We start from the raw sequence: 57,671 nt of genomic DNA on the forward strand, positions 1-57,671 counted from the left end.
AAGACAAAGACAAGACAAAGACAAGACAAAGACAAGACAAAGACAAGACAAAGACAAGACAAAGACAAGAATGTTTGAGAAGAGAGGATTGCTCAATGAAAGATGGGGTTTTTGAGGGGATATGATGTGGCTATGATAAAAAAGTGAGGTAAAAAGTTTGTATATAAAAATAAAGTTGTATCTTTGCACCTTGAAAAATGAACAATTGATTACTAAACTTGTAGAAAATGAGAAAGTTAAAAGAATACGATATTTCTTTTGCAGGCTTGAAACAGGGGAGATATCAATTTGTTTATGAGATTGACAAAGCGTTTTTGCAACTGTTTAATTTTGACGAGGTGAATGATATTCATCAGCAAGTAATCGTTGATTTAGACAAGAAGAGCAACTTGTTGGAACTGCATTTTCACAACAGGGGTACTGTGAATGTGAATTGTGATGTTTCTAATGAGCCTTTTGACTTGGCAGTAGAAGGAACACTTTTTTTGGTGGTGAAGTTTGGTGAAGAGTATAATGATGACGATGAAGAAATCTTGATACTTCCTCACGGAGAATACCAACTGAATGTGGCACAATATATATATGAACTTATTGTGTTGTCAATCCCTGCTAAGCGCGTACACCCTGATGTTTTGAATGGGACGATGCACTCGGTGGTATTAGATAAATTGGAAGCACTTGCTCCAAGAGAGCACCATAATACAGTGACTATAGACCCGCGTTGGGAAAGTTTAAAGAATTTAATAACAGATAAATAATATAAAGAATTAAGTAATGGCACATCCTAAGAGACGACAATCAAAAACAAGAAGAGATAAGAGAAGAACCCACGACGTAGCGGTAGTTCCTCAAATAGCAAAAGATCCAACAACTGGTGAAAACCATTTGTATCACCGCGCACACTGGCACGAAGGTAAATTGTACTATCGTGGACAGGTGCTTGTGGATAGTACAGAAGAAGCAAAATAGCTTTACTTCATTTGATTTTATAAGATTATAAAAAAAGAGAACAATATTAATATTGTTCTCTTTTTTTGCTTTGTGAGGGCGATTTGCAAATCGCCCCTACAATATAACTAAAGGAAATTGATTATCAAGATAGTCTACTCTGACAAAGGTCGTAGCAAGACAAGTGATTAAAATTTTAGCAAAATAATACTGATTGTAAAATGACTGTGCTGTGAATTAGCTTTTTTGGGTGTCTTCTTGAGCGTCTTCTTCTAAGAAACCTTTGGCTAATAGAAGGTTGTACCATTGGATTATTTTCTTAATATCGCTGGCATACACACGGTCGCGGTCGTAATTAGGGAGTACTTGAGAGAAATACTCTTCGAGAGTAGCTCCATCGGATTTTGGAGAGATACGCGCTTCTTTTCCTTCTTCAAAGTTCTTCATATTAGTAAAAACTTCGGTGAGAGGCACTTCTTTTTCGAGTGTATAAATTGCGATTTCAGACAATAGGCTCACGTTGTTGCGAATGCCTACCGATATACGCTTACCATCGGCTAATGAAGTGGCTAAGAAACCAGAGCGCGTTTGAGTTTCTAAGTGATATAAACCAGGTTTGCCAGAAATGGCTAATACTTTTGTTAGATTCATTGTATTTATTTAAGAGTTAAAAAGTTAAGAGTTAAAAGTTATGAGTGTTACTAATTATAACTGTAAGTTAGTGTACTATCTTTTGTTTTTGGCATCGAAGAATTTCATTCGGTAGTCTACCTTTACCTTTCCTTTACTGATATTAGTCAGCTTACTTTTGATGAGTTGGCGTTTAAAAGAAGAGAGTTTATCAGTGAACAGAATGCCTTCGATATGGTCGTATTCGTGCTGAATGATACGAGCCGCGAGTCCTCCAATGGTAAGTGCTTGCTTATTAAAGTCTTCATCAAAGTATTCAATGGTGATTTGCTTGTGCCTGCTAACGTCTTCTCGTACGCCAGGAATACTGAGGCACCCTTCGTTGAAGTTCCAAGTATCGCCTGTTTCCTCTATTATTTTGGCATTGATAAAAGTTTTTTTGAAGCCTTTTAAGAAAGTTTGCTCTTCTTCTGAAAGCTCATCGTCATCGGCGAAAGGAGAGGCATCTACTACGAACAAGCGTATAGAGAGACCTACCTGAGGAGCAGCGAGCCCCACGCCATAAGCGGCATTCATAGTGTCGTACATATTAGCAATCAGTGTTTTGAGTTGAGGATAATCGGGGGGGATTTCAGTTCCTACCTTTCTGAGCACTGGGTCGCCATAAGCAATAATAGGTAAAACCATTGTGTTTTAATTTGTTTATCGGGCGCAAAGGTAAGAATAATTTGGAAATTAGCAAATGAGGAAATGAGAGAATGAAAAAATGTGGAAAAGAGAAAAGTTTGTTGTATCTTTGCACCAGAAAGAAAAGCTACACAGTTATACCGTGTAGTGTTTTTCCTTTTTTAGGGGAGAATGGAGAGAAAAACTCTTAATAAAACGCCTTTTTATTTAACAGAATACAAAATGCACAACAAGAGAGTGTAAAAGACGCTATCTGTTGATTTGCAATATGTTTAATGTGTAAAAAGGTAATTTGTGTTGTGTAGCACTATGTTAAATAATGTTAAATATTTGTGTAGTGTATATTATATAAAATAAATATCTTACTTTTGCGTTTGAAGAGAGAGGTGTAACTATTATACAAAAAGATATATGAGACACCTTTATATATTATATAAAAATAAATCAAGCTTAGGAGAAACCTCCCCCTTGCCCCCCCTCACAGAGGGGGAATTGTAGCGGTGGTTACTATGCACGAGCAGTAGGAGGTTTACTTTTTGGCATTTGATTTACATATTTAGGATTTCAAGCAACAATATTAATAATTTCACTATTGCTATACTGCAATAGCATAAATACAAACATAACTTCCATATGAAAAAGTTATTACTATTACAATGTTTCTTTTGGGCGACCCTCTCAGTTGCCTTTGGGCAGAATTATATTCCTTTTGGTATTCGTTACCAAGGTACTGTAAAGGGGGATATGATTGTGGTGGGAAATACTATTCTTAGTCCACAGGGCAATCAAAACTATACAGGTACTCACGGTGATAATTCACGTATTGAGATGAAGTATATCAATGTAGTGCCTGAGTCGGGAGTGTTTAACTCGAGTTCGGCAACTGTGCTCGACCCTAATCCTGCATCTACCTGTAAAAAGGTAGTGAGAGCTTATTTGTATTGGGCAGCTGCTTATACCGAAGAGCGACTCAATAACCAAACGAATCCTCGCTTAGAAAGGAGTAAGTTTGCGAATGTAAAATTTAAAGTAGGTTCGGGAGCTTATAATGATTTGGTAGGGGAACGTGTGTATGACGGTTATGATATAGTGAGTTCTAATAATAATGATAATTCTAATGCACAACGTGCCTATGTATACCGTGCTGAGGTGACCAATTATCTCAATGGTATTATTGCTAATACCTATACCGTAGGGAATATACAAGCACCCAAAGGTAATGAAAAAACAGGGGTAGGTTATGCCGCTGGTTGGACGCTTGTAATAGTATATGAGGACTTGACTCGTGAAGCCCGTAATATAACTGTGTTTGATGGTTTTTCAGTAGTGAACAAATATAATAATCCTACTATTGACATTTCAGGGTTTAAAACGGTACCTACCGGACCTGTAAAAGCTAAGATAGGCTTTGCTGCTTTGGAAGGTGAGTTAGGAATTGAAGGAGACCAGCTCACAATGAAAAAAAGAAATGGTTCTTACGAAGCTCTTACAGCACCCGGTCGACCTGCTAATAACTTCTTTAATAGTACTCTTACAAATGAAAACGGTATTAATCCTCATCGTAGACCTGCCTCTACCAACTTATTAGGGTTTGATGCGGGTATTTTTGAGCTGGCTAATAGTGGTAAAACTTTTTTAGATAATAACGATACTTCCACTTCTTTTAGACCGTTTTCAAACCAAGATGCTTACTATCCTTTTATGTTTGCTTTTAACGTGGAAGTGATAGCACCCCATATTGTGATGGAGAAACGCGTGCTCAGCAGTGCAGGTGCCGATATTACAGGGCAAAATGTTCAAATGGGTCAGTCATTACGTTATAAAATACGTTTCCAAAATATAGGGAATGACGATGCAAAGGACGTAGAAATTACTGATATACTTCCCGTGAACTTACAAGATTTTGACGCTACAACTGCGAATATCTCTGTACCTTCAGGAGTAACCTATACCTATGTAGCTGCTTCTCGTAAACTTACGTTTAATATTCCTCAGAGCTTAGTGAAGAAAGGAAGTACCGTACAAGAGCTTTCTTTTGGTATAAAAGTAGTGAATGACTGCAACAAATGGCGTGATGCGTGTTCTAACGTAGTAGAGAATAGAGCCTCAGCAAGCTATAAAGGAGTGTCTAACTCTTCTACACCCTTAAAAGCAGGTAGCTTCAATACACAATTTACGGCTTGTAACGGTGGGGTAGAAGGACCGTCTAACTTTATTGTAAACCTTGATTTTACCAACTGTAAGTTTAAAGCTACTACGGTATTGTGTGAGCGTACAGTTACCTTGGAGGCAGGAGCTAACTTTGACTCTTACAAATGGGAAAAAGTAGGTGGAGGTACTATAGGAGGTAACTCACGCACCTTAGTAGTAAGTGAACCAGGAGTTTACAAAGTAACGAAGAGTAAAGCAGGTTGTGCTACAATGTACGAAGAGCACACTGTGAACCCTAATGCTTATGCTAATGCAGTACACCCTATTAAAGATTTGCTTTCGAAAGGGAAATTAAATGGTGAGGTGTACATCTGTGCAGATACAGGGGGTACTGAGTATCCACAAGTGTATTTGTGCGGAGGTAGTACTACAGTGCCTGTAAGTCTTAGAATTACGGGGGCTACTGCTTATCAGTGGCAAAAATTAGTTAGTTGTACCAATCTACCTCAAACTCTCAGTAAAGAGTGTCCACCTTCTAACGACAACTATAACTGTAACTGGACAGATATAGGGAATAGTGGAGACATTACTTTGCGAGATGAAGGAGTATACCGTTTGGTAGTTACTTATGGCAACTGTGTGTCGCCTTATTACTATTTCCGTATTACCAAAAACAATGTAGACCCACAATTAGTAGGTCGAGACCTTATTTGTAATAAAAACGGTAGTATTACTGTGAATGGGGTGCCAGCAGGATATGAATACGGATTGAAGAAAACAGGTTCTACTAGCTGGGTGAAAACCTATCAAAGCAGTAATGTATTTGATATAGCAACTCCAGACAACTATACTGTGTACGTACGCCAAGTACTTACTACTACCATTACTACACAACCTTGTATTTTTGAAAAATCAATACAAATAAACAAACGAACTCCTTCGATGACTGCCAGCGTTACACCTATGGCTTGTAGCACTAATAAAGGCGGTATACGCGTACAACTTAGTGGTAACCCTTATCCACCTTTTACTTATACTATTCGCAATAACAACGCTACAGGTGGAGTGGCTTATACTACGGTTACCAATACTACCGACTTAAATATTACTAACCATTTTACTGCTGGTAATTACTATATAGAGGTAACGAGCCCAGATGGTTGTAAATTTACTACTAGTGTGCGTATTGATAAAGTGCCAGACCTTAAAGCTACGGCTTCGGTATTGCGACACTTGAGTTGTGGTACTGCTATAGTGCGTGTAACTGCGACGGGCGGTAAAACTAACAGACCTAATGGCTATGGCTATAGTAACGATGGAGGAGCTTCCTACCAAAATAACTTCGCAAATAGTTATTACGACTTTACCTTTACTACTGCAGGGATGAAAAACTTTAAGGTGATAGATGATAATGGCTGTATTGCTGAAGCTTCGGCTACTGTGAATACTTTGCCTACACCTGCTATCACAGCCAGCTATACCGTACAAAACTGTGGAGATAAAGCAAAGATAACTATTAGCGAACCTACTAACGCTTCCAGTTATAACGTGTTGCAATACAGTATAGACGGAGTGAATTTCCAATCAGGGCGAGACTTCCCGAACTTACAAACGGGAAGAAGCTATACCCCTGTATTACGCTATGGTAACGGAGGAGCAGGTGCTTTATGTACAGTTACAGGTGCCACTATTACTATTCCTACTTTTGTGGGAGGTAACCTTATTGCCTCAGCAGGGGTAGAAGAATTGGTAGGTTGTGGCACAGGAGTTAATGCTGATAAAGCTCTCGTTCGTTTCTCGAACGTACAAGGTGGGCAAAAACCTTATGAATTTAACTTTGGTGATGGTAACTGGACTACCGATATGAAAAAATGGATGTTACCAGGCACCTATAATATGGCAGTACGCGATGCGATAGGTTGTACTCGTGAAAACATAAAGGTAACTGTAGCCCCAAGAATTCCAGAACCTACCTTTACTCCTTCGCAAATTACTTACGACTGCCAAGGACGCGGTTCTGTTACAATTACTAATAACAAAAATAATTACAAATATAAATATTACATAGACGGTCAGCCTGCAACCGATAATAACTTTAAGAATCTTGCACCAGGTATACATACTATTACTATTGAGTATGCTGATGCGAACCCTCCTACCAAAAATGTACTCTTTTTTGAGGACTTCGGTACAGGGCGCAATGGTGGTAATGAATATATTAACAAGAAATACTATCTTGAATTGCAAGATGGTTTAATGCCTAAGAATGCTTATGGACAAACTTGGGCTGATGGAACGAATCACGAAGGCACATACGTTGCTGATGGTGAATACGTAGTATCACAAAGGCTAAATCCTAATAATCCTGCTTGGATGCAACCTAATGACCACACAGGATTAGCTAATGGACGTATGCTCTTTATAAATATTGGTGATATCTTAGGACAAGCGGGGGCAATACTTTATCAGAGACCCATAGAGGATTTGATTCCAAATAAGGAGGTTAATTTCTCAATAGCTTTAATGAATATGTTGAGATATAATGACCCTCGTTATCCTGTGGGAGCTCCGGATATTGTGATAGAACTTTATACTGACCAAGCAGCTATAGATGCCCGAACACCTTTAGATAGCTATCGCATTACACCACCTATTAGAGGAGCTCGTAATGCAGATGATTGGACAGTGGCGCGAAGACCATTAAATCCAGGAAATCATACTAAACTTATAGCAGTTGTACGTTCTTATAGTTTGGTACTTAGCGGTAATGACTTGGTTGTAGACGATATCTACCTTTACCAAGAGCCAAAGGCTTGTGGCTTTACCTATACTACTACTGTAACGATTGCTAACGACAAGGCTTTCGGTTCTGACCCAGCCTCTCAAAAGATTGCACAACCTAACTGTAACAATGGTACAGGTAGTTATCAAATAGGCTTGAAAAATGCACCTACTACCTATTATGTACAAAAAGATGGAACAGGTAGTTTTGTGGCTACTACAGGTAATCCTTTTAAATGGGATAATATACCAGCTGGTACTCATACTGTAAAAATACGTGCAGAACAAAATAATGCTAATTGTGAGGTAAGCCATACCTTTACAATTAACAACCCTACGGCTCTTACTCTTGCTTATACAGGAGATACCGTATTGGGTTGTAACCCTGCTGTGGCTACTGCCAAAGTAACCGCCTCAGGAGGAACAGGAACTTATAAGTATACCTTGTATAAAGGAGCTACTGTAATTACTACCCAAGTAGCGCCACAGTTTAGTATTACCAGCGTGGGAGCTTATCGTATAGAAGTAGAAGATGCTAACGGTTGTAAAAAAGATGTAAGCTTTACTATTACATCTGCCAGCGCTATTACCCTTACAGGCACTACCAATCCTGCTAATAATAATTACTGTACAACAGGAGGTACACCTGCCAAAGTGGAAGTACAAGTGAATGTAGCAGGGGGAGGTAACAATGCTCCTTATACTTTCCAACTCGATGGGGCAACCAAGGCAACCCAAAATACTAATACTTATATCTTTAATAACCTGAGCGTAGGTACTCATACTTTTACTGTAATTGACAGATATGGTTGTAAGGCTACATATAGTGTAGAAATTAAAAACCCTATTACTATTACTACTCCTGCTGCTTCAATGGTGACTAAAGGTATTTCTTGTCATCCAGGGGCAGCTGCCAATGCCAAAGTAGAGATAAAAGTAAAAGATGGTTATGCACCTTATACCTTTGTAGTGAAAAAAGCAGGAAATATTGTACAAAATACTACCTCAATGGCAGGTAATACAGCTACCTATGAAACCGCTACTCCAGGCACTTATACTATTGAAATAAGTGATGCCAAAGGATGCAAGGTGAGTGCTAATGTCACCATAGCTGCCAAAACAAATCCTACGCTCAATGCAGTAGCTACTGCTATAAGCTGTTATGGTACTAATAATGGTACTATTTCGGTAACTGTAACAGGAGGAAAGCCTCCTTACACTATTTTCTTAGATGGTGTAAACAAAGGTATGGGGGCTCAAAAAGTATTTAATAACCTTCCTGCTAAAGCTAACTACATAGTAAAAGTAGTAGATGCTAATAATTGTGAGGCTACTCAAACCGTAGCCGTTACACAACCTGCTGAAGCTTTGAAAGGTTTTGCAGGAGTTTCTGAACTCATAGGTTGTGAAACCACAGGAGCTAATAAAGACAAAGCTCAAGTGCGTATCACCAACGTAACAGGTGGTACACCCCCTTACCAATACAAATTTGATGGTAATTATCAAGGTACACCAATAGGCTATTTACCTGCAGGTACACACACTGTATATGTAAAAGATGCTAAGGGTTGTGAATTAGCCTTACAAGTTACTGTACCTCCAAGAATACCAGCTCCTACGGGAACTACTTACACTATCACAAGTTATGACTGTAATGGTAATGCTACCGTAGTATTTACAGGTACACCTACTACCTATAATTACGAATATATAATAAATGGTAGAACTCTTACAGGAGCTACAGCTACCTTTACAGGTTTGGCACCAGGTACTTATACGGTAACCATTAAATATAAAGATGCAAATCCACCAGCCTCAAGTATTTTATTAAAAGAAGATTTTGGATTTGGAGGAGACACTTGTATTTCTAATGTTTCGCCTAATTTACAATGTTGGCCTAATGCTACCACAGCAGGAGGTCCTGGTAAATATGTAGTAGGAAATAGAAATTCAGGTTTTCTAACATTTGGAAATACAAGTCCAAGCGGACCTATTTGGACAATACCGAACCCACGTTCGGGGGTAACGAATGATCGTTTCTTTATTGTAGATGTTGGAAATGTAAAAGCTCAAGACGTTTTATATTATAAAGATGTAAATGATATTGATACTACTAAAAAGGTTAAATTCGAGATGTATCTTTACAATCTATTTATGCCTGGTCGTGGAGCAACTGCACCAAATGTTGAGATACGTATTGTTTCAAAAGCTACAAATGCAACCTTAGCAAGTCAGCAATCAGGTCCATTGGCAGACCACACAAACCCTAATAACTGGATACGTTTTGCGGGTGAGTTAAATGTAACAGAATCCTCTATACGCATAGAAATACGTACCAATGCGTGGGCTAATTGGGGTTGCGACTTCTTAGTAGATGATATTTATGTATATCAAGAACCTAAGGCTTGTCCTATGGAAATTACCAAACAAGTAATTGTACCACAAGGCAAAGAATTTAGAGCCAGTGTAGTAAGCCAAACCAATGTAGCTTGTCAAGGAGGCAATACTGGTAAAGCTACCTTTAAGTTAGAAAACTTGAATGGAGGTACTTACCACGTGCGATTGAATGGAAGCACTCACGGTTCTGGTGCAGGTTGGACAACTGATACTAATGCGACTACCTTTGAGATAACCGGCTTGACCGCACGCACACACCTTGTAGAATTTTTCCATAATGGTAATTGTAAAGCTACTCAAACAGTAACTATTACAGAGCCTGATAAACTCACTCTTACGGCTACTATCACACAGCCTGCTATGTGTTCTAATAATAGTAAGGCACGTGTAACACTTACAGCAAATGGTGGAGTAGCTCCTTACACTTATGAGTATCTCATAGGCGGTACAGTGAAGGCGGGTCCTCAAAGTAGTAATGTGTTTAATAGTGTAGAGACAGGAGCAGCTACTTTCAGAGTAACTGATAAAAACGGGTGTGTTACTAATTTAGGAAGCAACTTGAATATACCTACCCCACAAACCGTAAGCTTTACCCTTTCGGCTACTGATTGCTACGAAGGAGGTAATACAGGTGAGGTAACCGTGAAAATAAATGGAGGTAATGGTGGTTATAAAGTAAAATTGAACAATGGTACTCCTGTAACTTTAGCAACGGGAGTTACTGCTCACACTTTTACAGGACTTACTCAAGGAAGCTATAACGTAACAGTTACTGACCAATACGGTTGTAGTGCTACTAAAAATATTATTATTCGTCCTACCTTGAATACTAGCGTGAAGGTAACTAATGAAAGTTGTGTGCCAGGTAAGATAGAAGTAACTGCAACAGGAGGAGATGGTAATTATACCTATGCTTTTGCACGAGGTTCAGTAACTACTGTTACAGCAGGAACTTTTGGAACTACCAATACTTACAATGTACCTACTATTACAGGTTCAGTACAGACTTATACCGTGTTTGTGAAGTCTGATCGTTGTGTGAAACGTCACGAAGTAGGGGTACGCAAAGCTCCAGCTATTACCTTCGATACCGAAACAATCACACCTACTTGTCAGGGTTCAGGTAACGGTAAGATAGTAGTGAAGCATATTACCGGTGATGCTAACTTTACCATACGTTACGGTAATGCAGGTACTCCAGTAATTGCTACTTTCACAGGTATTGCAACTAATACTTATACAATTGACAACTTGGTAGCAGGAGCTTACTCTATTACTGTAACCGACCGTTATGGTTGTAGTGCAAGCAAAAATGTTACCTTACAAGATATGCCGGCGCTTACTGCTAGTATCAGCCTAGCAAGCACGGCTACTTGTACAACAGGAAGTAATAAAGCCTTGCCACTTACCATCACCATACCACCAAACGTATGGAATGCTTATACTGCAGGTGGTAACAAAATATATTTCAGCTATGATAATGGTGCTAATTGGCACCCAATGACAACAAATCCGTTTGACTTAGCACCTATTACAGGTGTTACTGAACCAGGTAAGATATTTAACTTGCGTTTGGCTAATCGTCCAGCATTAGGTGGAGCCAATATTTGTAGTACGAATGCTACGGCTCACGTAGTACCAAGTCCATTAGGAGGAGTGAGTGTAACTACTGATATCGGTGACTTCCATTTAGGTTGTACTGCTGCAAGTAAGACTTACTTTACTGCTACAGTGACTATTGCTAATGGAACTGGTAAAGCTCCGTTTAAGTTCAGAGTAAATGAGGGAGCTTGGGAAACCCCAACTCCTCCAAACTCACGTACACACGTGTTTACTAACTTAATAGTGGGTAGAACTTATAAGTTTGAAGTAGAAGATGCTAATGGCTGTATTGCTGCCTTTACTGGTGATATCTACGGTAGTGTAGCTACTCCTGCAATGACGATTACTGTATTACCCAAACCAGCTTGTAATGGTGGTCAGGGTCAAGTAACATTCAGGATTCATCGAGAGCCACAATATACTATGGGTTCTCCTGCAGGTACATCACTTACTTGGGTATTATATAAAAGAACACCAGGTGCAGGTTTAGGTACACCAATTGTGAATGGTACTGCTGTAATGCCAGCACCAGGTAATGATGCTACAAATATTACCCCAGCAGGTCCTTATAACTTAGCACCTAACGAAACTTACTATGTAGTAGTAACCGAAGGTAGTTGTAAGTGGGGTAGTCGTGATGCTCATATTAAAGAGTTAGGCACTCTTACTGCTACCGTATCAGCAAGTACACAAATTACTTGTGATAAGAACGGTATCTTAGAAGTGTTGAACCCATCAGGAGGTGGAGGTACTTATACATATAAAGTGACTCCTGTAACACCAGGGGTTACCTTTGGAGTACCAATACAAACTGGTAACTCACGTGTTCAAATTATAAGAGATAATATTACAGCACCTGCATTGCCTGTTAATCCAGCTACACCATATTCATTCACTGTGAATTTGACAATGGAAGACCAATATGGTTGTAGTGCAAATCTTGGTAACTATACCTTTACAGTGCCACCAGCACCTAAGATTAACAAAGTTAGCTTAATGGGTTGTGTGAATGGTTCTATCAGTTTGACTATTGAACCACAAGCAAAAGCACCAGCGGGCTCTGGTACTTCGGCTACAGGGGCAGAACTCAACGGTTATGAATACTCAATAGATGGTGGTTTGGATTACCAAACAAGTCCTACTTTTGGCAACTTGGTAGCAGGTGCTTACGACTTGCAAATCCGCGATAAGGCGACAGGCTGTATTGCGACACTTACCTATACCGTTACTGCTAACTTACAGGCTACTGCTGAGCTTACTAAAGCCTTAGGTTGTGGTATAGGAGCTAATGCCGAAATCACAATTAGAGTAGATAATGGTTCTGGTAATTATAGCTATAAAATAGATGGACCAAGTGGTTATACAAATAATGGCAATATACCACAAGTGAGTGGTAAATATGAAATTACAGTAAACAATATTACCAATAAAGGTTCTTATACAGTAACTGTAACCGATAACAAAGCCGTTGCGGGTTGCAATACCTTTACAAAAACTATTGAGGTATTAGAAGCTGAAAAACCAGTAATAGAAACCTCAGTGAAGTCAGTAACTTGTCACGGTGGTAATGACGGTGAAATTTATGTTACTGAAAAGAATGGTACTATTGGAGCCTTTAATTATAATACACCACCAGCAGGTATTGTTGGTCCTGCAGGTTCAAGCCCTATATGGACAGCTGCTACAAGAACTTATAGCAACTTGAAAGCTGGTGTATACACTATCACAGTAACAGCTAATAACTGTGCATCAGTATATACAGTAACAGTTCCTGAGCCAACTGCAGTAACTATCAGCACCACACAGATAGTAACACGACAGTTTGCTTGTACCGCTAATGGTGTGGCACAACAGGCTACTATAAGCGTACCTAATGGAGCTATTACAGGAGGTACAAGACCTTATACCATACAGTTTGCTTATGGCACTACTACTAGCACAGGTAATAACTTTACAGTGGGTAATATAGCAGGTGGAAATGTTACTATTACTGCTATTGATGCCAATGGCTGTAGCACACAGACAGTAGTGACTATTAATCCGTTTGAAGGCTTAGACCCATCACAAGCTACTGTTACAGTGCAAACACCTGGTACTTGTACCGCAGGTGAGCAAGTACTTGTAAGTATAGTAGCAGCACCAGGTGCTCCTCCTATCAATCAAGCGAAATTGCGTTACTATCACGGCGATACACAGCCTACGGTAGCACCAAGTGCTGGGGCTCCTTGGCAAACTTCAGGAGTATTTACTGTAACACCTAACCAAACTCATACGTTCTGGATAGGTCACGTAGATACAGGTTGTGTGGTGAAAGTGTTGTACGTATCACCAGATCCTAACAACTTCCGTATTGTGAACCCACAAGTGAAGAACGTTACTTGTAAAGGTAATAACGATGGTACTGCTACTTTCACATTGAGTAATACAGTAAGTGCACATAACTATACTGTGAACTTGGTAGCCTCTGGTGGGGTAACGCCACCTACAGTACCAACTGTATCAGGAGCTAATCCTACCTTTAATATAGCAGGCTTGAGACCGGCTACCTATACAATGACTGTGAAAGATACTAATACAGGTTGTGTACAAACATATACCTTTAATATATCAGAGGCTGATGTAGCTCTTACAGCAAGTATTAGTGTTCAGTCTATCACTTGTTCGAGTGCACCAAATTATAATGATGGTGAAATAGCGGTTACCAATGCCACAGGTGGTTGGGGAGGCTATCAGTACTATGTAAGTACTACACCACCAACCCCAGCAAGTGCTGTTTGGTCAGATACTAATGTATTTAGAGGCTTAACAGCGGGTATTTATCACGTAGCTATACGCGATAGAGGAGGTTGTATGGTAACGCTTAGCTCGACAGTGGTACTTGCTAATCCTAATAACATTACAGGTACTCTATCTATTACAGCACAAAACTGTACTCCTAACTCAGGAGAGATAACCGTACAGAATGTAACAGGTGGTGAAGGACGCAATTATACTTTCCAACTCATTAGAAATGGAGTGTTACAGGGAGCTGCCCAAACAAGTACTGTATTTACAGGTTTAGGAGCAGGCACTTACCAAGTAGCTATCAGTGATACTTGGGGTTGTACCGCTACCCTTACTCAATCTGTGACCTTGTATGACCCAATTGATAGTGCAATAGGAGTAGTGATTACTAAACAGATAACTTGTATTCCTGCTACGGGGGCTACTTTATCGGTAACTCACCAAGGAGGTTCAAACAGTTTACGTTATACTTTAACTAATAATGCAGGAGGTACTCCGCAAGTGAACAATACAGGGGTATTCACTAATGTGCCAGCAGGTGTTTATAAAGTGTCTATCGCCGACCTTATAACAGGTTGTGCTACTGTAACAGGTGCTGACGTAGAAATCACAGATGCTGCTACAGTAACTTTCACTTACACTACTACGGCAGTAAGTTGTCACGGTGATAGTAATGGACGTTTTGTGATTACCATACCTGGTACACAAACTCAAACTGATTACCAAATCAAGATTGTAGGTACAGGCTTAACACGCACTGAAACCGTGAACGTAACACCTAAGGAAATAGCCTTTGAAGGTATGCCAGCAGGTACTTATACTGTAACTCTTACCTCATCACGCAATTGTACTGCAACTGAGGTAATCACTATAGGAGAACCTGATAAGTTGATAGTGAGCAACACTACGGTAACTACACACTTCAAATGTGACGCCAATAATAATGCACAACAAGCTATCGTTCAAGCAACAGGTCACGGTGGAACAGGTGCTTATACTTTCAACTTTGAAGTGTTTGACGGTACTTCTACCGCTACTTCAGGTTGGGTGAACCATACAGGAGTATACAGTATAACCAGCAATGGTACTCACACTCAAACAGTAATAGTGTACATACGCGATGCTAATGGTTGTCAAGCAGATAATAAAGCGAATCCATTGCTAATACCACCATTAAAACGCATTACTAGTATTGATGTGAACCGTACAAGCCAAATAAGCTGTAACGCTACCGAAAGTATTACCTTAACTATCAATGGAGGTAATAATAAAGGATATCGTATAGAAGTAACTTCTACAGGAGCTGGAGTGGCTATTCCAAGTACACAAACACTTACCGCAGGAGTAAACACAGCTAATATAGGCTTTAATACACCTGGTTACTATGAAATGAAAGTAATAGATCTTGAAACAGGTTGTTATGCTACTGCATCGCATACGGTTATAGATTTCAGCGGTATAGAAGTAACTGCTGCACAAACTAAACCAGTATCGTGCGTAGGAGGCAATGATGGTGAGATTACCCTTACTGTAAAAGGTTATCAAGGTATTTACAACTATCAAGTGCTTGATGCGGCTACTCTAGCGCCTGTTGGAACTGTTCATACAGTACCTGCAAATGCAGCTACTGAAAGAAAAGAAGTGATTGCAGGTTTATCGGCAGGAACATATGTGATAAGAGTAGTGGAAACACAATCACCATATTGTACGGTAACCACTACTTCAGTAATGGTATCAGGACCTACACGAGCTTTAACAGTGAGTCCTACCATTACAAATCGCATCACTTGTAAACCAGGTGATAACAGAGGAGCTTTTAGTATAGATGTAACAGGAGGTTGGGGTGATTATCAATACCGCTTGTTAGTGGGAGGAGTTCCTCACGCTACTTATGGTACCTATACCACCACTACCTTATTTGAAGGATTGACTGCCAATACCTATACGGTAGAAGTAACTGACCGCGGAGGTTGTTCAACTACTACTAATGTAGTAATGGCACCACCAGCACCTATTTCGGCAACTATATCAGCAACTACTGTTTTGAATTGCTTCAACGATAGAACAGGGGTAATAACAGTGGTGAGCCCAACAGGAGGAAGTGGTAATTACGCTTACGAATTGTGGAATGTGGGAGGTGCACAAATAGGAGGTGCACAAACTAGCACTACTTTCACTAACCTATATGCAGGTTCGTATAACGTGAAGATTATAGATGGTTGGGGTTGTGATGTTACTATTCCAGTAACCATTGATGAACCTCGTGAAATGAAGGTAACTGCCTCAATTGCTAAACCGCTTACTTGCTTGCAACAAGCTACTATTTCAATTACTGTAACAGGTGGTACTCCAGGTTATACTTACTATATGGTAGCCAACGGTACAACTACTACAACACTTACAGGAAATAGCACTCAAGCAGGAGTAGGAGAGTATGAGTTCTATGTGATAGATAGCCACGGTTGTCAATCGAAGTTGTCTAACAAGATAACGATAGAAGCATTACAACCATTGCAATTACACGTAGATACTTCTGAGGCATATGTAAAATGTAATGGAGATAGTACAGCTAAGATTACTTTCTCAGCCACTGGTGCTTTGGGTAACTACCAATACAAATTGTATAAAGGAGGTGTAGCACAAACTGCTACTGCTACTCAAGAAAATGCTACTGATTGGGCATTTGGAGGTTTGACTTCTGGTACTTACCAAGTGGAAGTAATTAGTGTAGACTGTGTACAAACCAGTACAGTTATAAATATTGGAGAGGCAGGACCACTTTCAGTAGCTACTGCAAGTACTGATATTAGCTGTAATGGGGAATCTGATGGAACTATTTCAGTAACTGTAACAGGAGGTACAGGAAGAATTCTCTACGCTATCAGTCCACGATTAGACCGATTTGTAGATAGTGGTTACTTCACTAAATTAGCAAGAGGTAACTATATTGTAAGAGCTCAAGATGAAAATGGTTGCTATACTGATACTACCTTTGAAATCAAAGAACCTACTTTATTAGAGGCTTCAATAGACAAGATAACTGATGAGGTATGTAAAGGTGGTAATGATGGTACAGTATCTATCACTATCAAAGGAGGAACTGCTTCTTACAGTACTTCAATAGATAATGTAACTTGGACAGTAGGCAAGACCCTCTATACGGGATTAGCTTCTGGTACTTATACTATCTACGTGAAAGACGCTCGAAGCTGTACTACCGAAGTATCGGTAACAATCAAGGAAGGAGTAGACTTACAAGCTACTGCTACCGTAGAGTACAGTTGTGGTAATAATACCGTAGTGAATACTATTGTAGCTTCTTCTAATCCAAAATATGCAGGATATGTATCATATAGCATAGATGGAGGAGCACCACAAGCTTCAGGACGCTTTATAGTAACACCAGGTACTCACACTGTTACCATAGCACATAATAACGGTTGTACACGTACTATAACGGTAGATGTAGAAGCTTATACAAATCTTACAGTATCGTCTACTAAGACTGATATGAGTTGTTATGGTGTGAATGATGGTACGATTACTTATGCAACCACAGGTGGTACAGGAAGCTATACATTTACTATCTCACCAGAGGCAGGAACTTTTGATGGAACTAATAAGTTCACTAACTTGCCAAAAGGACAGTATATTGTGAAGGTGAAAGACAATGTGATAGGCTGTGAAGTAGAACGCACCTTTACCATTGTAGAACCTGAACAGTTGATAGCTCACGCAAGCACCGTAACAGAAACTTGCTACGGCACTAATGATGGAGCTCTCAGCTTCCGATTCACAGGTGGACGTGCACCATACAACTATACGTTGAAAGACCCATCAGGTAATGTGATAGGAACTTCAAGCAGTGTAGCAACAGGTACAGTAGTATCTAGAACAGGAATAGCACCAGGTAGATACCAATTAGAATATGGTGACTCTGGTATCTGTTCACAAACCTTAGAAATAACAGTAGCCGCTGCACCAAGCATTAATGCTACTTTTGAAAAAGGCTTTAACTGTTCTACAGTATCTACTACTTGGACGACAGGCTACTTGATGCTAACGTTCAACAATTTGGACGGTGCACTCACACGAAGCAATACAAGCTATGCTATCAATAGTACTGATGCGCGTGATGCGAGACCATTTGAATCGTTTGACGGTAATAGAGCTAAGACAGCACCTATTGAACCAGGAACGAACCAATATATAACTGTATTCTATCGCGGAGCAGGTGTAGCATCTACTTGTCAGGAAACTATTGCACAACGTTTTGATATAGAACGTTATCCAGGATTAGAATTGAAAGACAAGAGCGACCCACGTGAATTGAACCTTATAAAAGTAGAAGCAAGAGGAGGTAATCCTCCATACACTTACTACTTTAACGGAAGTTACGAAAATGGAAGCAATGAGTATACTCTTAAACCTACTGACCCAACCAGCCGTATAGTAAACGGAAGAGTATACAAAGTGGTAACCGCTACTGTACAAGATGCAAATGGTTGTGAAGCTGACTTGCGCATCGAGAAAGAGTTTATGAAGTCAGTACCACCTAACTTCTTTACACCGAATGATGATGGTAGCAACGATGGTTGGGATCCTGATAGATTTCGCAGTTATCCAAACTTGACTGTAGATATCTACGACCGCTACGGACGTTATATCACAACGTTGCGTTCAGGACAAAAATGGGACGGACGTTATGACGGTAAAGAATTACCAGCGGGTGACTACTGGTACATCTTGAAGACTCACGAAGACGGTGAAGATGCACGAGAATATATGGGTCACTTCACATTGTATAGATAGTAAGTAATATCTATAATAAATAAAACCCCTGCGAAGGAAACTTCGCAGGGGTTTTTTATTAAAAGTAATAAATAGTTTAGATTCGTTCAGCAATCCAGCGAGATATGAACGCAGGTTTAGGAGCACCTATTTTTTGTGCATACAGATAAGTTTCTACCAAGTTATGGGCATCGTCGATGTATTTACCTTTGCTTTTAAATCCTTGCATTTCGTTTCCCATAAAAGTTTCGGATAAGAAATTAATATCATATTCTTTAATGACAAACTCGCGATGGTTGCGCTCTGTCATCATATCGAGTGCCCACTGAGTGTATTTTACATTATTTACGTGTGAATTGACATCTAAATCGCTTACACGCACTTTAAAATCGTTGACCTGGTACATACCTTCGGGGAGATTGATACGGTCGGTATGGAAAGAGAGTCCGCCTTCGGTACGAGGAGAGAAGATTTCTTGGCGGTCAGTAAGCTCAATGGGGCGACGTGTTTGAATATCTAAGGTAATCCAACTACTAGCACATTCACCTATTTTTTTGTCGTTGCAAAAAAGTTCGAATTCGCGAAAAGCATACACTCCTTTTACAGGGAGAGACCACGTTTTGACGGTGATACGTTCATTCCATTGAGGCCAATAGTGCATTTTTAGTTTTTGCTGTATGAGTGCCCAAAAGAATCCTTTTTTTACTAACTCTTCATAACCGAACCCTAAAAGTGAAGCGTGTTCGGCAGCGATATCTTGCAACATACCTAATACGCCATATAACCCGAGCTGATTGTTAAGGTTTACTTGTGTGCTACGCACTTTATAAGTTTCGGTGAAAATTGTTTTATCTTCCATAATATACTTTTTAATGATAATTTATTTTTGAATAAGCAAAGATATAAAACTATTTTCTATTTACTTACTTTTTATGGGACAGAATAGAGCAAACGCACAAATTTTTCTTTAAAAAAGAAGTGTACTTGACGGTACAGAAATTGAAATAAAATAAGTGTGTGAGCCATATGAGCGGGGGAAAATGAGAGAATTAGGAAATGAGAAAATGAGAAAATGAGAAAATTTGGAAATTAGCAAATGAGTAGTGATAAAAATCGTTTTTTGACAGGTAAGACTTGTCGGACAAATCGTACAGGTTAGAGAGGGCGAAAGGAAACGGAGAAGTTCGGAAGAGGGAAGGGAGGTTTTTTGGTGAAAAAAGGGTGTAAGGAGGGTGGGGTTAGCTTATAGAGAGCTTATAGGAAGCTTATACGAATCTTGGACGATTGGTATAGGAAGGGTGTATAATTAGTTGACTCATAGTATAATACAGCGATACAAAAAATGTTAAAAACAGGGTTTCGAGGCGAAAGAAAAGGGAATAGGTGATAGGCCTTAGGCCATAGGCACTAGGAGATAACATCCCCCTTTACACATACCCAACTGTCGCTGGCTACCTTCAAAGGGGGAATGTAGGGACGGAAAAGCGGAGGAAACCTCCCCCCTTACACCTACTCCGTTCTTGCAAGGCACATACTCAGCTGTGTCTGGCTACCTTCAAAGGGGAATATAATGACGGAAAAGTGAGAGGTACACTGGCAGAAGGTTCGTAGGAGTTTTAGGAGAAGGTCAGAGAAGCTAGATTGTCGTAGTGCGACAGGCAATTTGAAAATAATATTATATATTGAGGTAAGAAAAGTGTAGCTTACGCTATAAAAAAAACTACAAATCTTTACAAATCAAAGAGAAAGGCAACAAGTTGCCTGAAAGCCTCGCACAGATTACACGGATTGCACGGATAGCCCAATTGACAATTGATAATTGACAAATGTGATGGGCACGGACTGGCAACTGCGTTGCTGGATTTCACAAATTACAATGTAAATACAACTGTATATCAGTATTATATATATCGAACTGACATTTACTAATAGATGGTTACTGATGCAATTCTACTGGGGGACGATAATTAATGCCTTTGTGTAGCAAATATTGCAATTGGAGGTCTAACTTTTGGGTGAATTGTTGCCAATCACGCTTAGGCATCTCTGTCCACCCTGCTTCGGATAAGGCTAAAGCACGAGGATAGGTCATATAAAAAGCGCGGAATACATCTTTCACACTTTCGCCCCACAAAGTAGCTTCAACTCCTAAAATATATTGCTTTTCTTCTTCGGCTGTGAGCGAAAAGGCGGGATTAAATTCATATACGCGTTGTAGGGTGAGGGTAGGCATCCAATCTACATTAGGCAAATCGTTTTTGGCTTGTGGATAATCGAAGTAGGCGTATTCACCGGGGGAACAAATCAGTTTGAAATTATCTTTTTTAGCGCGCTCCAATACTTGCGGAGTAGTACGCATTCGCCATAGATACATCACACTATTTTTGGGATAGGAGGGGACTTCTAACTCTAACCAAATAAGAGGACGCTTGTGGTTTTTCTCTAATGATCGATTTACCCTTTTGAAAAACTCACTCATCAGTTGTTGGTTATTGGCAGTGTGAAGACTCTGTTTGAGTTTGAGGGTAGGGGAGTGTTCAAGCCACTTGTCCATAGGTGCTTCATCACCCCCAATATGAAAATAAGGGCAGGGGAAAATAGCTGATAATTCGGTAATGACATCATCGATGAAAGTAAAGACTTCTTCTTTGCCTACACACAATAAATTCTTAGAAACACCCGCGGTAGTGCGTACCCCAATGAGGGTATCGTTGCAACTGAGGAAAGGATAAGCAGCTATGGCAGCATCGCTATGACCTGGTACATCGAACTCAGGCACTAACTGTACGTTGCGCTGAAGAGCATATAGTACGAGATCTTTTATCTGCTCTTGGGTATAAAAGCCTTCGTTATTGCGTTTAGAACCTTCGAAATCGGAACGTTTGCTCCCTATTTCGGTGAGTTTAGGATATTTCTTGATTTCTATACGCCACCCTTGGTCGTCGGTGAGGTGCAAATGTAAGTAATTGAACTTGTAATGAGCCATTACATCAATGTATTTTTTAATATCGTCTATCTTCCAGTAATGCCGAGCGGGGTCAATCATTAAGGCACGATAAGCAAAACGAGGCGCATCGGTAATGGTAAGACAAGGCAAAGATTTTTTGTGTGTTACCTCTGCCCCAAAAACAAGTTGGTTGAAGGTTTGTTCGGCATAGAACTTTCCTGCTTCGGTAGCAAACTTGATGATAATTTGGTTAGATTTGATGATAAGCTGATAGCCTTCGGGATTATTAATAAACTTATCCTGTATATAGCTAATTTTGGTACTTATCGGACAAGTACCCTTATGATAAGTTATCTCATTAGGCTGTGGTACCACATTGATTTGTGCGGAAAGTGGTAAGGCTAAAAATAGTAAGATGTAAAATAGTTTAGACATAATATAAGAAAATAAATGATTATAAAAGTATAAAAGCCTCCCTCTCTCCCCTTAAAGAGGGGGAACTGTAGCGATGCAAAAGAGGCTTTGGTAATATTCTATTAGGGTGCATTAATCAATCTTTACATTCTTAGTGCGTTCTAACTTAAAACGTTCTTTATTCCAATGAAAAGGTTTGAACTCTTGATTTTTGATAATTTTATTATTGCGGTAAATGAGATTCTCTACTGATTTGGCATAGAGAATAGGCTCATCAAAAGTTTCAAACACATTGTTTTCAATAGTAATATTAGAATGGAAATACTTTTGTTGAGCTTCTAAGTTAGGGATTTCGGGATAGATGGAAATGATAGCGTTCGTAAATTGATAATTAGCGGTAAGTGCATTGATGAAGTGGTTGTTTTTGATGATAACATTGTGGCAAGCACCTGTTTCATACCAACCATTACAATCGCCACAGAGTAAGATAGCAGTGCCGTGAGTATGGTCGAAGGTGTTATTGGCACAGACGACCTTTTTAGGAGTGCTAAACAGTGCCCCACGAGCCCGATTGTTACGCACTATATTGTTTTTGAAAATCACCTCAGGTGTCCAAGTAAGGTTTTCTACCCCACAAGGTGTATCGGGTTTTACTTCGGCAGGTAGTATTTCATTAAAAGTGATTTTAAATATTTTAGCACCTACTTCGGTAGGTTTATCAACGGCTTTAATAGCTTGAATGCGATAGGTTTTATCACCGATAACGTCCATTGTCTTGGAGGCGATAAACTGCACTTTATCACCTACATTGCCCCAAAGGAATCCCCACGATTGGGGGTGCATATACTGCGCTTTGATAGTGTGATTGTCTTCACGAGCTATTATTTTTAGGTAAGTGCCGTGTACGTTAATAGCATCATCAGCCATACCTTCATAGACTCCGTTTTCAGAGCGTATGAGTCCTTTGCAAGCTGAAAAGTGAGTTGCATCGGCTTGGGTAGTGAAATAGCGTTCGGTGCCTTCTTTTAAAGCTACGCGAAAGCGGTTGAGGGTTATATTTTCGGTGAGTTGGGCTAAGAGTCCCATACCTTGGGTGTTATGCACAGTTATATTTTCTAACTTCACGTTCTTGCTTTCAGTAACGAAAATGGCAGGTGTAGGACGTGTGTAGGTGCGCAATACAAAACGCTCTCCTTTTTCCAAATAAGGTTTAGCACCTATGCCTTCGATGCGGAACTCATTAGGGGCTATTTCGGTAATTTTAGTAGGGTTAAAATTTACGTCAGCTCGCTTATAAGCCAAACGTTTGTCAGCTCTGAATATCATACCTCCAAAGGGAGTTTCTTCATAATCTTCGCCAGTGAAGAAGAGTTTCCCATCTTTGATTTTATAGTTTCCTTCGGGGTAGAGTTGGGCTTTTACGGTGTTATTTTTTGCATCTACTTCGGTAATGTGCAACTGACGCAAATGAGGAGTTGCAAAGTCTATCGAAAAGTTTTTGAGAGTGATATTGGTACAGTTTTTCACTACGATAGGCAAGATAGTGCCGTGAAAGAGCCATTCGCTGTTACTGCCGTCAATCACTACATTGTTTAAGTTTTCGAGATAAAGTCCTACTTTTTTGGGATTGGTTTGGTCGTGGTTGGAGATGTAGAGTTCTTTATCGGTAGTTTGGTTGAGATAAAAATGATAAGTATCTTTGTTAAGGACGATATGTTTATGGCTACTTACTTCCATTTGAGCGGGTGTAGCAGGGGTAGTAACGGCTGTTTTGCACGATGCCAAGCATAGCAATGCAGTGCATAGGGCAATGGAAAGAGTTTTCATTGTTTTCAATAGATAATAAGTTAAGAGGCTGTTAAAAAAGGTTTGTTTTGTAGGGGCGAATTGCAATTCGCCCCTACAAGTTAATAATTAGGATTTTGAACTAAAATACCTCTGTTTTTATCAATTTCTGATTGAGGTAGAGGCCATAGATAGTGTTTGGATTCAAACTTACGTGCTACGATACCGTCAGTAACATTGTTGAGCACTTGAGGGGCAATTTTCCAACGTTTAAGATCGAAATAGCGCTCGCCTTCAAAAGCCAATTCCACCCGACGTTCGTGGCGAATGCGGGTTCTCATATTCTCTTTAGAAAGACCTGCTGGTAGATTAGGCATTCCTGCTCTTGTGCGTACTTGGTTTATATAGTTATACACTTCGGCAGAGGCTCCTGAAAGTTCGTTTTCTACTTCTGCTTTCATTAGGAGTACATCGGCGTAACGCATTAGCACCCAGTCTTGTTGGCTTTGAGTAGAGTATTGATAAGGAGCATCTAAGTTAGGAGACAAGAATTTTGCTAAGCCTATATTGGTAGCACGTGCATTGCTGGGAGTTACGTAAACGCCACGGTGCAAAAACTTATCTACAAAGATCGTCTTTGCCATACGTGGGTCGCGAGTTGCCATTGAGGCATTGGTAAAGGCTGTAATATCTACTTTACCGTTAGTTTGTGCTACAGCGGTAGCGGTAGAGCCATCAGCATTTTCAAACTCATTCATAAAGTTAGCCAAAGGCGAAACTACTATCCAGTCGCCATACCACAAATCGGCATAAGTATAGTTATTAGGAGCAAGGTATTTGACTGACATCATTATCTCAGGGCAACTTTCTTGTTTTAAATCGAAAAAGTTATCGGAGAAATCAGGTGCCAATGAATAACCTGAAATAGAAGCTAACACTGTTTTTGCTTCTTGCATTTTGGCAGCAATGGCATTACCACTGTCGTCATAGGCGGTATACAAAATCAATCGCGCTTTGAAGGCTTTAGCAGCGTTGCTCGTCCAACGTCCTTTTTCAACGCTATAAGGTTCAGAAGGCAAGTTGGCAATAGCAAAATCGAGGTCTTGCATTATGAAGTTATACACCTCAGAGGCGGTTGCTTTGGCTTTGTACTGTGTTTCCAAATCTAACACCTCATTCACAATAGGCACTTCGCCATAACAACGATAAAGGTAGGTATAAAAGAAAGCGCGAATCATTCTTGCTTCAGCTTCATTTCTCTTTTTGGTAGAGGCATCAATACCTGAAAAAACCTCTAAGTTTTTCAAGAAGATATTTGAACGTATTACTGCTTTGAGACCATAGATATAAATGTTTTTTACGAAACCACCTGAATTGGCATCAATATTACCTTGTGATAGTCCTATGGTTAAACCGTATTGGTCTTCATTATGTTGCCCGTAAGCATTATCGGTAAGGTTATCCCACGTAGGAAGACCTTGCGCAAAGTGAGGGTATTGCATAGCACCATAACAAGCGGTGAGTGCCATTTTATAGTCACTTTCAGTTTTCCAAAACGTACCAGAAGAAGGTCTGTCGTTTGGATTAAGATCTAAGAAATCTTTGTTACAAGCCGTTAATAACAACACTGTAACGAAAAGTGTTAATATTTTTTTCATATCTTTTCAAAATTAAAATTCTACATTTAACCCCATTGAAATGATTTTATTTTGTGGGTATTGGACAAAGAGTCCGTCGCCAGCACGTTCGGGGTCTAATCCTTTATAGTCAGTAAGAGTCCATAGATTATCACCTGCGAAATACACTCTGAGTTTGGTTAGACCTACTTTAGAAATGATATCTTCGGGGAAAGAGAACCCAACGGTGATATTTTTCAAGCGTAAGTAAGAGGCATCTTGCAAATACCAAGTGTTAAAGCGGCGGTTATGTTCGTCGCCTACTTGATTAAAGTACATACGTGGATAGCTGTTAGAAGTACCTTCGCCACGCCAACGGTTGTTCACATAGTCTAAAGTAGGAGCTGTACCTTGACGAAATGGGTCTAAGCCCCACCCCGTAGTATAGATTTTGCGACCTTCTACCCCTTGAAAGAGGATAGAGAAATCGATACCTTTATACTCTAAATGTGCATTGAATGAATATTCGTATTTAGGGAAACGACCATCTACTACAGTACGGTCATCGTTATCAATTTTGCCATCGCCATTTACATCGCGATATTTAAAATCACCAGGACGTACGGGGTCGTTGAATTGTTTGGGAGAGTTATCAATTTCGGCTTGGTTTTGGAAAATGCCTATCATCTCGAGCATATAGAAGGAGTTATAAGGCAAACCATCTTCGCGAAGGTTATAACCGTCAATTTCACGCGCTCCAAAATTTACTAACTTGTTACGTGAAATATCAACATAGAAACCAGCTCCATAGCTCAACCCTTCTAAACGACCTTTATTGATAGAATGATTATATTGCACTGACAGTTCGTGTCCATAATTATCCATTTCGCCACTATTAATAGTAGGAGCATTTAATCCTAATGCTCCTGTTACTTGTGCGCTACGGAGTATATCAAAAGTGTGTTTTTTATACCAGTCATACACAATAGAAATACGCTTAAATAGAGTGATATCAACTCCTATATCGGTAACGGAAGTAGACTCCCATTTGATATCGTTATTTGCATAACTTGTTTGTGCTACTCCTGGAGAAAGGGTAGAGTTATCAAACGGATAAGCTCCTGTGTAGTTGAGCAATGATTGATAAGGGTAGTTGCCTATATTTTGGTTGCCCAATAGACCGTAAGAACCGCGTATTTTTAAGTTGGTAAGCCATTGCATAGCAGGAGTGTCTTTGATAAGGCTTTCTTCGGAAATGCGCCAGCCTGCTGAGAAAGAAGGGAACCAACCCCAACGGTTAGCTTTAGCAATACGTGAAGTACCATCATAGCGTACATTAGCTTCAAGCAAATAACGTTCTTTATAATTGTAATTAAATCTTCCGAAAAAAGATTGTAAAGCCCATTCTATTGTATTACCATTATTGGTTTGAATGGCGGTAGTACCCGCATCAAGTTCGTGTAAGTTATTAGCTATATAGTCACGTCTATGACCTTGTAAGGTCTGATAATTATTGTACTCTTGGCTATACCCTGCTTGTAAGCCTATGGTATGTTTTTCTGCAAAAGTTTTAGTGTATTTTAGATAGGTAAAGAAGTTGGTATAAAAGTTTTTAGCGTTGTTAGAAATTAAACCTTTACCTCCTACATCGAGGTCGCCTGTTACAGCCCCTGTGTGATAATTGTAAACAGGTACCACAGGGCGCCAGTCTTTATAGGATTCATCGGAATAGGTAACGGCTAATTTGGAATACCAATTCAAGCCTTTTGTCAAAGTAATATCGTCCCACAACTGACCCGATAAGTTGTATTCGGTAGTGTTGCGAAGTGCTCCACTATCGATAATGGCAGGCATATTCTTGTTGGCTTGTTCGAAGTCGTAAGCCTTAGAAACATATTTGCCATCAGGAGTAAAAGGTCTATAAGTAGGAGCTTGTGCTATAGTAGAAAGGAAAGTATCTACGTGACCTTGGCGAGGACGTTCAGTTTTACCTCTATCCAAAGCTACGTTTACACCTACAGTAGCCCACGGTTTAATTTCGGATTTTATATTGCTACGGAAGTTAAGTCGGTCATACTTAAAGCCTCGTAGCACCCCTGGCTGGTCTACATAACCTAAAGCAATATTGTAGAGAGTTCCTTTAGCACCCCCACTGAGCGTAAGATTGTGGTTTTGCACAAAAGCAGGGTTGAACATATAGTCTATCCAATCGAAGTTTGGATATTGAATGCGATCGGTAGCATTCTCATAGGCAGCTATCATTTCGGGAGTGTAATGCCCATCAGTAATACCCGAATTGGTTTTAGCTTCGTTGAACAAGCGCATATATTCGGCTGAATTGGTAACCAATTTGAGCATACGTGTAGGGGTATGAATGGCAAAGTTGTTTTGATAAGAGATTTTGAAATGCCCGTCGTTACCTAATTTAGTAGTGACTAAAATTACCCCATTAGCAGCTCTTGCCCCATAGATAGAAGCTGAAGCAGCATCTTTGAGCACTGAAATGTTTTCGATGTCATTAGGATTGATGTTTGCCAAAGAACCAGGAACTCCATCGATAAGTACCAAGGGGTCGGAGCCAGCGGAGCTATAAGTACCTTGTCCACGCACACGTATTGAAGCCGACTCGGCACCAGGTTGCCCTGAACCTTGCACAATGCGTAACCCAGGTACTTGCCCTTGCAGCATTGTAGCGGTATTAGCTACTGGGCGTTTGGTAAGTGTTTCAGCCGAAACTGCTGCTACAGCTCCTGTAAGGTTTTCTTTCTTTTGGGTACCATAGCCTACTACTACTACTTCACCCAATTCTTGGGTATCTTCTTTCAGTTGTACGTTGATAATCAAGCTATTACCCCCCCCCTTACCAACGGTTTTTTCTTGGGAGGCATAGCCCATAGAACTGAACAATAGCACGTTGCCTTGAGAGGCTTCAATGCTATATTTACCATCAAAATCGGTAGCTACCCCACGGGTAGTTGATTTGATTTGCACACTCACTCCAGGAAGAGGAGTGCCTTTATCATCGGTAACAGTACCGGAAATTTGTTTGTTTTGTGCCCATAGCATAGAGGTAGTACTCCATAGAGCTATGAGTAATAAGAAGATTTTTCTTTTCATACTTCCAAAACTTTCTATTGGTTATTTAATGGCGCAAATATATTAATAAAAGGAATATAAAACAAATATTTTTACAGCTTTTTATCAAAATATTTTGTTAAAAGTTTAACAATTAAATAATAAAAAGGCTACCCTGAGAAAGTAACTTTTCAAGATAGCCTTTTTACTTATATATGAATTTGATTAATATCCTGGGTTTTGTTTCATACCAGCGTTTTTGTTTTTGTCTAAAGCTGTTTGTGGAAAAGGTAAATACATAAGGCGTGCAGACCAAGTTTTGGTAGCCCCTGGGTTACCGACTACGTCTTTTATTTGTCCTCTCATTACTATACTTGCCGCTTCAGTGCCTTTAAAACCTCCGTTACGTAGGTCGTCTTCATATAAACGAATATCGAGAAAGCGTAACCCTTCACCTGCCAACTCTATACGGCGTTCTTTGCGGATAAAGTCGAGAGCATCGTTTTTAGAAAGACCGGTAGGTACTTCGGGCATACCCGCACGAGTGCGCAACTTGTTGAGCTCAGCAACTACTGTACCATCATAACCTGTATTTTGGGTATGGGCTTCAGCATAGATAAGCAACATTTCAGCTAAACGAATGAGCGGGAAATCTACTCCTGTAGTGTAATAAGCGTCACCCCATATAGGCACTACGTCGTCTGCACCACTCATCTTCCTAAAGGCATAACCACTTTTACCGTAGTTTACAATATCAGGAATGTATTGCTGATATTCGTTCATTCGGTATTTACTTACAGAGGAGAAAGGGAAGATGATAGAAGCATACAAACGGCTATCTCTATTTTTGAACTGTGTCATATAGGCTTTGTTAGGCAAGGTGTTCACAATGCTATGTACGGCTTGACTGTAAGTAGATTTATTGGCTTCTTGAATTGCTTTTACTTCATCGGAAAGTGCTTTATAATCTAGAATACGTTGCTCCATAGTAGAAAGGGTAGGTTTGGTTTTACCATCGGTTGTCCAGTAAGCATCTACCAATTCTTGAATAGGGACAATAGTAGCCCAAGCGTGTTTAGATACTAGATTAGGAGTTAGTAAGGCTGTTACTCTTAACCAATTACCTTCACGTTCATTTGCAATAAATTCTTTAGCAATAATCGTTTCTGGACTATTATCAGCTTTCCAAATGTTTTGATAATTGAATATACCTTTGATAAAAGTATCTTCATTAATACCATAAGCAGAAAAGTCAACAAACTTTTTGAAGTATTCAGCATCTTTTATCATATCGGGGGTAAGAGATGCTACTTGATGCAAGCGATAACCACCGTTATCAATTACATAGCGGGCTGCTGTTTCGGCTTGATCGTATTTACCAAAATAATAAGCTAAACGCGCTTTAATGGCATAGGTCATCGCTTTGTTGAAACAACCTTTGTCATTAGTTTGAGGCAATATAGCAATGGCTTCGTCTAACTCTTTAAGCACCCACGTTCTGATTTCGGAGGCTGGTGTTTGAGATAAGCCATCAGGATAATCATTGGCAACGGTGGTTACGAAAGGTACATTATTAAAATAAAGCGTAAGGTTCCCGTAAATCCACGCGCGCATTACGCGAGCTTCAGTCTTATACTTCTCGCGCAAACTGGCTGAAATCTGTTGAAAGTTATCGACTTGTTCAATAACTTGGTTACAAGCACGTATACTTGAGTAAAATCCGCCATAACCATAGTCTTGAGATGATGTAAGTGTGTTTCCTTGTACAGAACTACCATTACTATCCCACAGATTTCGTGAATAGCCATTATCGGCATATCCGTCTTCGAAAATTCCACTATAGCCATCATTTAAATGGCGATAGATACCATTGCGGAGCCCTATAAAAAGACGTTCATCTATCTTTGAAGGGTCTAATGAATTTTGTGGGGTTTTATCGAAAAAGTCATCGCCACAACTCATTGTACCCATTAAGGTAAGCGCAATAAATGATTTTTGTATGATATTTTTCATTGTCTTTAAATTTAATAGTTATGATAGGTTAGAAAAAGAAAGACAGACCAGCGATATAGCTTTTTAACACCAATGAATAACCACGACCACTGGCTACTTCGGGGTCAAAGTCTTTCATACGTTTATCGCCTCTAAAAGTAAAGAGGTTTTCACCTGAAAGATATACACGCGCATTGGTTACTCCTAATATCTTTTGTACTTCATCGGGTAGAGTATACCCAAGGGTTATGTTTTTAATTCTGAAATAATCGGCATTAAATAACCAAAAAGATGAAGTTTCTGTATTATACTTATACCGAGCATCGGAAGGGACAAAAAGTTTAGGATAAGAAGCCTCTTGATTTTCGGGAGTCCAGTTATCGCGTTGCCACTCACGAGGTACAGAGTTATCAAAAAAAGCTTGTGAGGCTTCATTCCTTAGATATACTTTTACGCCTTGAATACCTTGCCCCATTACAGAGAAAGAGAAGTTTTTGTAGTTGAGTTCAATGTTTACTCCATAAGTGTATTTAGGAACATCATTACCTACTACAGTACGGTCTTTAGCATCAATTTTTCCATCGCCGTTAATGTCTACATAACGAATCATACCAGCTTCAGGTTTTTGTTTTCCTAAAGGTACGAAATTTCCGCTATCAATGTCTTGTTGAGAATAGATACCATTAGCTTTATACATATAGAAATCGCCAATAGAACCTCCTTTTTTGTATAACCAAAGATCATTAGGAGGTAATTGGTCTACTTTATCACCTAAGTCGACAATTTCGTTGTGGTTATAAGTGCCGTTTAAAGAAACGTTATAACTGAAATCACCAAAGGTTTTATAATGAGAGAGTACTAACTCAATACCTTTGTTGCGCACTTTACCTACATTACGTGCTGGGATTTGACTTGATGATAGACCTGTTTCAGCCATTATATCGTTGGCACGGATAAGGATACCTTTTGTTAAACGGTTGTAGAAATCGGCAGTGATATTGATAAGCCCTTTGCCAATACTTAAGTCAATACCCAAATTTGTGGATGCAGTGGTTTCCCAAGTTAAGTTTTTATTTCCTATACGTCCTTCGGTAAGGGTAGGAACGCTTGCTCCACCTAATACTGTGGTACCTCCACTATTGTAAGTAGAATAAGTGTCGTATAATCCTATGTTTTTGATATTACCATTCTCACCCCAAGAGGCACGCAATTTGAGTCCGTCGAGCCAAGAGGCATTTTCCATAAACTTCTCTTGGTCTACACGCCAGCCTACTGAAAAAGAGGGGAAGTAGCCCCAACGACCTTTTTTAGCGAAACGAGAAGAAGCATCGGCACGGAAATTGGCTTCAAAAAGGTATCTTTGATCGTAAGTGTAACCTATCCTACCAAAATAAGAATTGATACTTTCTTCTTCGTAATAATTTATATTCTCTTTTGTGTCTGTGAGTATTTGGTCTACTTCTTTTAAAGAACCTCCTGAAAAGTCGTTCATATCATTGCTAGCGAAGTTTTTACGCCCCACAGTAAGGCGTCTGAATGAATAGATATCGGTGTGCGCCCCTATCATTAAGGTTACGGCGTGTAGGTCGTTAAAGGTCTGGTCGTAGTTAAGCCAACCGTCATAGATAAACTTATCGGAATAGAACCAATCTAAGTCCATTTGATTATTAGTGGAGGCTGTACCTGCAATAATTCCTGAAGCGGGATTTAGGAAACTTGGTACGCCTTTCTTTCTGTTAGCAAAAGAGAACCCTCGATAATCATAATAACTATAGGCGAACTGATTGGTAACTTTTACTTTTTTGAATGGACGTACTTCGGCAGCGATAGAACCTAAAAGACGACGTGCTGTAAAGCTGCTTCGACCACCTTCAGCCCAAGAGCGGTAAGGGTTTGCATTGGTTTCTTCAGAAGTTGTTTGTCGCCCGTTACGAACGGTACCCCATTCACCATTAGAATGTTTAGCTACTTGGGTGGGAGGTACGCGCAAAGCCTCGACGTAGTTAATCCCACCGCGAGTATTGTTACGTTTGGTATAGATAAAATTAATATTAGAAGTAAGAGTAAGCCATTTTTTAATATCGGAAGAAGTTTTGGAGTTCAAGTTGTAACGGTCGGTTACATCACCTCTTGAAGCTCCTTCTTCTCTAAAGAAACCTCCGTCTAATAGATATTTGAATTTTTCTACACCCCCTGAGAATTGTACGTTGTGTTTGGTAATGAAGCTTTGTTTACGCACAATGAGATCAAACCAATTGGTATTGGGATAGCGGTCGGGGTCGGAGCCATCACGATACTTTTGTATCATTTCATTAGTAAAAGTAAGGTTAGCTTCGGGGACACCTGTGTTGCGTTCGGCTAAGCGGTACATTTCGGCATATTCAGCTGAATTTACCATCTTAGGTAAGTAGGTAGGCATTTGTACCCCTGTAGCACCTTCGTAACTAATTTGCATCACGCCTGTTTTAGCGGATTTGGTAGTTACTAATACCACGCCATAAGCAGCTTTTGCGCCATAGATAGCTGCAGAAGAAGCGTCTTTTAAGAAAGAGATGTTCTCAATACTATTAGGATTCATAGCATTGAAGAAATTGCTACTTACCTCTATACCATCTACGATATAGAGAGGGTCGGAATTACCTAAGTTACCGCGTCCACGAATGTTAAGAGTGGTACCTCCAGGACGGGAGATAACGGTAACCCCAGCTACACTTCCTTGCAAGGCTTTGGTAATACTTGTTGCTGGGCGGCTAGCTAATTTCTTAGCGTCTACCGCTGCTACAGCTCCCGTAAGGTTTTCTTTCTTTTGGGTACCATAGCCCACTACTACTACTTCACTCAATTCTTGGGTATCTTCTTTCAGCTGTACATTGATAATCAAGCTATTACCCCCCCCCTTGCCAACGGTTTTTTCTTGGGAGGCATAGCCCATAGAACTGAACAATAGCACGTTGCCTTGAGAGGCCTCAATGCTATATTTACCATCAAAATCAGTAGCTACCCCACGGGTAGTTGATTTGATTTGCACACTCACTCCGGGAAGAGGAGTGCCTTTCTCATCGGTAACAGTACCGGAAATTTGTTTGTTTTGTGCCCATAGCAGAGAGGTAGTACTCCATAGAGCTATGAGTAATAAGAAGATTTTTCGTTTCATACTTCCAAAACTTTCTATTGGTTATTTAATGGCGCAAATATATTAATAAAAAGTTATATAAAGCAAATATTTTCGCAACTTTTTAATTATTTTTTATTACGATGTAAAATATATAAGGAAAAATAAGAAATTAATAATAATGCCAATAATGCCAATAATACCAGAAATGAGAAAATGAGAGAATTAGAAAATTAGTAAATGAGTAGTGATAAAAATTGTTTATTGATAGGTGAGACTTGTCGGACAAATCGGATAGGTTAGAGAGAGCGAAAGGAAACGGAGAAGTTCGGAAGAGGGGAGGGAGGGTTTTTGATGAAAAAAACTATTAGATGGGTATGGTTAGCTTATAGAGAGCTTATAGGAAGCTTATACGAATCTTGGAAGATTGGTATAGAAAGGGTGTATAAATAATTGATTAATAATATGATACAACAAGGGTAAAAATGTTAAAAAAGGGGGTTCGAGGCGAAAGAAAGGGAATCCTCACCCCGTCCCTCTCCCAAGGAGAGGGGGTGTAGGGACGAATGGTGAATAACGAATAACAGGGGAGGCTGGCTCTTAAAGAGCCAGCCTCCTTTCAATTAAATTTAATTTAACTTACAATGACAACAAATTAAATTTCTATTCTAATATCACCATAAATTCGGCACCTGTGGCGAAATCTTCGCCATAGAAATCACTTAGGGCGGTGAAACGCACATAGCGTGCTTTTGTAACTTTGTCGAGCAACACTTGTTGGGCGCTACTCACATCTTTAAAAGCTCCTACTTTCACGGGGTCGCCCCAGTTCTTACCGTCGTTGCTCAGTTGTATTTGGTAATCTTTTACCTTTCCGCTCCAGCTATCAGTGCGCTGGGTAAAGCTAAAGCCTTTTACATTAACAACCTTTCCCATATCGAAATCTACCCAATGTGGGTGTTTGGCTACAGTAACTGAATAGGCGGAGTGCCAAATGGTATTGGGGTCGCCATCTACTAAATGTTTGGCGTCACCTACACCTGCTTCTTCACTGCTGGCGAAAATTACTTCCATTGCCGTGCTTTCAGCTTTACCGAAAGTAAGGGTGTACTTTTGAGTTTCATTACCTGCAAACCAAGCTTTTACAGTACCTCCGTTAGGAAAATCGAAAGGAAGGGTGTATTTCTGTGCTTTGCTATTATTGATGCTATAATAGATATTTGCAAGGGCATTGGCTGTGCTGATAGATACTTTTCCTACTTTGCTACGAGTAATAGAAAGAGGTTGCTCACCGCTTGCACTTACATTGGTTATGGTTTGCAAATCTTCTTTGGCTGGACGAATGATGAAACCGAAATTATGAGGGGTTGCTAACAAACGGTCACGCAACAACGGACGAGGACCGCAACTATGTCCGCCCAAACCTGTGTTGCCTATGTTCAGTTGCAAATACACGCCGTCAGATTCTGGTAATTGGTAGGGGTGTCCTGCCAGAGTCATATCGATAGCTTTATAAGGCAAAGCTGCTACCGATAGCGGTTCAGCCCCTACAAACACTGCGCCGGCACCCTGAGCATTGGTAAGAGCTGCCCAGCGGGTTTCTTGGTGTTGCCCCATATCTTGTGGTTTAGGGAAAGGCACAAATTCATCGGCTATTTTACCGCTGTAGAGACCTACAAAAGCCCCTGATTTGCGGTCGGGATAATTATCTTGTTTACCGCGACCGTAATAGGTGAAATTCTCGTACTCTTTAGGCAGTTTGAGTAAATAGCCTAATTGTGGCAATACCAAAGAGGCATCGTTAGACACCACGCTAGCTTGTAGTTCGATAGAGCCGTCGGGATAGACGGTGAAAATTTGGTTGGTAGTGAACTTAAAGTCGTTTGTACCAAATTTCTGGTGGGTAAGTTCCTCTATCTTATTGCGTCCTGAGCTGGCACCACCTGTTATTTTAGCTGCATTAGGCGCTTGTGATTCCACCGTGAAATAGAATGTATAACCACCTTCTTTATTAGGTTTCACTGAGGAAGCAATGGCTTTATGACGCAGGTTATGCAATCCTTTTTCAAACCATTGTTCGTATATCCAGTTGTCGTTATTGGTGAAGGCGCGGAAAGCGTTGAGACTTAGGTTGCTGTTGGCAATAATAGTATGCTCACCATAGCGGAGGGAGCCTATCGTACCTTTATCGAAATCAAAAGTTACTGAAAAGTCTTTTCCGGTAATGGTCTTTTTGTCTTTGCTAAGAGTGAGTTTTTCTCCTTTGGCTACAGAGGAAAGAGAAGGCTTTTGGGTAGCAGGTTGCACTAAGAATTGTTCGCGAGCTTGCACAAATCCTTTTTTAGCCCAAGGGGCATCTGCTTTAAGACGGAATTCTACAATACTGTAATATTCTTCATTGCTATCTAAGGTTACAGGGGTAATGGTCACACTTGATTTTTGCTGTGGCATCACAGAAGGCACTTCAAAAGGACGCTCTTCTACAAGCACACCGTTCTTATAGAGTTTCCATATACCCTCATAGTTTGAAAGATCAGTAAAATAGCCTTTATTGAAAATTTCAAAAGTAAAACTATTGAGTTTTTTCACGCCTATATTCTGATACACTTTCTGCACTTCGTAGTACTGTGGTTTTACTGTTCTATCGGCAAAGATAATGCCGTTCATCACAAACTGACCATCGTTAGGGAAGTCGCCAAAATCACCTCCATAGGCTTGGTAACGAATGCCGTCTTTGGTATAGTTGTACATCGCTTGGTCTACCCAATCCCAGATAGCACCTCCGCATAGAAAATTGGAGCTTTCGATAGCCTCCCAATAATCGGCGAGATTCCCTACCGCATTACCCATAGAATGCGCGTATTCCGAGATGTGAAACGGATATTTGATGTCGTACTTACCTGTAGCAGCACCCTGTACCCACGCTACGGAAGGGTATTGATTAGAGCCCATATCTACGATGTCGTTATTGCGCTCATATTGTACAGGGCGAGAAGTATCGAGTGTTTTGAGGTGATTATAAGCCGTTACAAAGTTCTGACCAGGACCTGCTTCATTACCAAGTGACCATATCACAATGGCAGGCGAATTATAGGTAGCCTCTACCATTTCGGTTACGCGGGCTGTATGTGCCTTTTCCCATTCTTTAGGGTGAGAAAGAGATTCTTTGCCGTAGTAATACTCGTGAGACTCTATATTAGCTTCGTTTTCTAAATAAATACCATACTTATCGCAGAGGTAAAACCAATAAGGGTCGGGTGGATAGTGAGAGTTGCGCACGTGGTTGATATTAGCTCGCTTCATCATCATCACCTCTTCTTCCATTTGTTGATGTGTGAGCACGTGCCCTTGTGCGGGGTGACTTTCGTGACGGTTTACGCCTTTAAATTTGATAGTCTTATTATTGAGATAATAATACCTTCCTGCCTTTCCGAAAGCATCGTCTTCAGCCTTAGTATCTTTGATTTCAACTTTTCTAAAGCCAAAGTAAGACGATACTGTTTCTACCACTTTCCCTTTTTTATCCAAAAGTTGAGCTACGAGCACATAACGATGAGGCTCCTCAGCCGACCATAGTTTAGGATTCTTTACGGCTATTGTACCGCTCACCTTATCGATAGTGTTAGGGGCTACTGTTTTTAGGGGAATACTTCCTTTGGTAGCAGTGGAGGTAACGTCGTCTTTATACAATGAGACTTCGTATACGTTATAGCGCACTTGATAATCTTTGACTGCTTTTGGGCTGAGGTTGCGCACTTCGGCATTCACTTTTAACTGCCAATCGGTGAGGTTTTGGGTATCTGTAAGAATGTTGAGGCTAAAGATTTGCACCTTAGGAGTACTGCGCAAAGCTACTGTTCTGAATATACCAGGGAGGCGGAACATATCTTGTGATTCGAGAAAAGAACCATCGGAATTGCGGTATACTTCTACGGCTACTTTATTCTTGCCTTTGTGTAGATATTTGGTAATATCAAAAGAAGCTACATTGCGTGAGTTTTTAGAAAAGCCTACATACTGCCCATTAATCCAAAGGTAGAAGAAAGAGTCTACTCCATCGAAATCGATGAAGATTTCACGACCGTCCCAATCGGTAGGTACTTCAAAATCGCGAATATAAGAGCCTACCTCATTGCGGTACTCATAGGTTGTCCACGTTTTAGGAGGGGTACGCATTACCCCTTTACGCCAATCGTCTACCTTGCGCTCGTGATAGAAAATCACGGGTTGGTTTACATAGATAGGCACTCCATATTTGAGCGTACCGTTTTTTTGGATACCTTGAATATTCCAGTTAGAAGGCACAGGAATCAACTCCCAAGCAGAAGCGTTGAAATCGGGTTTATAGAAATCTTTGGGACGCTCTTCGGGGGTTTTGCACCAGTGGAATTGCCATTGTCCATTGAGAGATTTCCAATAGGGAGAATGTTCAGGTAATACTTGGGTAGCTGTCTTTTCGTCTTTAAACGAGAAGAAATAAGCACGAGGGTACTCTTTGTTAAGCGAGAGTTCCTCTACTGACTCCCATTCTTTACCCGTAGGGGCTGAGAGAGTGCCATAAGCAAAACCACCCAAAGGTTTGTGCTGGGCTAATAAATAAGGAGAGAGTAGTAAACTTAGCAGGGTACTTACTGTTCTAAAATAGTGTTTCATAAATTATTAGTATTAGTTTCGTCTTTTTGAAGATTGGATAATAAGGGTTCTACCTTGGCATAATCTTTTACGACTTTGATGCATAAAAAAAGGGAAATGATTAACAAAAGGGTACCAATCACATTTATAATTGAGGTTGTATATGACATCTCGATAGTAGGGTCATCAAGCATAGAGGCTCTAAAAACAAAGTAATTTACTACGGAAGAAATAATTGAAAACGTCCACCAAATGGTTACAAAATTAGTAGGTAGTTTGGGTTGTATGTCTCCCCTTTGTATGAAAAGATTGCGAGTACTATCGTATATTTCTTTCATTATGCGATATGGGAGTACCCAGTTAGCAAAAGGAATGAACCAGCTTCCTACTGCCCAACCATCGGTATATGAGAGGTTATTTTTCAGTTGGTGCAAGTTGTAATAAGCGCGCCTGAACCACATCAAAAAAAGAATACTCATTATAATGAATATCACAAGCCACAAAATACCTACTATACCTGAGAAAACATCACTCAGTTCAGCTCTTGCAAACAATTTGTCATCTATTTCACCTACAAGGAACTCTCTAATAACATATAGTTCAAAAATATCTGAAATCAGAAATATGAATAAAAAAGCAAAGGATATCCACAACATTATTATGGCATTCTTAGCACGGGTAGTATTATCTCTTAACATTTTTGTTGGTTTTTGAGTGAAAAGGCGTAACTGGAAGTTGATATTAAAAAAGTTTACGCCTTTTCTTGTTGAATATTGAAATCTCTAAATTTATAAATTATTAAACGCCTAACATATTCTTGGGGTCTAAAATCTCATCGAGCTTATCCTTAGAAAGCAAGCCGTGTTCTAATACTAAATTGTACACTGACTTACCTGTTTCAAGGGCTTCTTTGGCTATCTTGGTGCTGTTCTTATACCCTATATGTGGGTTGAGCGCTGTAACGATACCGATACTGTGTTTTACCATATTGAGGCATATTTCGCGATTGGCGGTAATACCTTCGATACACTTGGTGCGCAAGGTGTCGATAGCGCGTTCTAAGAATACGATAGACTCGATAATGCACTGGCAGAGCACGGGTTCCATTACGTTGAGTTGCAACTGACCTGCCTCAGCGGCGAAGGTAACGGTAAGGTCATTACCAATTACTTTGAAGCACACTTGGTTCACTACTTCGGGGATAACAGGGTTTACTTTGCCGGGCATAATAGACGAACCAGGTTGCATTTTAGGTAGGTTGATTTCGTTGAGTCCTGCACGAGGTCCTGAGGAGAGCAAACGCAAGTCGTTACAAATCTTAGAGAGTTTTACAGCCATACGTTTTAGCGCAGAGGAATAAATTACATATGAACCGGTATCAGGGGTAGCTTCCACCAAGTTAGAAGCAGTAACGAAGGCTTCGCCTGTGAGTTTAGCTAAGTTTTCGGCACATAGTTTGGCATATCCCTTAGGAGCGTTGAGTCCTGTACCAATGGCGGTGCCTCCCATATTGATTTCTAAGAAGAGCTTGGCGTTGCTTTGCAAGCGGGCGATTTCTTCTTCGAGGTTGGCTGCAAAAGCTTCGAATTCTTGACCAAGCGTCATAGGTACGGCATCTTGCAACTGGGTACGACCCATTTTTATTACATCAGCGAACTCTTTACCTTTCTTCCGAAAAGCCTCAATGAGCAATGATAGGCGCTTGATGAGCGTTTCGTTCATCTTGATAACAGCTAACTTTACAGTAGTAGGGTAAGCGTCGTTTGTAGATTGTGATTGATTCACGTGGTCGTTAGGAGAGCAGTGTTGGTAATCACCGCGAGGATACCCCATAATTTCCAAGGCGCGATTGGCTATTACTTCATTAGCGTTCATATTCACCGAAGTACCTGCCCCTCCTTGAATCATATCTACGAGGAACTGATGGTTAAACTTCCCTTCGATTACTTCTTTGCAAGCCTCAGAAATAGGTTTGAGTAGTTCGTCGGGGAGTAATCCCAAAGCGTGATTTGTTTGAGCTGCGGCGAGTTTTACATAACCAATAGCTTTTACAAACTCAGGGTAATCACCCATTTTAGTTCCTGTAATGCGAAAGTTTTCGATGGCGCGTTGTGTTTGTACGCCATAGTAAGCATCGGCGGGCACTTGCAAGTCGCCGATAAGGTCGGATTCTGTTCTAAATTTTGTCATAATTTTAAATTTTATATTTTTAGTAATTTTATATATGATACTTACGTTATATAATGAGATTGTATCGGTTTAAAAAATTTCGGTAAAAGTACGGAAGTTTTTTTTAATAGAAAAGAAAAAAGGAAAATATTTTTTAAGACAGCGTAACTTCGATTTAAAGAGGTGAGGTTATGCCTTAGAAATTAAATAAAAATTGGTAGATTAGTAAATTTAGAAATTAGCAAATTAGTAAAAGGAAGAGATGAAAATAGTTATTTGACAGGTTGAACTTGTAGGACAGACCGGACGAGTCAGACATTTGAGAATTGCCGAAGAAACTCCGAAAAACTCTGAGTTTTTGGGAAGGGTTGGAGAGGAAACAGAGATACTAAGGAGGCATCGGAAGGAAACGAAGAAGTCCGGAAGAGAGGAGGGAGAGTTTTTGATGAAAAAAGGCTGTAAGGAGGGTGGGGTTAGCTTATAGAGAGCTTATAGGAAGCTTATACGAATCTTGGACGATTGGTATAGAAAGGGTATATAAGCAGTTGATTCATAACACAATACAACAGTGCTAAAAATGCTAAAAACGGGGTTTCGAGACGAAAGAAAAAGAATAGGCACTAGGCCTTAGGCCATAGGCAATAGGGGGAAGTACGACGGAAAGGAGAAGGGATAATTAGGGAATTAGCAAATTAGAAAATTAGTAAAATGGGGAGGTGTGAGGTCTTAGGGCATAGGCAATAGGGTTATGACGGAAAGTGGATAGGCAGATTGATAAATTAGAGAATTAGCAGATTTGGAAATTGGCAAATGAGGACGAGAGGGACGAGGTAAGATGGGTGGGATAGAAGAGACGGGAGATTAAATTAGCAAATGGGTTGGAGTTATATTGAAAAAACGTTGATAATCATTTAATTGCTTAGAAGAATTGCCGGATAAAAAAAGGGAGTTAAGCTTATAAACAAAAAATATTAGTTCGTAATTCAAAATTATTTTATATCTTTGCATTCTAAAAAATCAAATAACGCTTAGTTTATGGAATATTTAGATTTTGAACAACCTATTAAAGAGCTTGAAGAACAGATGGAAAAGTGTCAGGTCATCGGTAATGAAAGTGATGTGGATATGACTGATGCTTGCAAGAAAATAGAAAAGAAACTCAACCAAGTAAAGAAGGAAGTTTATGGTAATCTTACGGCGTGGCAACGAGTGCAAATCTCTCGTCACTTGGAGAGACCTTATACTCTTGACTATATCAACTCACTTGCAGGAAACACTTTCTTGGAACTTCACGGCGACCGTACAGTGAAAGACGATAAGGCGATGATAGGAGGTTTTGGAAAGATAGATGACCAGAGTTTTTTGTTTATTGGTCAGCAAAAAGGAGTAAATACTAAGATGCGACAATATCGCAATTTTGGTATGGCAAACCCCGAAGGGTATCGCAAAGCCTTGCGATTGATGAAACAAGCTGAAAAGTTTAACATTCCTATAGTGAGTTTTGTAGACACGCCAGGAGCTTTCCCTGGTATTGAAGCTGAAGAACGCGGACAAGGAGAAGCAATTGCTCGCAATATATTGGAGATGTCACGTTTGAAAGTGCCTGTAATAGTGTTTATCATAGGCGAAGGAGCTTCGGGAGGAGCGCTAGGTATCGGTGTAGGTGATAAAGTGTATATGCTTGAAAATACTTGGTATTCGGTAATATCGCCAGAGTCTTGTTCCTCTATATTATGGCGTAGCTGGGAGTACAAAAAGGAAGCAGCTGAAGCTCTAAAACTCACCGCTCCTGATATGAAGAAGTTAAAACTGATAGATGAGATTATTAAGGAACCACTCGGGGGGGCACATCGCGATCGCGAAATGATGTTTGCTACTGTTCGCAAAGTGATATTGGACACTTATAAGGATTTGAAGAAGCTTCCCACCGATAAATTGGTTGAAAAACGAATGAACAAGTACCTCGCGATGGGAGTGTTCAGTGAGAAGTAAGAAAATGATAATATCAACAACTTATAAAGGCGCTATTTAAGCGCTTTTTTTATAAAATGAAGATAGTAAACGGTTGCTAAATAGAAGAGTAAAGAAAACTTTTCAGAAGTTATCAACAGACTATTAACAGTGTTTGTGGGTAAAATCATCTACCCCAAATTAAACTATTTCGTATCTTTGCCGTATGAACGAAACAGAAAACACATCAGTACCAGAAATTGTTCCTGCAATACAACCATTCTCGCGAACACAAGTGAGTTTAGAGCGAGGAAAACTCCCTCCACAAGACCTCAATCTTGAAGAAGCTATCTTGGGAGCTATGCTCATTGACAAGAAAGGCGTTGATGATGTGATAGACATACTCAACCCTGAAGTTTTTTATAAAAAGCAACATCAACTTATCTATCAAGCTATTTTTGAACTTTTCAACGAATCGGAAGCTATCGACCTGCTTACGGTGGCAGAACAACTTCGCAAAAATGGCAATTTGGAGGCGGTGGGAGGAGAGTTTTACCTTATTAATCTCACCCAACGAGTATCATCATCTGCTAACGTGGAATTTCACGCGCGTATTATTTTACAGAAGTTCATCAAGCGCAAACTCATTGAAATTTCTTCGGAAATTATAGAAGACGCTTACGACGATACTCGCGATGTGTTTGATTCGTTGGACAGTGCTGAGCAGAAACTCTATGAAGTAACACAAGGTAACCTAAAGCGTTCCAGTGAAGTAGCGGGAGATTTGGTGATAAAAGCACTCAAGAAAATACAAGACCTCTCTAATAAAACTGATGGGTTTAGTGGAGTACCTTCGGGCTTTACCAAACTCGACCAACTCACCTCAGGTTGGCAAGCGAGTGACCTTATTATCGTAGCGGCACGCCCAGGTATGGGGAAAACAGCCCTCACGCTTTCTATGGCAAGAAATATAGCAGTAGGGCAGGGGATACCCGTAGCGTTTTTCTCATTGGAAATGTCGTCGGTACAGCTTATTACGCGTTTGATTTCTTCAGAAACAGGTCTGTCGTCAGAGAAATTGCGTACAGGGAAGTTGGAAGAGCACGAGTGGTACGTGCTAAATACTAAGGTGAAAGACCTAGAAAAGGCGCCTCTTTTTATAGATGATACGCCTTCTATATCAATTTTTGACCTCCGAGCTAAAGCGCGCCGACTCTCTACACAGCACGGCATTCAGCTAATTATTATTGATTACTTACAGTTGATGACGGCAGGAGGTAGCAAAGGAGTGGGTAACCGCGAGCAAGAAATTTCTACAATTTCTCGTAACTTAAAAGCTCTCGCTAAGGAGTTGAACATACCCGTAATAGCTCTTTCACAGCTTTCGCGTAATGTGGAATCACGTCCTGGACAGCAAAAGCGTCCGCAGTTATCCGACTTACGTGAATCAGGAGCTATTGAGCAAGACGCCGATATTGTATCGTTTATCTACCGTCCTGAATACTATAAAATTACAGAATGGGACGACGAATCAGGAACACCTACCGCTGGACAAGCTGAATTTATTGTGGCTAAACACCGCAATGGAGGTTTGGATAGTATCCGATTGAAGTTTGAAGGACATTTGGGAAGGTTTGCTAACTTAGAGGAATACGACAGTGGAAGCTATTTACCTATGGGAACACAAGAATTTGTTTCGAAGATGAATGAAAATGTAGCTTTTGAAACAGTGCCTACTGCCAATCCGGAGCAGGCTTTTGGTGCACCTTCAACAGCTTCAACCGAAGACGATATACCTTACTAAAAATAACTCTTGGAGTTTGTGAATATCCAAGAAAACTTTTTTGCCATTCTTCTCAATAGCATAAAATGATGCGGAGAGAGGAATGGCTTTGTTATAAAATTAATACTTATCGTATTGCAAATTAAAAAAAGTAGTATCTTTGCGGAGTCAAACAGACTTCATTATGATTAAATCATATATATCCAAAATATTTGCCTCTATCGTTAAAAAAAAGATAGACCGCTGGGCTAAAGCTCCAATAGACATACAACAAAAAGTATTCCAGTCGCTTATAGAACAAGCTAAAAATACGGCTTTTGGACGTGACCATCATTTTGAGGAAATCCAAACGTATGAAGATTTTGTTGCTCGCGTGCCTATACGCGATTATGAAGCCTTGCGCCCTTATATCGATAGGGTAGTGGAAGGCGAAAAAGATGTGTTATGGAAAGGTAAACCACTCTATTTTGCCAAGACTTCAGGGACTACCAGCGGGGCGAAGTATATTCCTATTACCAAAGCCTCGATGCCCTTCCATATTCAGGCAGCACGTGATGCGATTTTATGTTATATACACGAGACTAAAAAAGCCGATTTTGTAGAAGGAAAGATGATTTTCTTGCAAGGAAGTCCTATTTTAGGTGAAAAAAACGGTATTAAAACAGGGCGACTTTCGGGTATAGTAGCACACTATGTACCTGCTTATTTGCAGCGCAATCGTATGCCTTCGTACAAAACTAACTGTATAGAAGATTGGGAGACCAAAGTAGAAGCGATTGTTACCGAGACTTTTTCTGAAAATATGACCCTCATCAGCGGGATACCTTCTTGGGTGCTGATGTACTTCGAGCGATTGTACACGCGCTCAGGTATCAAGATAGGAAAATTGTTCCCTAACTTCAACTTGTTTATTTATGGAGGGGTGAACTACGAACCTTATCGCCAACAATTTGAGCACCTCATCGGGCGCAAAGTGGATAGCATAGAACTCTATCCCGCCAGCGAGGGATTCTTTGCCTATCAAGATAGTCAAACAGAGAAGGGAATGCTCTTACTGCTCAATTCGGGGATTTTTTACGAGTTCGTAGAAGCTGATACTTTCTTCAGTGATGCTCCCAAACGAGTGGCTTTGCAGGACGTACAATTGGGGGTAAATTATGCGCTCATTATATCTACCAATGCCGGACTTTGGGGCTACAATATAGGCGACACGGTGCAATTTACTTCGCTTGCGCCTTACCGTATAGTAGTTACGGGGCGCATTAAGCATTTTATTTCGGCTTTTGGCGAACACGTGATTGGCAAAGAAGTGGAAGAGGCAATGCGCGAGGGGTTAGAGGCTACAGGAGCGCGTATCACAGAATTTACGGTCGCTCCTCAGGTAAATCCGGTAGGGGGTGAATTGCCTTATCACGAGTGGTTTGTAGAATTTGAGCAGAAACCTACTGATATGAAACGCTTTGCCCAAGTGATAGATGAGGCTCTACAAAAACAGAATATGTACTACTACGACCTCATACAAGGTAAAGTACTCCAACCGCTCAAAATAACCGAAGTCGCCGAAGGCGGTTTTGCCTCTTATATGAAGTCGCAAGGAAAGCTCGGCGGACAGAATAAAATACAGCGATTGGCGAATGATAGAAGTGTTGTGGAGCGATTAGTGAAAAGTTAAGATTAAGACTGATTACTTAAGAAGCACAAATTACCTCGCATATTCAGTTCTTCGCGACTTTGACTCTAAAAACATTTGCGAATCATTTTTGCTTAACAATAATGTAGAATTATTAAATAAAAAAGCCAATAGTATTTTACTATTGGCTTTTGTTTTTTAGTTGTTTTGTAATTTGTAGTTGATAGGGTAAGCAAAGGTAACTGGTGTAGGTTTACCACGTTGTTTACCTGGGATAAGTCTAGGAAGTTTCATAATAAGTTTCTTAGCATCATCTTCCAAAATTTTATCGGGACCACGCACTCCTAAAACGGTAATAGTACCATCGGTATTGATGCGGAAGTTTACAAATACTTTTCCTTGAATACCCATTTCGGCGGCAGCTTGTGGATAGCTAAAGTTCTTTACTACGTGTTTGTTCAAGTTTTCTTGAAAACATTTCATTTGTTGATCTTTAGGAACGTTTTTACAAGCTTCGAACATAGGTTTATCTTCGATAATAGTAAAAGGCACATCTACATCAGGAGCTTCTTCTACTACAGTTTGTTTAATTTCTTCTACTTTAGCTATTTGCTCATTTTTAGTAGTTTCAGTAGTACCAATTACTTGTTCTTCGATTTTAGTATCGTTTTCCACTACTTTTACTTCCTCTACCACTGTAGGGGCTGGAGGTGGTGGAGGTGGTGGAGTTTCAGGAGGGGTCTCCATTGTGTAGTTCTCTTGATTTTCGTCAAGAGCCTTATCCACATCTGACGTACGGTTGTCTTGAACGCTTTTGTCATACACTTTTGTTTCGAACCCCCATAAGGTAAGGGCAGATACAAGAGCGAATCCTATGGCAAAGAACAATCCGCTACTTTTTGCCAAATCGGCTTTCGGATTTTTTTTAGGTTGCATAATGATTTTCTTTTAAAAGGTTATTAAATATACTTTTTATCTGAAAAGCTTTTCATACTTTCTCATAAACAGTAGAGCAACAACTGTGCCAAATGTATTGAAGAGCATATCAATATAGTCGGCAGAGCGAGTAGTGGTAAGTAAGCCTTGTAGTATTTCCATTGTTGCGCCTAAAAATAAGGCGGTGATTACTGCCCATAATTTACTTCTAAATGCTAATATAAACAGTGCCGTGTAACCGAAATAGAAGCTGAAATGAGCAACTTTGTCTAAATAGGGAATACGAGGTGCTTTGGGCATTTCGCTGAATGAGATAAGACTTAGAGTGATAATAGCTATCGTCCATATGCCCCATAACAAAGTGTATTTGTGTTTTTTAAGCATATATTAGAGTTTTATACGCTTCGGCTGAGAGTAGATTATCTAACTGGGTAATATCGCTTATTTTCAGTTGTATTATCCACCCTTTGCCATATGGGTCGGTATTTACTTTCTCAGGTTTTTGGTTTAGCGGTTCATTAAACGCGATTACTTCGCCCGTGAGGGGCATAAATAAATCGGATACTGTTTTTACGGCTTCGATACTGCCAAATACTTCATCTTCATTAAGGGTATCGCCTATGGTTTCTACTTCCACATACACAATGTCGCCTAATTGGTGTTGAGCAAAATCGGTAATGCCTGCTGTGGCTATATCACCTTCGATGCGCACCCATATGTGTTCTTTAGTGTATTTTAAATCAGATGGAAAGTTCATTGCCCAATAAATGTCTTAAAAAGCGAGCCAAAGGTACTCTCTTTTTTTGTAACTACCAAATTTTTATTAGAAAAATTTTAACATTTTATTTGAGTTGTGGGATAATGGTCGGTAAATTAGTAGATTAGGTGTATGCTAAACGAGTGGTTAATGGTTAATGGTTAGTGATTAATGGTTAATGATTAATGGTTAATGATTAATGGTTAATGATTAATGGTTAATGATTAATGATTAATGGTTAATGATTAATGGTTAATGATTAATGGTTAATGATTAATGGTGAAATTGGGAGAAGATTATACAAAGCTTATAGGATAATCGAACAATAAGTGGGTCTATAGTGGGGCTACAGTGGGTCTACAATGGCTCAATAGTGGGTCTACAATGGCTCTACAGTGGCTCTACAGTGGCTCTACAGTGGGTCTATAGTGGGTTTATAGTGATAGATGACTAAAAGGAGGAGGGGGATAAAGTGAGGAAAAGCTGAGGGTAAGAAGGTGGGCGCTGGGAATAAAACTGAAAGCAAAATGTTTTTATATATTAAATTATTTGTACCTTTGCCCTCTCAAAAGAAAGAATTTGCAAATGTTGAACTTAAACGATACTCTTAAACAATATATATTACAAGCTGTACAGGAACTGTATGGTGTGAGCTTAGAAAGCGTTGAATTGCAACAGACTAAAAAAGAGTTTGTGGGCGATATTACTCTTGTGGTGTTTCCGCTATTGCGTCATATCAAAGGTAATCCTGTGCAGATAGGAGAACAAATAGGAGGGTACTTAAAAGAGAAAGTAGGTGATTTGGTAACTGACTTCAATGTGATTAAAGGTTTTTTAAATCTTGTAATTGCTGATAGTTACTACATCGACTTTTTAAAAGAAGTGAAGAATAATCCTCAGTTTGGTTTGGCAACGCCTAATAGCAAAGAGGCTATTTTGGTGGAATACTCATCGCCTAATACTAATAAACCGTTGCACTTAGGGCATATCCGCAACAATCTCTTAGGGTATTCGGTAGCTGAAATCTTAAAAGCAGCTGGACATAAGGTGTATAAAACCCAAATCATCAACGATAGGGGGATACACATTTGCAAATCGATGGTGGCGTGGCAACGTTTTGGCAATGGTGAGACTCCTGAAAATACAGGGTTGAAGGGTGATAAATTAGTAGGGAATTACTATGTGGCGTTTGATAAGGCGTACAAAGCTGAAATACAGCAATTAGTAGAACAAGGGAAGACCAAAGAAGAAGCGGAAAAACAAGCTCCTATATTTGTAGCAGCCCAAGAGATGCTTCGCCAATGGGAAGCGGGCAACCCCGAAGTAATAAAACTTTGGAAACAGATGAATGGCTGGGTATACGATGGTTTTGCCGTTACTTATAAGAATTTAGGTGTTGATTTTGATTCGTATTACTACGAGAGCAATACCTATTTGTTAGGGAAAGACATTGTGGAACGCGGTTTGGAGCAAGGTGTATTCTTCAAGAAAGAAGATGGTTCAGTTTGGTGTGACCTTACCACCGATGGCTTAGATGAGAAGTTGGTGCTTCGTGCTGATGGTACGTCGGTTTATATGACGCAAGATATGGGGACTGCTACCCAGCGTGTGAAGGACTATCCTGACGTAAAAGGAATGGTGTACACGGTAGGTAACGAGCAAGATTATCACTTCAAAGTGCTTTTTCTTATTCTGAAAAAGTTGGGTTACGATTGGGCATCACACTTGTATCACCTGAGCTATGGTATGGTAGATTTGCCCAGTGGCAAGATGAAAAGTCGCGAGGGCACCGTAGTAGATGCCGATGACCTTATTGCTGAAATGGAGCAAACCGCCAAAGAGATTTCACAAGAACTCGGCAAACTCGACGGTTATACCGAAGCGCAGAAAGAAACCTTGTATCACACCATAGGTTTGGGAGCCTTAAAATACTATATATTAAAAGTAGACCCCAAGAAGCGTATTTTGTTTGACCCTAAAGAGTCTATCGATTTTCAAGGGAATACAGGTCCGTTTATACAATACACTTACGCTCGTATCCAGTCGATTATGCGCAAGTATGCTAAAATGGGAGGTAGGAATGAAGCAGCGGTAGAAAAAGTTAAAGGTTTACACGAGAAAGAGAAGGCTTTGCTAAAGAGCATCACCCTATTTCCGTCGGTTGTACAAGATGCGGCTGATAGTTATAGTCCTGCTATTATTGCCAATTATGTGTATGATTTGGTAAAAGACTTCAATTCGTTTTACCAAAATGTATCGATTTTGGGAGAGGAAGAGGAGAGCAAGCGTGATTTTAGGGTAATGTTGAGCAAGAAAATAGGAGAAATTATAGCAGAGTCGTTTAAAATGCTGGGCATACAAGTTCCTGAAAGAATGTAGGTTATAATAGTAGTATAAAAAAAGTATTCAAAAAATTTGCAGGAATGAATAATTGTTGTACCTTTGCAACCGCAAATAAAGGAAAAGCCAGTTGCGAATTTATTGGAAAAGAAATAAGCGAAAATAGCTCAGTTGGTAGAGCGCAACCTTGCCAAGGTTGAGGTCGCGGGTTCGAACCCCGTTTTTCGCTCTTTTTTTATGTTTATCATAGAAGGCTCGGATGGTGGAATCGGTAGACACGCTGGACTTAAAATCCAGTGGGCAGTAATGCCTGTGCGGGTTCAAGTCCCGCTCCGAGTACAATTCTTAAATATAACCCTTTGGAAATCAAAGGGTTATATTTTTTTAATGGCTAATTTAGCCGACATTTAGCCGAAAACTTTCAAAAAACTATTTTTTAGGGGTGTTTTTTTACCTCCTGAATGTAACTTATAAAAAAGAAAATCACCGCCTTTTGTAGGTAGTGATTTTTTCTTTTTTATAAGGCGTAAAAAATACCGCTGATTTATGGTTGTCTCCTAACTTTGTACAAGTGTATGTTTTTTTACGGTTGTACTACTGAATATTTACTGAATGTTTTACCCCGTTTTACCCCCGTTTTACCGCATTTTAGCGTACATTTAGCGCACCATTACCCCAATTTACCGAAATAAAAAATTATAGTTCGGCTGATTTACTGATAGTTAGAAAAGGGGGTAACAATTTAAGCGGGGTATATTGAAAAATATTGAATGCTAATCACCTCAACTATATCAAAAGTTATAAAAAGTACCTTTTGCGCGGTACAGATGTTAGTTCCTTGCTTTTGCCTGCTGTTAGGTTGCAACTTACAACCTTTTGCCCTGATAGGTTGCAACCTTTTGAGGTATGCTCAATTTTGAGCAGTGCTGATTATTTAGCAGTCTTCCTCAGTTCTGAGTATGCTTTTTATAAAGGCGACAAAAATCAAAAAAAGCATTTGTTTTTTTATAAAGAATTAAATTCACAATCGCTTCAAAAACGAAAAAATATTTGTTCCTGATTTGCTTTTTTTATAAGGCGCATAAAATACCCTAATCGCTTGAAAAACGAAAAGAAAAACAAGTGCTTTTAACTGTAAATCTAAATGAAATACCCCTGCCCAAATCTGAGCAAGGGTAAAATAATAAAAACACAATGAGAAAATCTATTAACTTTGCGTTATTTTTAGTTTGTATTGCTATACGGTTGATAATCAAAAAAAGAGCCGTTTGCGTTTATTTTTGACGGGTATTAGGGGTTTTTGTGGTTTTGACTTTTTGCCGTGTAGTTTGCAAACTTAATTTCATTTGCTAATTCGGTAGCAAGTTCAGTAGTCAGCAAAATGCGTATATCTTGCTCTTTTGGGTCAGTGCTGATAATATCTACCGCAACCAACCAAATACCGTCTTCGCCCTTAAACGCTCTCGGTTTGATTTTTATTTTCTGTTTCATAGTCTTTTTTTTTATGTTTATAAATTTAATGTTAATTGCTGTTTTAAATCACTACCACGCATTATAGACCTTGTGCCCTCTGATTTGTTGTAATAACGATTGCGTACTTGCTTTGCTAACTGGTTTATGATATTTTTCTCAAAAACTGGTCTAACGCCCGTGTGTGGTAATAACAAACTACAAAGCAATGAATATAAATGCAAGTCTGTATCTTTTACGTGCCTAATTGTCTTCGTCTGTATGTACCTCGCCCCCTTATCCTCTAACTCCAAACTTATACCAGTGATAACACACTTTTTTTGATAGTTATCCGAGAGCGGTTTTTTAACCTTTTCGGAGGTCTCTTTTTCTACAATCTTTTTAGTACCCCCTATGTTACATTCCCACCCTATACTTAAACGGTGAGATTGTAACATATTTGCTTTTTTAGAGGCGGTGAGATTGTAACACGTTTTTTCACTTTGTGAAGTTATTTTTTGGTTATCAATTTGCGGTGAGATTGTAACATATTTTTCACTTTGTGAAGTGTCTTTTGTTTCCTGCTTTCTCCCTATTGGTTGCGGTGCTGGCAGGGTATAATCACCCGCTTTGCCCTCAATTGTGGCATTATACCCCGCTATCATTTGCCGTTGCATTTGTTCCTTATAGTTATCCGAATAATTTTTAATTAGGATACTTAATTGCTCTTTGTGGTGCTGTTTGTTTCGTCTGCTTGCTTCTTTCCAAAAGTTTTTATCCTTATAGTCTTTGAGGCGTGCCTGCTTTGCCTTTGTTAGTCCCTTTGTATTTATTGAGTAGTCGTAATAAACTAACTCGTTAAACTCGTTATAAAGTAAATTAAACGCTTGTTTTAAAGTCGTTTTGTTAATATCAGCAAGGGTACTAATGTTTATACCTGCCTCTATTAATTTACGCATTTTCATTACTTTAATTTCTATCCTAACAACGTTGTTAGGTAGTTTATACTGCCTACTTTTGTTATAAATCTTTATGAAATAGTCACTGTGTTCAAACTGAATATAATTACCCCTGTGTTTTATGGTAGGGCTATAATCGTTGCGGTGATATAGTACCCCTTTTAGAAAATCAAACGGCGCAAAGGTAACCACGTTATTTATACCAAATTCAATATTTTGTAATTTGCAAATGTGCGGGCTAACCCCTAATTCAGAGCAAAGACTTTCAGCAGTGGCTGTAATATCTTCCAATGTAAATACATCACCATTAAATCCTTGATATTTATCTATTTGCCAACTGGTTGCAATGTCTTTGATAATGCTCCTATACTTATGCAAACTGCCTGCAAGTAAAAATCCCTCACTGGTCGGTTTTATAATCATATTTTTGTACAGATATGCATTTTTTACCTCTCCCGTCTCTGTGTCTATCTTTTCCTTTAATACCCCAAACGTACCCGCCTCTTTTAGTTCCTGAAAGCGGGTATCGTTGCGGTAATTGATAAATGCCTTAAAATAGTCAATCATAGCCCTAACTTCTTTTTTATATACCCTATTTGGTCGCTGATGAATGCTCCTATATCATTAGCGGACGGGTAATAGTTAGGGTACTCAAATATTACCATTCTACTATTGTCGTATTTAAATACGAAAAACAAAAAAGATACTTTGCGGGTGTAGCCGTTTGGTTGTTTTTCTGATATATCACCAAAATAAATTAGGTTGTGATTTGTGGCAAATAGCCCCGTAATTGGGGCACTCCATTTGCCACGCTTGCCGTTATTCATTGAGGCATTTCTGTACCAAAAATAAACATTTTGAGACTTGTTAAAGTGTCTTTGTAATGATATGTTAGCAAAATCTTTAATACGTGTCTTTGCCTCATTACCACTTATCCAAATACGCTCGAAATGTTTAACCTCTTTGTATTTGTCGGAGGTTTCTACCCTATCAAATGAATGTATTATTATTTCGTGTGCCATTTTTTATTGTGTTTAAAGGTTATTATACTAAGTAAAAATATTGTGTTGTGCTGGTATGCAAAAGGCTAACTTTTCAGTCGATTTATACCCCTCCCCCGATGTGGGGAGGGTGTTTTTTATTTGTTAATCAAAAAAATATTTGTACCTTTGCCTCGTGTGAATTTGCACACCCACAATTTTTAAAAACGCATACAAAGGGGCTACGTGCCTCTTTGTTTGTTTTTACCCCTCTTTTAGCCGTATTAGGGCATTATCTACCTCCTGCCTTTTGTAGTATACACGTGCACCTATACCGTACGCTTTTAACTTCCCTTGCTTCGTCCAGTGGTGCAAAGTACTCATATTGATATTAAGCATTTTTTGCACCTCCTTACGTGTTAGGTACTCCGTTGGCTCTTTTGGCTGAAAGTCTTTTTTTAGTTCTCTAAGTTCAGCACGCACACCCTCCAAAATCATTGTTTGCAGTTGTGCAGGTGTAGTTTGAATAAATTGTACTGCTTCCATTTTTCTAATGATTGTTTTTATTTGTTTGCGGTGCAAAGGAAAGTTAGGTAAAAATTAAGTAGTACTTAAAAAGAATCAATGAATAATAATAAAAACGAAAAAGGCTCTAAGGAATAACCTTAAAGCCTTTGTATATAAGCAATTAGAATGTTTTATAACTTCTTAGCGACATAGCCTAACTTCTGCAATATTTGCCGCGCTTTCTCTTTATGTATCTTTTTGGGTGCGTTTCGTTGGTCTGTATTGGGGCTAATAATCGGGTTTACATAGGTTTGCAAAGTCTTTGCTTCACCCCCTATAATAGCACTCAATAAAGAGGCTATTTTATTAGCGTTGTTAATCGGATATGCTGTTTTTATTAGGTAATCAAAAATACCCAACTCCTGCAATATAGCAAGTCTCGTTTTTGTATCCATATCCTCTGAAAAGTCTATCAATTCAGGTTCAGGAGGTGGAGGCGTTGAGGTATCGCTTCCGTCCGTTTTTTCCATATAATCATTCAAACGAATACTTATAGGGGTATATTTTTGGTTTGGCTGTAACTCTTTTATTTTTGATTGTACCAACCTCCTAAACGTTCTAACACTGTAAAACTCATAAGGAAATAATAATGCTTCTAAGTTAATTATTTTCTCAGTTTGAAAAAGAATATTTTTTGCTTTTTTTCTATTCTCTATTTGTCGAGGTGTTAGTTTCTCAATTGTTTTAGGCATTATATAGGGTATTTCTATACCTGCATTTGTTCTTTCCTTTATAGCATTGTCTATATCTTCAGTAGTGAATTTTGCTTCCATTATCTCGCCCTCCTGAAAAAGATAAAACGATATATCCCAGTCCAATCTTTTTAACAACTCTAAATTAAAATCATCTGTATATGCTTTTAATATTTTTAGCATATCAAATTCCCCTAATTCATTTTCTCTAATGTAATTACATAATTCATAAACAGATAAATCTATTAATTCAATATTCATATTTCCACAATTTTTTAAAAACGTTATTCAATATTATTCAGGGCTACCCTCTAACCTTTGGATTATCCTATCTTCGTCCTCAAAGGTTTTAATGTAGGAACGTTCACCGCCTCCAACTCTTGCAGCCTATTAGCCGTTTGCAATAGGTAGTCCGTTGCGGTTTTACCTATGTATGCTAAAAACGTGCTTTCCTTTGTGTGCCCCGTCATTTGCATAATAAAAGCCGTCTCCAATTTGCCATATAGGTTTGTCGCAAATGAACGCCTACACGTGTGAGAGCCTACCAGTTGCCACTTCTCAAACATGCCCTTAACCGTTCTTTTCACCCCCTTACTGGTGTAGTTACCCTTATCGTCCTGCTCTATAATATTACCCTTATCGTCCACCATACACACTTTGGAATGCTCGATAAGTTCGTTAATACCCGCTAATTTGCACACCTGCTTTATATATTGGTCAAACTTCTGTACCGATATTTTGTAAGGGAGTCCGTTATTCCTGATAGTGTTTATTTCCTGCAATGCTCCAACAATCGGAATGCGTGCTATCTTGCCCGTCTTTTGTTGTTTAAGTTCTACATACTCCACCCCGTCAATATGCTGTACAAAATTGCTTTCTGTAAGGTCTAACAAGTCGCCCCCGCGTTGTCCTAACAAGCACCCTAATAATAACCATTTGCGGGCGTTATCCAAACTTTTATTTTCAATCACACAACCACGCACCCTTTCCAAGTCCAACGCATTAAGATATACGGGCGTTTCTTTGTCAGGCGTTCCCTTTCCTACTTTTGTCAGTTGCGGGCTGGTTTCCATTCCCAACGCTTGCGCCTCGTTGCATACTGCCTTCAGGTTGTCAATAATTTTCAGGGCATAACTATCTTTATACCCTCTTTCATTCATTAGCCAGCCCAAAAACACTTTTTCAAAGGGGGTGTTTATATCCTTTGCCTTGTATCGTTTGCGGGTGTACGCCTGATAGTCTATAAAAATGCTTTTGAGGGTGTGATATGATTTCACACGGCTAACAGATAGCCCCAAAGTACCCCGTGCGTTTTTGCGTGTGGAGGCGTTCTGTATGATATGGTCTATTAGTTCAGTAATTAGGTCGCTTTGCTTTGTTGCGGTATCTGTTATTCGTTTAAAGTGTATATCCACTTTGTCTTTTAACCATTGCGTATTAATCACCTCGCCCCGTTGGTCTGATTGGTTCACACACTTTTCAATGAATTGTCGCAAGGCGTTCAGGTCTATTGCTGTATTTTTATGCTCTATTGCAGTAGTCTTTGGCAGTTGCTTTGCCACGCTCCACGATTTAGGGTCTATAAATAGCCCCGTTTTACATTTGTAGTCTTTATCTCTACTAATGATTAAACGCACGTATATAGGAGCGTTATCACTTTTACTTTGAAGAATGAATTTTATAACCATATTACAACCACTATTTTTAAAAACATTGCAAAGATAAAAATAAAAAAATACACCTCCAAAAAGTTAGCCGACATTTAGCCGAAAATTAGCCGAAAATATGCAATTTTATGCAATACCATACAATCACCACACACTACCAAAACACTCTTTAAATATCTGTTTTTCATATAATTATATACTAAAAAATAGACATTTACAAAAGTCCTGAAAATACGTGGTTACAGTCCCGCTCCGAGTACAATCTTCAATCACTACTTACGAAGAGAGGTAGTGATTTTTTTGTTATTATATACTTCTTAAATATTAATGTAATGAAGTAATTATCCTTCACTTTTATTGTTTTTATCATTAAAAAGCGTACCTTTGCCTGCACAATAAAATAACAAGATAATGAATACAGGTTTTTTCAAGGGATATCAAGGGGCAGAGTTATACTTCTACGAATGGAATTACAAGCCTCAACAAAAAACGCTTATTGTAATACATCGCGGTCACGAGTACGGTGAGCGCTTACAGGAATTTGCTACGCACCCGTTGTTTGTGTCCTATAATATTTTTGCTTTTGATATGAGAGGGCACGGGCATACTAAAGCTTCAGTATCGCCTGCTTTTATGGATTCAGTACGAGATTTAGATGCTTTTGCTAAGTTTTTGCAACAAGAATACGACGTGCAAGAAGAGGATATTTTTGTAGTAGCCAACAGTATAGGAGGGGTGATTGTATCGGCTTGGGTACACGATTTTGCTCCACGTATTGCTGGAATGGCACTTTTAGCACCTGCTTTTGAAATCAATTTAATAGTTCCCTTAGCCAAGCAAGCTATAGAATTAGCACTAAAAGTGAAACCTAATCTTGTTGTAAAAAGCTATGTTAAATCTAAAATGCTCACTCGTGACCCTGAACAGCAACGCGCCTATGATACAGATAGGTTTATCACGCGGTCTATCAACGGCAAACTGCTTATAGATTTAGCTAATGCAGGTAAGCGATTGGTCGAAGATGCTGCTGCTATTACTATTCCCACACTACTGCTTTCAGCTGAAAAAGACTTTGTGGTGATTAACAAGCAGCAGAAGCAATTCTATGTAAACTTATCTTCTGAAATAAAAGAATTTATTACCTTAGAAGGATTCCACCACGGCATTTTGTTTGAGCAAGGCAGAGAAGAGGTATATAAATTACTTGAACATTTTATCAGTAGAGCTTTTGAAACACCTCTTGTATCACCTTCTTTGAAACCCGATACTTTTACTCAAAAAGAGTACGAAATAATGCAATACGAGCTCATACCCAATAGAGAAAAGTACTATTACCGATTTCAGAAATGGGCACTGAGTAAGTTAGGACACCTCAGTGGCGGAATGGCGATAGGACTGGAATATGGATTTGATTCAGGAGCTTCAATGGATTACGTTTACAAGAATAT

The 57,671-nt window shown here is 39.5% G+C and carries 29 protein-coding genes and 2 tRNA genes (1 of these 31 running past the window's edge); 10 read left to right on the top strand and 21 right to left on the bottom strand.

The annotated features are described in order from the left end of the window. The first annotated feature begins 227 nt into the window (after positions 1–227). Together HMPREF1528_RS06760 and rpmF are read left to right on the top strand one after the other, a co-directional pair. Entirely contained in the window at positions 228–758 is a 531-nt protein-coding gene (locus HMPREF1528_RS06760) for a YceD family protein (protein ID WP_016479157.1), read from the top strand. A gap of 16 nt (positions 759–774) precedes the next feature. Then, positions 775–969 carry a 50S ribosomal protein L32 gene (gene rpmF, locus HMPREF1528_RS06765; protein WP_002673108.1) on the top strand — a complete coding sequence of 65 codons (195 nt, stop codon included), beginning with the start codon at positions 775–777 and terminating at the stop codon, positions 967–969. 216 nt (positions 970–1,185) lie between these two features. Here rpmF and HMPREF1528_RS06770 read toward each other — a convergent pair whose 3' ends face one another. Together HMPREF1528_RS06770 and def are read right to left on the bottom strand one after the other, a co-directional pair. Further along, positions 1,186–1,599 carry a DUF5606 domain-containing protein gene (locus tag HMPREF1528_RS06770; protein WP_009421271.1) on the bottom strand — a complete coding sequence of 138 codons (414 nt, stop codon included), beginning with the start codon at positions 1,597–1,599 and terminating at the stop codon, positions 1,186–1,188. A gap of 75 nt (positions 1,600–1,674) precedes the next feature. Next, complete coding sequence (gene def, locus HMPREF1528_RS06775; protein ID WP_016479158.1) at positions 1,675–2,265, bottom strand: peptide deformylase; 591 nt, start codon at positions 2,263–2,265, stop codon at positions 1,675–1,677. Between the two features lie 633 nt (positions 2,266–2,898). On the opposite strand from def, the gene HMPREF1528_RS06780 reads away from it, so the two are divergent. Next, positions 2,899–18,792, top strand: a complete 15,894-nt coding sequence (locus HMPREF1528_RS06780) for a T9SS type B sorting domain-containing protein (protein ID WP_016479159.1) — start codon at positions 2,899–2,901, stop codon at positions 18,790–18,792. A gap of 76 nt (positions 18,793–18,868) precedes the next feature. Here the strand turns inward: HMPREF1528_RS06780 and HMPREF1528_RS06785 are convergent, their stop codons facing one another. The 10 genes from HMPREF1528_RS06785 to aspA form a co-directional block, all read right to left on the bottom strand. Beyond that, positions 18,869–19,630: an acyl-[acyl-carrier-protein] thioesterase gene (locus HMPREF1528_RS06785; protein ID WP_016479160.1), complete on the bottom strand. Its 762-nt coding sequence runs from the start codon at positions 19,628–19,630 to the stop codon at positions 18,869–18,871. Positions 19,631–20,707: 1,077 nt separating this feature from the next. Then, positions 20,708–22,153 (bottom strand): beta-N-acetylhexosaminidase, encoded by a 1,446-nt coding sequence (locus tag HMPREF1528_RS06790; RefSeq protein ID WP_016479161.1) that lies wholly within the window; start codon positions 22,151–22,153, stop codon positions 20,708–20,710. 111 nt (positions 22,154–22,264) lie between these two features. After that, complete coding sequence (locus tag HMPREF1528_RS06795; RefSeq protein ID WP_034567934.1) at positions 22,265–23,959, bottom strand: right-handed parallel beta-helix repeat-containing protein; 1,695 nt, start codon at positions 23,957–23,959, stop codon at positions 22,265–22,267. Between the two features lie 80 nt (positions 23,960–24,039). Next, on the bottom strand, positions 24,040–25,575 hold the full coding sequence (locus HMPREF1528_RS06800; protein ID WP_016479163.1) for a RagB/SusD family nutrient uptake outer membrane protein: 1,536 nt from the start codon (positions 25,573–25,575) through the stop codon (positions 24,040–24,042). Between the two features lie 12 nt (positions 25,576–25,587). After that, positions 25,588–28,650 (bottom strand): SusC/RagA family TonB-linked outer membrane protein, encoded by a 3,063-nt coding sequence (locus HMPREF1528_RS06805; protein WP_016479164.1) that lies wholly within the window; start codon positions 28,648–28,650, stop codon positions 25,588–25,590. 183 nt (positions 28,651–28,833) lie between these two features. Further along, the gene (locus HMPREF1528_RS06810) at positions 28,834–30,621 is read right to left on the bottom strand and encodes a RagB/SusD family nutrient uptake outer membrane protein (RefSeq protein ID WP_016479165.1); all 1,788 of its coding nucleotides are present in this window, start codon (positions 30,619–30,621) and stop codon (positions 28,834–28,836) included. A 28-nt stretch (positions 30,622–30,649) separates the two neighbouring features. Then, a complete protein-coding gene (locus HMPREF1528_RS06815) occupies positions 30,650–33,754 on the bottom strand; it encodes a SusC/RagA family TonB-linked outer membrane protein (protein ID WP_016479166.1) in 3,105 nt (1,034 codons plus the stop codon). A gap of 621 nt (positions 33,755–34,375) precedes the next feature. Next, on the bottom strand, positions 34,376–38,365 hold the full coding sequence (locus HMPREF1528_RS06820) for a glycoside hydrolase family 2 TIM barrel-domain containing protein (RefSeq protein ID WP_016479167.1): 3,990 nt from the start codon (positions 38,363–38,365) through the stop codon (positions 34,376–34,378). Next, the gene (locus tag HMPREF1528_RS06825) at positions 38,362–39,042 is read right to left on the bottom strand and encodes a DUF4328 domain-containing protein (RefSeq protein ID WP_016479168.1); all 681 of its coding nucleotides are present in this window, start codon (positions 39,040–39,042) and stop codon (positions 38,362–38,364) included. Before HMPREF1528_RS06825 ends, HMPREF1528_RS06820 begins: the two co-directional genes overlap by 4 nt. A 100-nt stretch (positions 39,043–39,142) precedes the next feature. Further along, entirely contained in the window at positions 39,143–40,534 is a 1,392-nt protein-coding gene (gene aspA, locus HMPREF1528_RS06830) for an aspartate ammonia-lyase (protein WP_016479169.1), read from the bottom strand. 1,014 nt (positions 40,535–41,548) lie between these two features. Here aspA and HMPREF1528_RS06835 point away from each other — a divergent pair. The 3 genes from HMPREF1528_RS06835 to HMPREF1528_RS06845 all read left to right on the top strand — a co-directional run bounded on the left by HMPREF1528_RS06835 (position 41,549) and on the right by HMPREF1528_RS06845 (position 45,918). Next, complete coding sequence (locus HMPREF1528_RS06835) at positions 41,549–42,505, top strand: acetyl-CoA carboxylase carboxyltransferase subunit alpha (RefSeq protein ID WP_002673067.1); 957 nt, start codon at positions 41,549–41,551, stop codon at positions 42,503–42,505. Positions 42,506–42,689: 184 nt separating this feature from the next. Beyond that, positions 42,690–44,267, top strand: a complete 1,578-nt coding sequence (gene dnaB / locus HMPREF1528_RS06840; protein ID WP_016479170.1) for a replicative DNA helicase — start codon at positions 42,690–42,692, stop codon at positions 44,265–44,267. 163 nt (positions 44,268–44,430) lie between these two features. After that, the gene (locus HMPREF1528_RS06845) at positions 44,431–45,918 is read left to right on the top strand and encodes a GH3 auxin-responsive promoter family protein (protein ID WP_034567936.1); all 1,488 of its coding nucleotides are present in this window, start codon (positions 44,431–44,433) and stop codon (positions 45,916–45,918) included. Positions 45,919–46,074: 156 nt separating this feature from the next. On the opposite strand, the gene HMPREF1528_RS06850 is transcribed toward HMPREF1528_RS06845, so the two are convergent. Genes HMPREF1528_RS06850 through gcvH form a run of 3 tightly spaced genes read right to left on the bottom strand, consistent with a single transcriptional unit; the run spans position 46,075 to position 47,569 of the window. Further along, complete coding sequence (locus HMPREF1528_RS06850) at positions 46,075–46,812, bottom strand: energy transducer TonB (protein WP_009410658.1); 738 nt, start codon at positions 46,810–46,812, stop codon at positions 46,075–46,077. 36 nt (positions 46,813–46,848) lie between these two features. Continuing rightward, positions 46,849–47,196 (bottom strand): VanZ family protein, encoded by a 348-nt coding sequence (locus tag HMPREF1528_RS06855; protein ID WP_016479172.1) that lies wholly within the window; start codon positions 47,194–47,196, stop codon positions 46,849–46,851. Next, positions 47,189–47,569 carry a glycine cleavage system protein GcvH gene (gcvH, locus tag HMPREF1528_RS06860; RefSeq protein ID WP_016479173.1) on the bottom strand — a complete coding sequence of 127 codons (381 nt, stop codon included), beginning with the start codon at positions 47,567–47,569 and terminating at the stop codon, positions 47,189–47,191. Before gcvH ends, HMPREF1528_RS06855 begins: the two co-directional genes overlap by 8 nt. Before the next feature lie 585 nt (positions 47,570–48,154). On the opposite strand from gcvH, the gene argS reads away from it, so the two are divergent. The 3 genes from argS to HMPREF1528_RS06875 all read left to right on the top strand — a co-directional run bounded on the left by argS (position 48,155) and on the right by HMPREF1528_RS06875 (position 50,248). Beyond that, positions 48,155–49,948, top strand: coding sequence for an arginine--tRNA ligase (gene argS / locus HMPREF1528_RS06865; protein ID WP_016479174.1), 1,794 nt, complete (start codon positions 48,155–48,157; stop codon positions 49,946–49,948). A 117-nt stretch (positions 49,949–50,065) separates the two neighbouring features. Then, positions 50,066–50,138, top strand: a tRNA-Gly gene (locus HMPREF1528_RS06870). Between the two features lie 24 nt (positions 50,139–50,162). After that, positions 50,163–50,248, top strand: a tRNA-Leu gene (locus tag HMPREF1528_RS06875). Positions 50,249–51,199: 951 nt separating this feature from the next. On the opposite strand, the gene HMPREF1528_RS06885 is transcribed toward HMPREF1528_RS06875, so the two are convergent. From HMPREF1528_RS06885 to HMPREF1528_RS06910, 6 genes are all read right to left on the bottom strand, one after another. Continuing rightward, positions 51,200–51,400, bottom strand: a complete 201-nt coding sequence (locus HMPREF1528_RS06885) for a hypothetical protein (protein WP_016479175.1) — start codon at positions 51,398–51,400, stop codon at positions 51,200–51,202. A 17-nt stretch (positions 51,401–51,417) separates the two neighbouring features. Beyond that, positions 51,418–52,884: a hypothetical protein gene (locus HMPREF1528_RS06890; protein ID WP_016479176.1), complete on the bottom strand. Its 1,467-nt coding sequence runs from the start codon at positions 52,882–52,884 to the stop codon at positions 51,418–51,420. Then, entirely contained in the window at positions 52,881–53,339 is a 459-nt protein-coding gene (locus HMPREF1528_RS06895; RefSeq protein ID WP_016479177.1) for a hypothetical protein, read from the bottom strand. The genes HMPREF1528_RS06890 and HMPREF1528_RS06895 overlap by 4 nt, the downstream gene beginning before the upstream one ends. 222 nt (positions 53,340–53,561) lie before the next feature. After that, positions 53,562–53,843 carry a helix-turn-helix domain-containing protein gene (locus tag HMPREF1528_RS06900; protein ID WP_034567939.1) on the bottom strand — a complete coding sequence of 94 codons (282 nt, stop codon included), beginning with the start codon at positions 53,841–53,843 and terminating at the stop codon, positions 53,562–53,564. A gap of 152 nt (positions 53,844–53,995) precedes the next feature. Further along, positions 53,996–54,817 carry a hypothetical protein gene (locus HMPREF1528_RS06905; RefSeq protein WP_016479179.1) on the bottom strand — a complete coding sequence of 274 codons (822 nt, stop codon included), beginning with the start codon at positions 54,815–54,817 and terminating at the stop codon, positions 53,996–53,998. A 62-nt stretch (positions 54,818–54,879) separates the two neighbouring features. Further along, the gene (locus tag HMPREF1528_RS06910; protein WP_016479180.1) at positions 54,880–56,244 is read right to left on the bottom strand and encodes a phage integrase SAM-like domain-containing protein; all 1,365 of its coding nucleotides are present in this window, start codon (positions 56,242–56,244) and stop codon (positions 54,880–54,882) included. A 390-nt stretch (positions 56,245–56,634) separates the two neighbouring features. On the opposite strand from HMPREF1528_RS06910, the gene HMPREF1528_RS06915 reads away from it, so the two are divergent. Next, on the top strand, positions 56,635–57,671 hold the 5' portion of the coding sequence (locus HMPREF1528_RS06915; protein ID WP_016479181.1) for a bifunctional alpha/beta hydrolase/class I SAM-dependent methyltransferase. It continues 664 nt past the right edge of the window; only the first 1,037 of its 1,701 coding nucleotides appear in the window; the start codon lies at positions 56,635–56,637; its stop codon lies off the right edge, out of view.

The sequence above is a fragment of the Capnocytophaga sp. oral taxon 336 str. F0502 genome (assembly GCF_000411575.1).
GTDB classification, from domain to species: Bacteria; Bacteroidota; Bacteroidia; order Flavobacteriales; family Flavobacteriaceae; genus Capnocytophaga; species Capnocytophaga ochracea.

Coding starts and splice junctions, on each gene's coding strand:
- HMPREF1528_RS06760 (WP_016479157.1), top strand. CDS start 228: ATGAGAAAGTTAAAAGAATACGATATTTCTTTTGCAGGCTTGAAACAG.
- rpmF (WP_002673108.1), top strand. CDS start 775: ATGGCACATCCTAAGAGACGACAATCAAAAACAAGAAGAGATAAGAGA.
- HMPREF1528_RS06770 (WP_009421271.1), bottom strand. CDS start 1,599: ATGAATCTAACAAAAGTATTAGCCATTTCTGGCAAACCTGGTTTATAT.
- def (WP_016479158.1), bottom strand. CDS start 2,265: ATGGTTTTACCTATTATTGCTTATGGCGACCCAGTGCTCAGAAAGGTA.
- HMPREF1528_RS06780 (WP_016479159.1), top strand. CDS start 2,899: ATGAAAAAGTTATTACTATTACAATGTTTCTTTTGGGCGACCCTCTCA.
- HMPREF1528_RS06785 (WP_016479160.1), bottom strand. CDS start 19,630: ATGGAAGATAAAACAATTTTCACCGAAACTTATAAAGTGCGTAGCACA.
- HMPREF1528_RS06790 (WP_016479161.1), bottom strand. CDS start 22,153: ATGTCTAAACTATTTTACATCTTACTATTTTTAGCCTTACCACTTTCC.
- HMPREF1528_RS06795 (WP_034567934.1), bottom strand. CDS start 23,959: ATGAAAACTCTTTCCATTGCCCTATGCACTGCATTGCTATGCTTGGCA.
- HMPREF1528_RS06800 (WP_016479163.1), bottom strand. CDS start 25,575: ATGAAAAAAATATTAACACTTTTCGTTACAGTGTTGTTATTAACGGCT.
- HMPREF1528_RS06805 (WP_016479164.1), bottom strand. CDS start 28,650: ATGAAAAGAAAAATCTTCTTATTACTCATAGCTCTATGGAGTACTACC.
- HMPREF1528_RS06810 (WP_016479165.1), bottom strand. CDS start 30,621: ATGAAAAATATCATACAAAAATCATTTATTGCGCTTACCTTAATGGGT.
- HMPREF1528_RS06815 (WP_016479166.1), bottom strand. CDS start 33,754: ATGAAACGAAAAATCTTCTTATTACTCATAGCTCTATGGAGTACTACC.
- HMPREF1528_RS06820 (WP_016479167.1), bottom strand. CDS start 38,365: ATGAAACACTATTTTAGAACAGTAAGTACCCTGCTAAGTTTACTACTC.
- HMPREF1528_RS06825 (WP_016479168.1), bottom strand. CDS start 39,042: ATGTTAAGAGATAATACTACCCGTGCTAAGAATGCCATAATAATGTTG.
- aspA (WP_016479169.1), bottom strand. CDS start 40,534: ATGACAAAATTTAGAACAGAATCCGACCTTATCGGCGACTTGCAAGTG.
- HMPREF1528_RS06835 (WP_002673067.1), top strand. CDS start 41,549: ATGGAATATTTAGATTTTGAACAACCTATTAAAGAGCTTGAAGAACAG.
- dnaB (WP_016479170.1), top strand. CDS start 42,690: ATGAACGAAACAGAAAACACATCAGTACCAGAAATTGTTCCTGCAATA.
- HMPREF1528_RS06845 (WP_034567936.1), top strand. CDS start 44,431: ATGATTAAATCATATATATCCAAAATATTTGCCTCTATCGTTAAAAAA.
- HMPREF1528_RS06850 (WP_009410658.1), bottom strand. CDS start 46,812: ATGCAACCTAAAAAAAATCCGAAAGCCGATTTGGCAAAAAGTAGCGGA.
- HMPREF1528_RS06855 (WP_016479172.1), bottom strand. CDS start 47,196: ATGCTTAAAAAACACAAATACACTTTGTTATGGGGCATATGGACGATA.
- gcvH (WP_016479173.1), bottom strand. CDS start 47,569: ATGAACTTTCCATCTGATTTAAAATACACTAAAGAACACATATGGGTG.
- argS (WP_016479174.1), top strand. CDS start 48,155: ATGTTGAACTTAAACGATACTCTTAAACAATATATATTACAAGCTGTA.
- HMPREF1528_RS06885 (WP_016479175.1), bottom strand. CDS start 51,400: ATGAAACAGAAAATAAAAATCAAACCGAGAGCGTTTAAGGGCGAAGAC.
- HMPREF1528_RS06890 (WP_016479176.1), bottom strand. CDS start 52,884: ATGATTGACTATTTTAAGGCATTTATCAATTACCGCAACGATACCCGC.
- HMPREF1528_RS06895 (WP_016479177.1), bottom strand. CDS start 53,339: ATGGCACACGAAATAATAATACATTCATTTGATAGGGTAGAAACCTCC.
- HMPREF1528_RS06900 (WP_034567939.1), bottom strand. CDS start 53,843: ATGGAAGCAGTACAATTTATTCAAACTACACCTGCACAACTGCAAACA.
- HMPREF1528_RS06905 (WP_016479179.1), bottom strand. CDS start 54,817: ATGAATATTGAATTAATAGATTTATCTGTTTATGAATTATGTAATTAC.
- HMPREF1528_RS06910 (WP_016479180.1), bottom strand. CDS start 56,244: ATGGTTATAAAATTCATTCTTCAAAGTAAAAGTGATAACGCTCCTATA.